Annotated in this window: 51 protein-coding genes, 1 pseudogene and 1 riboswitch (1 of these 53 running past the window's edge); of the genes and pseudogenes, 31 read left to right on the plus strand and 21 right to left on the minus strand. The window is 67.3% G+C overall.

Features of this window, described 5'->3' with window-relative positions; translation table 11 throughout:
• From GBO37_RS04005 to GBO37_RS04035, 7 genes and pseudogenes are all read left to right on the plus strand, one after another.
• Nucleotides 1–218 (plus strand): IS3 family transposase (locus tag GBO37_RS04005; protein WP_252927352.1); only part of this gene is annotated, 218 nt, incomplete at its 5' end.
• A 309-nt stretch (nt 219–527) separates the two neighbouring features.
• A complete protein-coding gene (locus GBO37_RS04010) occupies nt 528–866 on the plus strand; it encodes an SDR family NAD(P)-dependent oxidoreductase (protein WP_252927355.1) in 339 nt (112 codons plus the stop codon).
• Nucleotides 867–1143: 277 nt separating this feature from the next.
• Nucleotides 1144–1695 (plus strand): annotated as a pseudogene (locus GBO37_RS04015) (ATP-binding protein); the annotation flags it as partial.
• Nucleotides 1696–2076: 381 nt separating this feature from the next.
• Nucleotides 2077–3897, plus strand: coding sequence for an ATP-binding protein (locus GBO37_RS21570; protein WP_252927358.1), 1821 nt, complete (start codon nt 2077–2079; stop codon nt 3895–3897).
• Nucleotides 3894–5249: a sigma-54 dependent transcriptional regulator gene (locus tag GBO37_RS04025; RefSeq protein ID WP_252927360.1), complete on the plus strand. Its 1356-nt coding sequence runs from the start codon at nt 3894–3896 to the stop codon at nt 5247–5249. Before GBO37_RS21570 ends, GBO37_RS04025 begins: the two co-directional genes overlap by 4 nt.
• A gap of 193 nt (nt 5250–5442) precedes the next feature.
• Entirely contained in the window at nt 5443–6417 is a 975-nt protein-coding gene (locus GBO37_RS04030) for a TAXI family TRAP transporter solute-binding subunit (RefSeq protein ID WP_252927362.1), read from the plus strand.
• Between the two features lie 106 nt (nt 6418–6523).
• Nucleotides 6524–8704 (plus strand): TRAP transporter permease, encoded by a 2181-nt coding sequence (locus GBO37_RS04035; RefSeq protein ID WP_252927365.1) that lies wholly within the window; start codon nt 6524–6526, stop codon nt 8702–8704.
• Between the two features lie 75 nt (nt 8705–8779).
• Here GBO37_RS04035 and ampC read toward each other — a convergent pair whose 3' ends face one another.
• Nucleotides 8780–9940 (minus strand): class C beta-lactamase, encoded by a 1161-nt coding sequence (ampC, locus tag GBO37_RS04040; RefSeq protein ID WP_252927367.1) that lies wholly within the window; start codon nt 9938–9940, stop codon nt 8780–8782.
• 130 nt (nt 9941–10070) lie between these two features.
• Here ampC and GBO37_RS04045 point away from each other — a divergent pair, with 130 nt between their 5' ends.
• Complete coding sequence (locus GBO37_RS04045; protein WP_252927369.1) at nt 10071–10958, plus strand: LysR family transcriptional regulator; 888 nt, start codon at nt 10071–10073, stop codon at nt 10956–10958.
• A gap of 47 nt (nt 10959–11005) precedes the next feature.
• Here GBO37_RS04045 and GBO37_RS04050 read toward each other — a convergent pair whose 3' ends face one another.
• Nucleotides 11006–11647: a GNAT family N-acetyltransferase gene (locus GBO37_RS04050; RefSeq protein WP_252927370.1), complete on the minus strand. Its 642-nt coding sequence runs from the start codon at nt 11645–11647 to the stop codon at nt 11006–11008.
• 164 nt (nt 11648–11811) lie between these two features.
• Here GBO37_RS04050 and GBO37_RS04055 point away from each other — a divergent pair, with 164 nt between their 5' ends.
• Entirely contained in the window at nt 11812–12087 is a 276-nt protein-coding gene (locus GBO37_RS04055; RefSeq protein ID WP_371927477.1) for a VOC family protein, read from the plus strand.
• Nucleotides 12088–12251: 164 nt separating this feature from the next.
• On the opposite strand, the gene GBO37_RS21575 is transcribed toward GBO37_RS04055, so the two are convergent.
• The gene (locus GBO37_RS21575) at nt 12252–12458 is read right to left on the minus strand and encodes a hypothetical protein (RefSeq protein WP_371927478.1); all 207 of its coding nucleotides are present in this window, start codon (nt 12456–12458) and stop codon (nt 12252–12254) included.
• A gap of 398 nt (nt 12459–12856) precedes the next feature.
• On the opposite strand from GBO37_RS21575, the gene GBO37_RS04065 reads away from it, so the two are divergent.
• The 3 genes from GBO37_RS04065 to GBO37_RS04075 are packed head-to-tail and all read left to right on the plus strand — an operon-like array spanning nt 12857 to nt 15434.
• Nucleotides 12857–14296 carry a cytochrome ubiquinol oxidase subunit I gene (locus tag GBO37_RS04065; RefSeq protein WP_045982780.1) on the plus strand — a complete coding sequence of 480 codons (1440 nt, stop codon included), beginning with the start codon at nt 12857–12859 and terminating at the stop codon, nt 14294–14296.
• A 2-nt stretch (nt 14297–14298) separates the two neighbouring features.
• A complete protein-coding gene (gene cydB / locus GBO37_RS04070; RefSeq protein ID WP_127897492.1) occupies nt 14299–15330 on the plus strand; it encodes a cytochrome d ubiquinol oxidase subunit II in 1032 nt (343 codons plus the stop codon).
• The gene (locus GBO37_RS04075) at nt 15330–15434 is read left to right on the plus strand and encodes a DUF2474 family protein (protein ID WP_139598676.1); all 105 of its coding nucleotides are present in this window, start codon (nt 15330–15332) and stop codon (nt 15432–15434) included. The genes cydB and GBO37_RS04075 overlap by 1 nt, the downstream gene beginning before the upstream one ends.
• Here GBO37_RS04075 and GBO37_RS04080 read toward each other — a convergent pair.
• The 3 genes from GBO37_RS04080 to GBO37_RS04090 are packed head-to-tail and all read right to left on the minus strand — an operon-like array spanning nt 15431 to nt 18592.
• The gene (locus GBO37_RS04080) at nt 15431–16117 is read right to left on the minus strand and encodes an ATP-binding cassette domain-containing protein (RefSeq protein WP_252927373.1); all 687 of its coding nucleotides are present in this window, start codon (nt 16115–16117) and stop codon (nt 15431–15433) included. The genes GBO37_RS04075 and GBO37_RS04080 overlap by 4 nt on opposite strands.
• A complete protein-coding gene (locus tag GBO37_RS04085) occupies nt 16107–17642 on the minus strand; it encodes a thiamine/thiamine pyrophosphate ABC transporter permease ThiP (RefSeq protein ID WP_252927375.1) in 1536 nt (511 codons plus the stop codon). Before GBO37_RS04085 ends, GBO37_RS04080 begins: the two co-directional genes overlap by 11 nt.
• A complete protein-coding gene (locus tag GBO37_RS04090) occupies nt 17621–18592 on the minus strand; it encodes a thiamine ABC transporter substrate binding subunit (RefSeq protein WP_252927377.1) in 972 nt (323 codons plus the stop codon). The genes GBO37_RS04085 and GBO37_RS04090 overlap by 22 nt, the downstream gene beginning before the upstream one ends.
• A gap of 29 nt (nt 18593–18621) precedes the next feature.
• Nucleotides 18622–18722: riboswitch (TPP riboswitch) on the minus strand.
• Nucleotides 18723–18780: 58 nt separating this feature from the next.
• Between GBO37_RS04090 and mutS the strand changes: the two genes are divergently transcribed.
• Nucleotides 18781–21402, plus strand: coding sequence for a DNA mismatch repair protein MutS (gene mutS / locus GBO37_RS04095; protein WP_252927480.1), 2622 nt, complete (start codon nt 18781–18783; stop codon nt 21400–21402).
• A complete protein-coding gene (gene aroC / locus GBO37_RS04100) occupies nt 21399–22499 on the plus strand; it encodes a chorismate synthase (protein WP_252927379.1) in 1101 nt (366 codons plus the stop codon). The genes mutS and aroC overlap by 4 nt, the downstream gene beginning before the upstream one ends.
• Here the strand turns inward: aroC and GBO37_RS04105 are convergent.
• The 8 genes from GBO37_RS04105 to GBO37_RS04140 all read right to left on the minus strand — a co-directional run bounded on the left by GBO37_RS04105 (nt 22487) and on the right by GBO37_RS04140 (nt 31358).
• Nucleotides 22487–23365: a ribokinase gene (locus GBO37_RS04105; protein ID WP_252927381.1), complete on the minus strand. Its 879-nt coding sequence runs from the start codon at nt 23363–23365 to the stop codon at nt 22487–22489. The genes aroC and GBO37_RS04105 overlap by 13 nt on opposite strands.
• 113 nt (nt 23366–23478) lie before the next feature.
• Nucleotides 23479–24270 (minus strand): cytochrome c1, encoded by a 792-nt coding sequence (locus GBO37_RS04110; RefSeq protein WP_252927383.1) that lies wholly within the window; start codon nt 24268–24270, stop codon nt 23479–23481.
• A gap of 14 nt (nt 24271–24284) precedes the next feature.
• Nucleotides 24285–25625 carry a cytochrome b gene (gene petB, locus GBO37_RS04115; protein ID WP_045982685.1) on the minus strand — a complete coding sequence of 447 codons (1341 nt, stop codon included), beginning with the start codon at nt 25623–25625 and terminating at the stop codon, nt 24285–24287.
• 11 nt (nt 25626–25636) lie between these two features.
• On the minus strand, nt 25637–26200 hold the full coding sequence (gene petA / locus GBO37_RS04120) for a ubiquinol-cytochrome c reductase iron-sulfur subunit (RefSeq protein ID WP_252927385.1): 564 nt from the start codon (nt 26198–26200) through the stop codon (nt 25637–25639).
• A gap of 178 nt (nt 26201–26378) precedes the next feature.
• A complete protein-coding gene (gene radC, locus GBO37_RS04125; RefSeq protein ID WP_045982683.1) occupies nt 26379–27137 on the minus strand; it encodes a DNA repair protein RadC in 759 nt (252 codons plus the stop codon).
• 42 nt (nt 27138–27179) lie between these two features.
• Complete coding sequence (gene dnaJ, locus GBO37_RS04130; protein WP_252927387.1) at nt 27180–28343, minus strand: molecular chaperone DnaJ; 1164 nt, start codon at nt 28341–28343, stop codon at nt 27180–27182.
• 83 nt (nt 28344–28426) lie between these two features.
• Nucleotides 28427–30343 (minus strand): molecular chaperone DnaK, encoded by a 1917-nt coding sequence (gene dnaK, locus GBO37_RS04135; protein ID WP_045982681.1) that lies wholly within the window; start codon nt 30341–30343, stop codon nt 28427–28429.
• 193 nt (nt 30344–30536) lie between these two features.
• A complete protein-coding gene (locus GBO37_RS04140; RefSeq protein ID WP_252927389.1) occupies nt 30537–31358 on the minus strand; it encodes an ABC transporter permease in 822 nt (273 codons plus the stop codon).
• Nucleotides 31359–31481: 123 nt separating this feature from the next.
• On the opposite strand from GBO37_RS04140, the gene cysQ reads away from it, so the two are divergent.
• From cysQ to GBO37_RS04180, 8 genes are all read left to right on the plus strand, one after another.
• Nucleotides 31482–32279 (plus strand): 3'(2'),5'-bisphosphate nucleotidase CysQ, encoded by a 798-nt coding sequence (gene cysQ, locus GBO37_RS04145; protein WP_045982679.1) that lies wholly within the window; start codon nt 31482–31484, stop codon nt 32277–32279.
• A 2-nt stretch (nt 32280–32281) separates the two neighbouring features.
• Entirely contained in the window at nt 32282–33082 is an 801-nt protein-coding gene (locus tag GBO37_RS04150) for a 3-deoxy-manno-octulosonate cytidylyltransferase (protein WP_252927391.1), read from the plus strand.
• A gap of 142 nt (nt 33083–33224) precedes the next feature.
• Nucleotides 33225–34121: a UTP--glucose-1-phosphate uridylyltransferase gene (locus GBO37_RS04155; protein ID WP_252927483.1), complete on the plus strand. Its 897-nt coding sequence runs from the start codon at nt 33225–33227 to the stop codon at nt 34119–34121.
• 3 nt (nt 34122–34124) lie between these two features.
• Nucleotides 34125–35111, plus strand: coding sequence for a UDP-glucose 4-epimerase GalE (gene galE, locus GBO37_RS04160; RefSeq protein WP_252927394.1), 987 nt, complete (start codon nt 34125–34127; stop codon nt 35109–35111).
• On the plus strand, nt 35108–36130 hold the full coding sequence (locus tag GBO37_RS04165; RefSeq protein WP_252927397.1) for a glycosyltransferase family 2 protein: 1023 nt from the start codon (nt 35108–35110) through the stop codon (nt 36128–36130). The genes galE and GBO37_RS04165 overlap by 4 nt, the downstream gene beginning before the upstream one ends.
• A 97-nt stretch (nt 36131–36227) precedes the next feature.
• The gene (locus tag GBO37_RS04170) at nt 36228–37253 is read left to right on the plus strand and encodes a glycosyltransferase family 2 protein (RefSeq protein WP_371927480.1); all 1026 of its coding nucleotides are present in this window, start codon (nt 36228–36230) and stop codon (nt 37251–37253) included.
• Nucleotides 37250–38953 (plus strand): beta-1,6-N-acetylglucosaminyltransferase, encoded by a 1704-nt coding sequence (locus GBO37_RS04175; protein WP_252927402.1) that lies wholly within the window; start codon nt 37250–37252, stop codon nt 38951–38953. Before GBO37_RS04170 ends, GBO37_RS04175 begins: the two co-directional genes overlap by 4 nt.
• Complete coding sequence (locus GBO37_RS04180) at nt 38950–40341, plus strand: hypothetical protein (RefSeq protein WP_252927404.1); 1392 nt, start codon at nt 38950–38952, stop codon at nt 40339–40341. The genes GBO37_RS04175 and GBO37_RS04180 overlap by 4 nt, the downstream gene beginning before the upstream one ends.
• A 28-nt stretch (nt 40342–40369) precedes the next feature.
• On the opposite strand, the gene GBO37_RS04185 is transcribed toward GBO37_RS04180, so the two are convergent.
• Nucleotides 40370–41758, minus strand: coding sequence for a phosphomannomutase/phosphoglucomutase (locus GBO37_RS04185; protein WP_045982672.1), 1389 nt, complete (start codon nt 41756–41758; stop codon nt 40370–40372).
• Nucleotides 41759–41907: 149 nt separating this feature from the next.
• Between GBO37_RS04185 and GBO37_RS04190 the strand changes: the two genes are divergently transcribed.
• From GBO37_RS04190 to GBO37_RS04215, 6 genes are all read left to right on the plus strand, one after another.
• Complete coding sequence (locus GBO37_RS04190) at nt 41908–42309, plus strand: ketosteroid isomerase-related protein (protein ID WP_045982671.1); 402 nt, start codon at nt 41908–41910, stop codon at nt 42307–42309.
• Complete coding sequence (locus tag GBO37_RS04195; protein ID WP_252927408.1) at nt 42306–42890, plus strand: GNAT family N-acetyltransferase; 585 nt, start codon at nt 42306–42308, stop codon at nt 42888–42890. The genes GBO37_RS04190 and GBO37_RS04195 overlap by 4 nt, the downstream gene beginning before the upstream one ends.
• Nucleotides 42887–43738 carry a carbon-nitrogen hydrolase family protein gene (locus GBO37_RS04200; protein WP_252927409.1) on the plus strand — a complete coding sequence of 284 codons (852 nt, stop codon included), beginning with the start codon at nt 42887–42889 and terminating at the stop codon, nt 43736–43738. Before GBO37_RS04195 ends, GBO37_RS04200 begins: the two co-directional genes overlap by 4 nt.
• 75 nt (nt 43739–43813) lie before the next feature.
• A complete protein-coding gene (gene arfB / locus GBO37_RS04205; protein WP_046000435.1) occupies nt 43814–44233 on the plus strand; it encodes an alternative ribosome rescue aminoacyl-tRNA hydrolase ArfB in 420 nt (139 codons plus the stop codon).
• Nucleotides 44230–44685, plus strand: coding sequence for an NUDIX hydrolase (locus tag GBO37_RS04210; protein ID WP_252927411.1), 456 nt, complete (start codon nt 44230–44232; stop codon nt 44683–44685). Before arfB ends, GBO37_RS04210 begins: the two co-directional genes overlap by 4 nt.
• 6 nt (nt 44686–44691) lie before the next feature.
• Entirely contained in the window at nt 44692–46122 is a 1431-nt protein-coding gene (locus tag GBO37_RS04215; RefSeq protein ID WP_252927412.1) for an inorganic phosphate transporter, read from the plus strand.
• Here the strand turns inward: GBO37_RS04215 and pncB are convergent.
• The gene (gene pncB / locus GBO37_RS04220) at nt 46119–47411 is read right to left on the minus strand and encodes a nicotinate phosphoribosyltransferase (protein WP_046000433.1); all 1293 of its coding nucleotides are present in this window, start codon (nt 47409–47411) and stop codon (nt 46119–46121) included. The two genes, GBO37_RS04215 and pncB, sit on opposite strands and share 4 nt — an antisense overlap.
• A gap of 59 nt (nt 47412–47470) precedes the next feature.
• Nucleotides 47471–48067, minus strand: a complete 597-nt coding sequence (gene pncA, locus GBO37_RS04225) for a bifunctional nicotinamidase/pyrazinamidase (protein WP_252927414.1) — start codon at nt 48065–48067, stop codon at nt 47471–47473.
• Nucleotides 48068–48195: 128 nt separating this feature from the next.
• Here pncA and GBO37_RS04230 point away from each other — a divergent pair, with 128 nt between their 5' ends.
• Both GBO37_RS04230 and GBO37_RS04235 read left to right on the plus strand, forming a co-directional pair.
• Nucleotides 48196–49791: an SLC13 family permease gene (locus GBO37_RS04230; RefSeq protein WP_252927417.1), complete on the plus strand. Its 1596-nt coding sequence runs from the start codon at nt 48196–48198 to the stop codon at nt 49789–49791.
• 53 nt (nt 49792–49844) lie between these two features.
• A complete protein-coding gene (locus tag GBO37_RS04235; protein WP_252927419.1) occupies nt 49845–50735 on the plus strand; it encodes a rhodanese-related sulfurtransferase in 891 nt (296 codons plus the stop codon).
• Between the two features lie 37 nt (nt 50736–50772).
• Here GBO37_RS04235 and GBO37_RS04240 read toward each other — a convergent pair whose 3' ends face one another.
• Complete coding sequence (locus GBO37_RS04240; protein ID WP_252927420.1) at nt 50773–53049, minus strand: NADP-dependent malic enzyme; 2277 nt, start codon at nt 53047–53049, stop codon at nt 50773–50775.
• Nucleotides 53050–53142: 93 nt separating this feature from the next.
• Nucleotides 53143–53868, minus strand: coding sequence for a proteasome-type protease (locus GBO37_RS04245; protein ID WP_252927422.1), 726 nt, complete (start codon nt 53866–53868; stop codon nt 53143–53145).
• 153 nt (nt 53869–54021) lie between these two features.
• Here GBO37_RS04245 and GBO37_RS04250 point away from each other — a divergent pair, with 153 nt between their 5' ends.
• A complete protein-coding gene (locus GBO37_RS04250; RefSeq protein ID WP_371927481.1) occupies nt 54022–55995 on the plus strand; it encodes a bifunctional 2',3'-cyclic-nucleotide 2'-phosphodiesterase/3'-nucleotidase in 1974 nt (657 codons plus the stop codon).
• Nucleotides 55996–56028: 33 nt separating this feature from the next.
• Here GBO37_RS04250 and GBO37_RS04255 read toward each other — a convergent pair whose 3' ends face one another.
• Together GBO37_RS04255 and GBO37_RS04260 are read right to left on the minus strand one after the other, a co-directional pair.
• A complete protein-coding gene (locus GBO37_RS04255; protein WP_252927425.1) occupies nt 56029–56835 on the minus strand; it encodes a transglutaminase family protein in 807 nt (268 codons plus the stop codon).
• Between the two features lie 3 nt (nt 56836–56838).
• Nucleotides 56839–57671 carry the 3' portion of an alpha-E domain-containing protein gene (locus tag GBO37_RS04260; protein WP_045982658.1) on the minus strand. The gene runs 124 nt beyond the window's last position, so only the last 833 of its 957 coding nucleotides appear in the window; its start codon lies off the right edge, out of view — the gene reads right to left on this strand; it ends in the stop codon at nt 56839–56841.

A 57671-nucleotide genomic window follows, 5' to 3' on the forward strand; every position in this document is an offset into this window, starting at 1 on the left:
TGAGCAGAGCGGGCAATGTCTGGGACAACTCGGCGATGGAAAGTTTCTTCTCAACGCTGAAAACTGAACGCACCGCCCGAAAAGTGTATCGGACCCGAAATGAAGCCCGCGCCGATATCTTCGACTACATCGAACGCTTCTACAACCCGCGGCGGCGCCATTCGAAACTGGGCTATCTCAGCCCCATGGAGTTCGAGGCCCGCGCTATGCTAGCTTAACCTGCTGCCCACAAAACCGGTAGCAGCTCACAAAGGAATATCCCGTGGCCGGACGGCTTGACGGAAAAGTTGCGATCATCACCGGCGCGGGCTGCGTAGGACCAGGTTGGGACAACGGACGCGCAGCCTGCGCAATCTTTGGTCGCGAGGAGGCACGCATCTTTGCCGTGGATATGCGAGAGAATATGATGGCGGAAACCGTTGCTCGAACCTAGGGAACGGGAGCCGAGATCGCGACCCACACCTGCGATGTCACCGACAACGATGCCCTGGCCCGGATGGTTGCCGCCTGCGTAGAGCGGTTTGGGCGTGTCTACAATCCTGGTGAACAACGTTGGTGGTTCGGCCAAGGGCGGTGCGGTAGCCCTGCCCGAAGAGAACTGGGATCGCCAGATGGAAGTCAATCTGAAAACTGTCTTCCTGACCTGCAAGCATGTCATCCTGCACATGGAAGGACAGGGCAGCGGTGCGATCGTGAATACCGCGTCGACATCGGGGCTGAGGTTCACGGGAGCGGCGCAGGTGGCCTATGCGGCAGCAAAGGCGGGCATCATTCACTTCTCCCGCGTTTCGGCTGTGGAATATGCGCCCAAAGGCATTCGCATCAATACCGTTGTGCCGGGCCAGATGCACACCCCGATGGTCTAAGCGCGGCTGGCCGGTCCAGCGCGCAGGCGGGGACGTCGAGGCGCTGTTGGAAGCGCGACAAAAGCGGATCCCCTTAGGCTTCATGGGCGACGGCCGCGATGCTGCTAATGCTGACCTTTCTTAGGCATCTGATGAAGCACGTTTCATCACTGGGACCGAGATCGTGGTGGACAGCAGTATGATCGCACGCTGCGACTGATACTTTGAACCTGCCCTGATTTATAGGTCATAACTTTAGGATAATGCGTTCGGGCAGGTACAGTGCTGGCAGGTTTGCATTGGTGAAGCGACTGTGCGCCAGCTGCACCGCGGCGAGTTTATGGAGGGTGCGCAGAATGTTGTGCTGATCGGTGGCCCAGGGACTGGAAAGACCCATGTGGCGACGGCATTGGGCTTCAGTCCATCGAACAGCACCGCCGGCGCGTCCGCTTCTTCTAGACTATCGAACTGGTCAATGCCCTCGAGCAGAAGAAGATAAGGGGCAAGGCCGGACAGATTGCCGAAAGTCTCAGCCGCCTCGATCTCGTGATCCTGGGCGAACTGGGCTATCTGCCCTTCAGTGCATCAGGCGGCGCTTTGTGCCGTCGGGAAAACAGTCCTCCGGACTGCTTTCTGATCCTTCTCCATCCATCTGCTGAGCAAACTCTGTGGGCGCACTAGCGTGGTCATTACCACGAATCTCAGCTTCAGCGAATGGGCAACGGTCTTCCGCGACCCCAAGATGACCACTGCGCTGCTCGATCGCCTGACCCACCGTTGTCACATCCTGAAGACCGGAAACGACAGCTTCAGGTTCAAGGCAAGCTCAGCCGCAGCGGCCACGAAAACGAAGGAGACAAACCATACCTTGACCCTTCTATTACCCTATATCAATAATCAGAGGTGGCTCACTTCTCGATGGGAAAACCCGATTCAGTTCTGGGTGGAAATTAACACCAAGTTGGAGCGAGGTAATTAGCCCTTCGAGGATTGGTCAAGCGTCCTGCATGACAATCTCGATTTTTCTGTGGAAAGCGTAAGTAGGCAAAAGTATGCAACGACCCCCTAGTTTCAAATTGTAGCGGTGAAGAGACCAGTACCAATGGATATTGCATTCTGAATATGCCGTGGCATAGCCATCGCGATTGAAGCGCGAGCGGATGTCATGGTGTGATGGCGGTCGGGGCAAGGGGGCGGGTATCCGATGCGACGGGAGGATGGGCCGCGCTCCGTGATCGGCAGGCCTGGCAATGCGCGGCGCATCTGGATCGCGCTGGTGGTCATGACGCTTTGTCTTGCCGTGGCTGTCGGCGGAAACGTCCTTCTGGCGCGATACTATATCGTCGCGACGGTGCCGCAGGGAGAGAACATCCTGCGGCTTGCCGTGTCGGGCCTTCGCGGAGAGCTGGCACGGTACGAGCGGTTGCCTGACCTCATGGACCGGAATCCCGTCCTGGTGCGTGCGCTGGCGCCGGATGCCGATCCGGTGCGGTTGGCCGCGGCGAACCTCTATCTGCGCCATCTGGCACGGTTGATGGGGCTGTCGGATGCCTATGTCATGGCGCCTGACGGCATGACCGTGGCCGCCAGCAACTTCGATCAGGCGTTCAGCTTCGTGGGCGAACGGTTCGACTATCGTCCCTATTTCACCGATGCGTTGGCTGGGGGGCAGGGGCGGTTCTCGGCGCTTGGGACGACCTCGGGCAAGCGGGGGTATTACTTTGGCCGGGCGCTCAGGGACCGGGGGCGGATCGTCGGCGTGCTGGTGCTGAAGGTCGACATGGATGCGATCGAGGACAGCTGGCGCGCCGCCGAATACGAGATGATCGTGACCGACGGCGAGGGGATCGTCTTTCTGGCCAGCCGCCGCGACTGGCAGTTCCGCTCGATCGCGCCGCTGACGCCCCGAACGCGGGCGCGCATCGCCGCCACCCGGCGCTATGATGACGAACCGCTGCTGATGCTGCCCCTGAGCGTGGCGGGCGAGGCCGCAGGTCATGACATCCGACGGCTGGAGCTGCCCGAGACGCGGCGCGAGTTCCTGACCGTCTCCGAGGCCATGCCCGAGGCCGACTGGACCGTGCATGTGCTGCTGGACACCGCACCTGCGCGACGGCAGGCGCTGATCGGCACGCTGGCGGCGCTGATGATCCTGGGCGTGGGGGTCGCGCTGCTGACCGCCTGGGCGCAGCGCCGGGCCCGCCTGCGCGAACGCCTGTCGATCCAAGCCGAGGCCCAGGCCCAGCTGGAAGGGCGCGTCGCCGCCCGCACTGCCGAGTTGGCGCAGCTGAACGCCCGCCTTGGCGCCGAGGTCACGGAACGTCGCGCCACCGAGGCCGAGTTGCGCCGCACGCAGCGCCATCTGGTGCAATCGGCCAAGCTGGCCGCCCTGGGGCAGATGTCGGCGGCCCTGTCGCATGAGCTGAACCAGCCCTTGGGCGCGGTGCGCAACTTTGCCGCCAATGCGGTGACCTATCTGGACCGCGACCGCGCCGCCGATGCGCGCCTGAACCTGACGCGCATCCTGTCGCTGACCGATCGCATGACCGAGATCGGCCGCACGCTGCGCAACTTTGCCCGCAAGCCCAATGCCCAGCTGTCCGACGTGGACCTGCATGACGTGCTGCGCGACGCGCTGGAGGTGATCGCCTGGCGCATCGACCGCCAGCCCGTCGCGCTGGTTGTCGATCTGCCGCCCGGTCCGCTGATGGTGCGGGCGGGGCCGGTGCGGTTCCAGCAGGTGGTGGTGAACCTGGTCGCCAATGCGCTGGACGCGCTGGACGGCCGCCCCGACGGCGCGATCCGCATCGAGGGGCGGCGGACGGACGGGCGCGTCCTGCTGACCGTCAGCGACAACGGCCCCGGCATCGCCCAGGGGTTGGAGGACCGCATCTTCGATCCGTTCTTCTCGACCAAGGGGGTGGGCAGCGGGCTGGGGCTGGGGCTGTCGATCTCTTTCAACATCATCAAGGATTTCGGAGGCGAATTGCGCATTCTTCCCAGCGACCGCGGCGCGGCCTTCCGCATCGACCTGCCCGAGATCGCGCCATGATCGCGGGCCGCATCCTGCTGGTCGATGACGAGCCCGACATGCGCCTGTCGACCGCCCAGGCCCTGGAGCTGGAGGGGTTCGAGGTCGAGGAGGCCTCCGATGCCCAATCCGCGCTGGACCGGGTGGGCTTCGGCTTTGCCGGCATCGTGGTGACCGACATCCGCATGCCGGGCATGGACGGCCTGACCCTGATGAGCCGCATCCGCGAGATCGACGTGGACATCCCGGTGATCCTGGTGACCGGGCATGGCGACATCCAGCTGGCCGTACGGGCGATGCGCGAGGGGGCCTATGATTTCGTCGAAAAGCCATTCGACGGCGCGCAGCTGGCCGAGATCGCGTCCCGCGCGATGGATTACCGCCGGGTCGTGCTGGAGAACCGCGTGCTGCGGGCGGCGGCAGGGCAGGCCGACGACCTGGAGACGCGGCTGGTCGGGCGGTCCAACGTGATGATCGACCTGCGCCGCCGCCTGCGCACCATCGGCCCGACCGAGGCCGACGTGCTGATCGTCGGAGAGACCGGCACCGGCAAGGAGGTCGTGGCCCGCGCGCTGCACGACCTGTCGCCGCGCGCGGGGCGGCCCTTCATCGCCATCGATTGCGCGGCGCTGCCCGCGTCGCTGATCGAATCGGAACTGTTCGGCCATGAGGCGGGCGCCTTTCCCGGCGCCCTGCGCCCCCGTTATGGCAAGTTCGAACATGCCCGCGGTGGCACCATCCTGCTGGACGAGATCGGCTCGATGCCCCTGGAAGTGCAGGGCAAGCTGCTGCGCGTGGTCCAGGACCGGGTGATGTTCCCCCTGGGCGCGGATGAGGGGCGGGCGCTGGACGTGCGCTTCATCGCGACCTCGCGCCAGCCGCTGGAGGAGGAGGTCGCGGCGGGGCGGTTCCGCGCCGATCTGCTGTACCGGCTGAACGTGGTGACGCTGACCATGCCGCCTTTGTCCGCGCGGCGCGAGGACACCCAGCTTCTGTTCATCAAGCTGGTGCAGGAGGCCGCCGCCCGCCACCGCCGCGCCGCCGTGGCCGTGCCCCCCGCCCTGCTGGCCGAGATCGCCGAACGCGCTTGGCCCGGCAATGTCCGCGAATTGCGCAACGCCGCCGACCGTCACGCCCTGGGCATCGCTCTGCAGCCGGCCGAGGATCGCAGCCCTGAACAGCAGCGCCTGGCCCACCGGGTCGCGGCGTTCGAACGCGACGTGATCGTGGCGACCCTGGCTGCGCATGGCGGGCGGCTAAAGCCGGTCTATGAATCGCTTGGCCTGTCGCGGAAGTCGCTTTACGAAAAGATGCAGAAATACATGATCGACAAGACGCATTACGTCGATGCGGGCGACGATCCGGACCCGTGATGGGGGGATTTCCACCCACGCGATGACGCCGATGTTACCGAATCCACCCATCGCCGCGACTAGGCGGCGCTTTTCCCGCGCGCCCGGCGCATGGCGGCATTGCGTGCAGGGCATGGCATGGCCTAGCTGAAGGGGCTTTGTCGGGCCGCCACGCGCAAGACGTGCGGCCCCGGAAAAATCTGGGAGGATTTTCATGCGTTTGATGACCGTCGCCGCGACCGTCGCGGCCACCTTCAGCCTGTCGCCCGCCTTTGCCCAGGACGACCGCGCCGACTGGCCCAGCAGCCTGACCATCGGTACCGCCAGCCAGGGCGGCACCTATTTCATCTATGGCACCGGTCTGGCCGGACTGATCAGCCAGAACCTGGACCTGAACGCCTCGGGCGAGGTCACCGGCGGCCCGGTGCAGAACGCTACCCTGGTCGAGACCGGCGACCACCAGATCGGCCTGGTCACCATGGGCCCCGCCTACGAGGCCTGGACCGGCAACAGCGAACTGGCGCCGGGGGTCGAGCACAAGGCCCTGCGCGCCCTGTTCCCCATGTATCAGACCCCGTTCGAGGCCGTGGCGCTGCAGTCGTCGGGCATCGCGGACGTCACCGACATGGCGGGCAAGCGCGTCTCGGTCGGACCGGCGGGCGGCACCGCCGCCACCTATTGGCCGCGCTTCTTCGAGGTGCTGGGCGTCGACGCGACCATCAGCTATGCTGGGGCCAACGACGCCACGAGCCAGGTCAAGGACGGCCTGATCGACGCCTTCGCCTTTGCGGCCGGCGTGCCGATCAGCGCCTTTGCCCAGATCGCGGCCGAGAACCCAGTCAACATCTTCGGCTTCACCGAGGAGCAGCGCGCGCAGATCCTCGAGGCGATGCCCGAAGTGGCCGCCTTCGAGGTGCCCGGCGGCATGTACCAGGGCTTCCCCGAGGGGCATGGCACGGTCGCCATGTGGAACTTTGCCGTCGCCCATCAGGACATGCCCGAAAGCCTGGCATATGAGATCACCAAGCTGGTGATGGAAGGCAACGAGGCGATGATGCAGATCCACGCCACCGCCGCCGAGACCCTGCCCGAGAACGTCGACAAGAACACCTTCCTGCCCTACCACCCGGGCGCCGTGCGTTACTTCGACGAGGTCGGGGTCGAGATCCCGGCTGAACTGCGCGGCTGAGCGCATTCTCCGGGGGCTGCGGCCCCCGGACCCTTTTCCCTTTCCCCCATGATCGGACCGACTGCCCGGACCCCGTCCGCGCGGTCCTTGCCGACGGAGACCCCTCATGTCAGTTGATGCTGCATCTGCGGCAGGGACCGGACCCGTCATCGCGCAGGGCGTCGATGACGAACCGATGGCCCCCAACCAGCGCGACCCCCGCGCCGGAACGGGTGTGCTGATCGCGGTCCTCTGCGCCGCCTATACGTTGTTCCACCTGTTCGTCATGGTCGTCTATCCGCTGGAGACCTGGACCTACCGCATGATGCATGTCTGCGGCGGCCTGATCATCGGCTTCCTGACCTATTCCGCGCTGACGCAGCGCAACGACGGCGCCACCACCCCCGCACGCCGCGGCATGGCCGAACTGGCCCTGCTGGGCGTGGCAGCCCTGGGCGTGGGCTATGGGCTGGCGGTCATCGCCTATGCCTGGGGCGCCTGGTGGCTGGCCGGGGTGGCGATGCCGCCGGCCTTCGGGTTCCGCACCTATGGCCTGCCGCTGGCCATCGGCACCGGGGCGGCCATCGTCGCGGGCTGGCTCTATTCGCCGCGGGACCGGTCGTGGATCTATCCGGGCGACCTGATCCTGTGCCTGGCCTCGATCGCGGTCCTGGGCTACATCCTGTTCGTCGTGGGCGCGCTGCGCATGCGGGCGGGCACGGCGATGGCGCAGCCGGGCGATCTGTGGGCCGCGGTCACCGGGGTCATGCTGATCCTGGAGCTGACGCGCCGCCTGACGGGCCTCGCGCTGGTGATCATCGTCGCGGTCTTCATCGGCTACAGCTTTCTGGGGCCCTGGCTGCCGGGCTTTCTGAACCATCGCGGCTATACGGCGACGCGGTTCTTTACCTACATCTTCACCGACCAGGGCATCCTGGGCGACCCGATCGCGGTCAGTTCGACCTACATCATCCTGTTCATCGTCTTTGCCGCCTTCCTGCAGGCGTCGAAGGTGGGCGATTACTTCGTGAACTTCGCCTTTGCCTGCGCCGGTCAGGCACGGGGCGGTCCGGCCAAGGTCGCGGTCTTTGCATCGGGCCTGATGGGCATGATCAACGGCACCTCGGCGGGCAACGTCGTGTCCACCGGCTCGCTGACCATCCCGCTGATGAAGAAGGTCGGCTATTCGCCGAAATCCTCGGCCGCGATCGAGGCCACAGCCTCCTCGGGCGGGCAGATCCTGCCGCCGATCATGGGCGCGGGCGCCTTCATCATGGCCGAGGTCACGGGCATCCCCTATACCGACATCGTCATCGCCGCGATCATCCCGGCGCTGCTGTATTTCGTGTCGGTCTACTTCATGGTCGACCTCCAGGCGCTCAAGCTGGACATGAAGGGCCTGCCCCGGTCCGAACTGCCGCAGTTCAAGGTGCTGATCCGCCAGGTGTATCTGTTCCTGCCGATCATCATCCTGATCTATACGCTGTTCGCAGGCTATTCCGTGATCCGGGCGGGTGCGATGGGCATGGCAGCGGCAGCGATGGTCAGTTGGCTGACGCCGCACCGCATGGGCCCGCGCCAGATCTTCAACGCGCTGGACATGGGCGCCAAGATGACCATCCAGATGGTCGCGGTCTGCGCCGCGGCGGGCATCATCGTGGGCGTCATCGCGCTGACCGGGGTGGGGGCGCGGTTCTCATCGCTGCTTCTGTCGATCGCGGATCAGAACCAGTATCTGGCGATGTTCTTCGCGATGTGCATCTCGATCATCCTGGGGATGGGCATGCCCACCACCGCCGCCTATGCGGTCGCCGCCGCCGTGGTGGCGCCGGGGCTGATCGCCCTTGGGGTGCCGGTGCTGGTCGCGCATTTCTTCGTCTTCTACTATGCGGTGATGTCGGCCATCACGCCGCCGGTGGCCTTGGCCGCCTATGCGGGCGCGGCCCTGTCGGGGTCAGATCCGATGAAGACCAGCGTCGAGGCCTTCCGCCTGGGCCTTGCGGCCTTCATCGTGCCCTTCATGTTCTTCGGCTCTCACGAGCTGCTGATGCAGGGCGAATGGATCGACATCATCCATGCGACCGCGACCGCGCTGCTGGGCATGTTCCTGCTGTCGGCGGGGGTGATCGGCTACTACTTCGGGCACGCGTCGATGGTGGTGCGTCTGGTGCTGATCGGGGCCGCGCTGTCGATGATCGCCGTGGGCTGGGTGACCGACCTCATCGGCCTGTCCGTGGCCGCCGCGCTGTTCCTCTGGCAGCGCCGGATGGTGACGCCCGCAACCCTGACGCATGGCCGCGCCGACTGAAACAAGGCTGCGGCCCCCGGATCGGGGCCGCAGCCGTCATGGCGGCCAGGTCACCTGTGCGTCCAGCACTGCCGTTCACTCTCTGGCACGCGCCAGCAGTTGCACGATCAGCTCCCGCGTCGCTTCCGCACGGACCGGGTTGGGATAGTTGCGGTTCGCCAGGACCACGACGCCGATCCGTTCGGATGGCACCATCGCGACGTAAGAGCCAAAGCCGTTGGTCGCCCCCGTCTTGTTCAGATAGACGTCCCCCTCCAACTGGCGCGCGTCGACCTTGGTCATGGGTTGCGGCGACATCGCCATGTCCGGCGAATTTCCGGCCGCCAGCGCGGCAGCATCCACGGGCCAGGGATACCCTTCCCAGATCATGGCCTGCGCGTAATGGGCGGTGTCGTAGTCCGACCGGCGCGTCCGGGCCAGCGCTGCCGTGATCTCGCCCTCCAGGGTAAGATTGTCCAGATGGGTGTCCAGGAAACGGGTCATGTCGGTCACCGACGACTTGATGCCATAGGCCTCGGCATCCAGCATGCCGGGGTTGACGCGGATCGGGCTGTCGTCGGTTCTGGAATAACCGAAGGCATAGCGCGCCATCTCGGCGTCGGGGACATCGACGAAGGTGCTGTCCAGCCCCAGTCCGGGAAGAAGGTCACGCGCCAGCGCATCCGTGTAGGTCGTCCCGAACTGCTCTCCCGCGATCAGCCCCAAAAGGCCGATGCTGACATTGGAATAGGCGCGCAGCGTGCCGGCCTCGCCCTGCGGCGTCCAGGCGTTCAGATAGGTCATCAGGCCGTCCATGTCCGTGACCGCGTCGGGCACCTGCAGGGGCAGGCCACCCGTGGCATGGGCGGCAAGGTCGGCCAGCGTCACCGCATCGAAGGCGCTGCCCGCCAGCGCAGGCATCCGGGATGACACCGGGTCCTGCAGGGACAAAAGGCCGCGCTGTTCCGCAAGGGCTGCCAGGGCCACGGTGAACAGCTTGCTGTTCGATCCCAACTCGAACAGCGTGTCGCAGTCGACAGCGCGCGATGCCGCGCGATCGGCCAATCCATCGGTGAAGAAGAACTGCTGTCCGTCCATCGTCACGCCGATGGCGATGCCGGGAATGTCGAACTCCTTGATGACGGGACGGAAGACGCCTTCGCTGATCTGCTGGAATGCCTGCTCGGTCAGCCCTTGGGCATGGGCGGGGGTGGTCAGCAGCACGGCTGCGACAGCTACGGTTCGGATGATGGTCATGGGATTCCCTCTGGCGTCGGCACGGCGTCGCGACATAATTTAATTTTGCCAGCCAGAGCTATTGTGATCGTGCATGGGCATCAAATCATGGTTTCTTGCCCTATCGTTGAGAAATTCTAATGGATGCGTGATGGATCGGCCCAACATCCCCCTGAATGCGCTGCGGGCCTTCGAAGCCGCGGCCCGGCACCTGACGCTGTCGAAGGCCGCGATCGAACTGTGCGTGACGCAGGCGGCGCTCAGCCACCAGATCCGCAACCTCGAGGAACGCCTTGGCGTGGCCCTGTTCCGGCGTGTGCCCCGAGGGCTGGTGCTGACCGAAGAGGGTGCGGCCCTGGCCCCGGTCCTGACCGGATCGCTGGACCTGATCGGCGCGACGCTGGACCGGTTCTCGGGCGGGCGCTATCACGAGGCGCTGCATGTGGGCGTGGTCGGAACCTTTGCGACGGGCTGGCTGATCCCGCGCTTGGCCGGGTTCGAGGCGGCGCATCCCGAGGTGGACCTGCGCATCTTCGCCAACAACAACCGCGTCAGCATTCCGGGCGAAGGACTTGACCTGGCCATCCGCTTTGGCGACGGGTCGTGGCATGGGCTGCAGGCCACCCGCATCATGGATGCGCCCCTGGCCCCCATGTGCGCCCCGGACCGCGCCAGGACCATGTCCGGCCCCCAGGCGATGCTGGAGCAGCCGCTGCTGCGTTCCTATCGGACAGGCGAATGGGAACGGTGGTTCGCGGGGCTGGGCCTGGCCTGCCTGCCCCTGCGGGGGCCGATGCTGGACAGCTCCATCGCCCTGGCGGACATGGCGGCGGAGGGGCACGGGATCGCGCTGCTGCCGCCTGCGCTTTTCGGCCACTGGACGGAACGCGGCCGTCTTGTGACCCTGTTCGACCATTCCATTGTCGCAGGCGCCTATTGGCTGACCCGCCTGCAGTCCAGGCCGGAAACCAGCGGAATGCGCAGCTTTCGAGAGTGGCTGTGCCGGGAGGTGGCGGATCAGCCGCCCGCGACGGGCTGACCGCCCCTGCGCGACCGATCACGTGCGGGGCAAAGCCGTCGTGTCAGTCAGTCCCATGCGACCTTCAGGGGTGGCAGGACGGCGATATCTTCGATGGCATAGGCGATGCCGTCCACCAGCAGGCCGTCGGGCATCTCGTACGCAAGCGGCTGGCATGCGATCTGCCTGAAGCCCAGCATCCGTGTCAGACCTGCGCTGGCCGTGTTGGGCGCGGCATGACCGGTCGTCACCAGACGTGCGTCCAAGGCCCCAAAGGCAGCCCGTATCATCGCGGGCGCCAACTCGGCCCCATATCCCTGGCGGCAGGCAGAGGACCGCACCCAGTAGGACAGTCGGAACTGGCCCCGCCGCCACTGCGGGATCAAATCGACGGCGCCGACACAGACGCCCGAGGCCCATGCAAGATAGGACAGCCGCTCGCGTCGTTGTGCAGCCTCCACCGCTTCCGCCAGCCGCTCTGATTGCCATCGGGCATCCCGTTCCTGTCCGGCGTTCCCCATCGTTCCGTGAAACCACGGCACCAATTCTGCATGACTTTCGCCCCTGGCCCGCGCCACCGCGGCGGCGTCATCAACGCTCGCGGGGCAAAGATCCAGCCGGGATGTCCGAACGATCCGCGGCAGGACATATGACGCGGGATCCTTCAGGCGCGCGTAGGGTGGGGGCATGCGCTTCTCGATGGTCTGCAAGCATGATCGTCGCCCGGATCGACAGACATTGGAATAAGACTGCCGTGCGCCGAATACGTGCCTGCATTCCCGACCAGATCGCGAACTGCTACAGGCGGGCTTGTCGTGGGCCGGACTGTGCCCCAGAAACGCATCGCGACCGTCCCGTTGGAAAGCACAATGTCATGCCCGCCCGCATCGCCCACCTGTCCCTGCTGGTCCCGGACTACGACGCGGCGCTCGACTTCTTCTGCCGGATCGGTTTCGAGTGCCGGGAGGATACTGAACTGGGCAACGGCAAGCGATGGGTGCGGATTGCGCCCCCGGGTGGCGATACCGAGATCCTGCTTGCCCGGGCCGTCGGAGACCGCCAGACCGCATCCATCGGAGAGCAGGGCGGCGGGCGGGTCTGGCTTTTCCTTGAGACGGACGATTTCGCGCGCGACTATCAGCGCCTCTAGGCCGCGGGCGTGACGTTCGAGACGCTTCCGCGCGACGAGCCTTACGGGCGTGTCGTCGTCTGGAAGGATCCCTGTGGAAATCGTTGGGACCTGATCGAAAATACCCGTTCCGACCGCGGCTGAAGTCCGCGTCGCGCCGGTATCCTCGATATGGATCGCGGGTCTCAGGACGGCGGCACCGGCGACGCGATCCTCGACACACCTGTTCGCCGCGGCCCTTCGCTACGGCCGATGATGTCGCACAAGCTGCCTTTCCCCCTCCGGCCATCACGAATCTTGCCCATCCGAGGCTGCGGCACGCCCGCGACCGCCGCCTGTTGGATCGTGCGCGTGATGCGCAAACGGAATGCCTTGGACAGCACCCGTGCCACGCGGTCCGTCCTCAAGTGACAGCGTCGAGGCCACTAGGGCGGGCATAGCAAAATTGCCGGTGCTTCCCGCCGCATGGCGCCAAATTCATTGCCCGGAAAGCACAACCGCGTCAGGGGGGCCGGCAGTGCAGCAATCAAACCCCACCGACCGTCAATGCAGGAACAGGCGGCGGTGCCTCACCCTCTGTGCACCCCTGACATCGGCCCAAGGTGCCACCCGTGACGCAGATGCGCCACAGGGGGGCGGGCGCGACATCGATGCCCTTGCGCGGCCGCGACCAGTAGGAGCACTATGATTCCAGACGACGATGGGTCCGGTCATGTGCCCGTGGTGCAGGCGGTGGCCGGTCCGAAACCGACATGCCCGCGGGGCGTGCCCCTGCCGTGAAAGGCCCCCGATGTTCGACAATGCAGATGCTATCCTGCTGGCCCGGATCCAGTTCGCCTTCACGGTCAGCTTCCACTTCCTGTTCCCCGCCTTCACGATCGGGCTGGCCAGCTTTCTGGCGGTCCTGAACGGGCTGTGGCTGTGGACAAAGGACCACAAGTACCTGGATCTGTTCCGATACTGGGTCAAGATCTTTGCCCTGGCTTTTGCCATGGGCGTCGTGTCGGGCATCGTGATGTCCTATCAGTTCGGCACGAACTGGTCCGCCTTTTCCGACAAGGCGGGGCCGGTCATCGGCGCGCCGATGGCCTACGAGGTCCTGTCGGCCTTCTTCCTGGAGGCCGGGTTCCTGGGGATCATGCTGTTCGGGCGCGACCGCGTTGGGCCCACGCTGCACATGATCGCCTGCGCCGCGGTGGCGTTGGGCACGGCGTTCTCGGCCTTCTGGATCCTGTCGGTCAACAGCTGGATGCACACCCCCGCAGGCTTCGAGATCGACCCCGAGACGGGGCAGTTCCTGCCCACCGACTTCTGGCAGGTGATCTTTAACCCGTCCTTTCCGTTCCGCCTGATGCACACGGTGACCGCGGCCTATCTGACCACGGCCTTCATCGTGGGGGGCGTGGCGGCCCTGCACCTGCTGCGCCATCGGCACCGCCGCGACAAGGTCAGCCCGGCCACGCGGACCATGTTCAGCATGGCGATGTGGATGGCCGCGATCTTTGCCCCGGTCCAGATCGTGCTGGGCGATTTCCACGGCATCAACACGCTGGAGCACCAGCCGGCCAAGGTCATGGCGATGGAGGGCCATTTCGAGAGCCATGACGAAGGCGCGCCGCTGTACCTGTTCGGCATCCCGAACCAGGACGAACAGCGCCTGGACTATGCCATCGGCATCCCCAAGCTGTCGTCCCTGATCCTGAAGCACGACCTGAACGCGCCGCTTGCGGGCCTGGACACCATCCCGCGCGAGGATCAGCCCCCCGTGGCCATCGTCTTCTGGTCGTTCCGCATCATGGTCGCGCTTGGCTTTGCCATGCTGGGGATCGGGGTCTGGTCGCTGTGGGCGCGCTGGCGGGGGATGCTGTTCGACAGCCCCATGCTGCACCGCGCCGCCCTTGTGATGTCGCCCGCGGGGCTGATCGCCGTGCTGGCCGGATGGGTCACGACCGAGGTCGGGCGGCAGCCCTTCACCGTCTATGGTCACCTGCGCACGGTGGACAGCGCCGCACCCCTGGACGCGGCCGCGGTGGGGGCATCGCTAGTGGCCTTCATCATCGTCTATTTCGCGGTCTTCGGGGCGGGGACATACTATATCCTGCGTCTGATGAGCCGCTCTCCGGCGAACAACGAACCGCGGCTGAAGGACGTGACCAACAGCCCGACGCGCACGGCGGGCACCACGCCCGCCCAGCAGCACCCGACCCGCAACGTCCAACCCGGAGAGTGACCATGCCCCTCGCAGAAGGCGTTTCGCTGGATCTGACCGTCATCTGGGCCTTCGTCATCGCCTTTGCGGTGCTGGTCTATGTCGTGCTGGACGGGTTCGACCTGGGCCTGGGCATGCTGTTCGCGGTCGAACCCGAGGGCGAGGACCGCGACATCATGATGAACTCGGTCGCGCCGGTCTGGGACGGGAACGAGACCTGGCTGGTCTTGGGCGGGGGCGGGCTGTTCGCGGCCTTTCCGCTGGCCTATGCGCTGATCCTGCCGGCGCTGTATGCGCCGATCATGGCGATGCTGCTGGCGCTGATCTTCCGCGGCGTCGCGTTCGAGTTCCGCTGGCGCACCAAGCGCTGGCGCAAGGTCTGGGACGTGGCCTTCATCGGTGGATCGGCGGTGGCCGCGCTGGCGCAGGGCATCACCCTGGGCGGGCTGCTGCAGGGTATCGACGTCGACAAGGCCGCGCGCGAATATTCCGGCGGCTGGTGGGACTGGCTGACGCCCTTCACGCTGATGGTCGGCGTCGCGGTCATGGTCGGATACGCCCTTCTGGGCGCGACATGGTTGGTGATGAAGACCGCCGGCCCCCTGCAAGAACGCATGCGCAAGCGGGCCTGGGTGCTGGGTGTCGGCACGGTGATCTTCATGGGCGTGGTCAGCCTGTGGACGCCATTCCTGCAGGACGGCTATTACAGCCGCTGGTTCGGCGGCTGGAACATCGTGCTGGCAGCGGGGGTGGGTGCTGCCGTGCTGGGCCTGGCCTTCGGCATGTTCACCTCGCTGATGGTGCGTCATCACGACTACTGGCCGTTCCTCTGCGCGCTGGGGATGTTCATCCTGGGCTTCGTTGGGCTGGGGATCTCGATGTTCCCCTACATCGTCCCGGTCGAGGTCACGATCTGGGAGGCCGCCGCCCCCCGCAACAGCCAGATCTTCATGCTGGTCGGCGCGGCCGTGCTGATCCCGGTGATCCTGACCTATACCGCCTATTCCTATTGGGTGTTCCGCGGCAAGATGGACCCCAAGGAGGGGTACCACTGATGCCGCAATCCCTGCGGCGGCTGGCGTGGTTCGTGGCCATCTGGCTGGCCAGCGTGGCGGTGATCGGCACCGTCGCCTGGATCATCCGCCTGTGGATCGCCTAGCCCAGATAGGCGCGCAGTCCCGGCGGCGGATCGTCCAGCAGCGGCCCGGTGGGACGGGGGGCGTGCACCGCGCCATCCTCGACCAGCAGGGTGTCGGGCGCAAAGGCCCGCGCATCGGCCGGATCATGGGTCACCATCAGCACCGTCGTGTCGGACGCCACCTGCGCCAGCAGGGTCAGCATCTCCGACTTCAGCGCCGGACCTAGCGCCGCGAAGGGTTCGTCCAAAAGAAGCAGGGGCCGCGCCCGCAGCAGCACACGGGCCAGCGCGACGCGGCTTTGCTGACCACCCGACAGGGCCGCGGGGCGGCGATCCTGCGTGCCGGCCAGGCCGACATGGTCCAGCACCTGCGTCACGCGGCGCTGCTGATCCCGGTCCAGACACAGGTCCGGGCGCAGTCCCATCCCTACATTTTGTTTCACGGTTAGATGAGGAAACAAATTGTGGTGTTGAAACAGGATCGACACTGGTCGTTGGCCGGGAGTCATGTCGGTGATATCCTGGCCGTCCCAGATCAGCCGGCCCTTTGTCGGGGCCAGAAACCCCGCCACCAAGGCCAGCAGGGTCGACTTGCCCGACCCCGACGCGCCGATCACCGCATGGCGACCCTGCGGCACGGTCAGGTCCGCGGTCAGCGTGAAGTCGTCCTGTCGCAGCAGGATGTCGCGGAATTCAAGCGTCACGTCGGCCTCCCATGTCGAACATCCAGAACAGCCCCAGGCTGAGCCCCATCAGCAGCAGGGCGCAAGCCGCGGCATCGGCCATGCGATAGCCGTTCATCAGCTGGTACAGCATCAGCGGCAGGGTCGGGCGATCCCCTGCGAACAGGGTGATGACGCCCAGATCGCCCATGGCCAGCGCCGCCGCCAGTCCGGCGCCAAAGCCCAAGGGGCGCGCCAGACGGGGCAGCACCAGAAGGCGCAGCCGTGCCCAGCCCCGCAGGTCCAGCGATGCGGCAAGCTGGCCGTAATCCTGTTCCAGCGCCCGCGCCGCCGGGATCAGCGCGCGCAGTGCGAAGGGCAGGGCCATCGCCGCGTTGATCAGCGCCGTGATCGGAAGGGCCATCTGCTGGGGCGTGACCGTGCCGCGCAGCAGGATGAACAGCCCGGTGCCCAGCACCAGCGGAGAGGCGATCAGCGGCAGCATGCCTGCCGCCTCGACCCAACGGGCTCCGCCGCGGGCGATGGTCAGTGCCAGTGCCAGCGCCGCCCCCGACGACAGCAGGGCCGACGTCACCGCCATTGCGATGGAACGCAGGGCAGCATCCCAGACCTCGGGCGGCAGGCCGGTCAGGCGCGGCAGGCCCGTGGCCGCGACCGAGATCAGCGGCGCCAGCAGGAACACCGCCGCCGCCGTGATCACCGCCGCATCCGTCAGCTGCCGCCAGCCGCCGGGCGCGGGCGGCCCGCCCACCGCGTCCAGCCCTGCGCCGAACCCGGCCGGAACGGCAACGCGGGCGGCCAGCGCCGCCGCCCCGATGCAGATGGCGATCTGCACCATCCCCATGGCCGCCGCGCGCCCCAGGTCGAAATCAAAGCGGAACGCCTGATAGATGGCCAGCTCCACCGTCGTGGCGCGCGGCCCCCCGCCCAGGGCCAAGGCCACCGTGAACGATGTCAGGCAAACCAGGAACACCGCCAGCCACACGCCGGGCAGCACGCCGCGCAGCATCGGACGTTCCAGATGGCGGGCGATGTCGCGGGGCGTGAAATCGAGGGACGCGGCCAGCCGGAAGCGTTCCGCGGGAATCGCCTGCCAGCCCTGCAGGATCAGCCGCACCGACAGCGGCAGGTTGAAGAACACATGCGCCAGGATCACCCCCTGCCAGCCATAGATGCCGATGGCGGGCAGGCCCAAGGAATCCAGCGCGCCGTTCAGCGCGCCGTTGCGCCCGAAGATCGCGATCAGGCCCAGGACCGCCACGATCACCGGCAGGATGAAGGGCGCGCCCAGCAGCGTGACCAGCAGCCCCCGCCCCCGGAACCGCCGCCGCGCCAGCGCGCGTGCGACCGGCACGGCCAGCGCCGCCGACAGGGTGGCGGACAGCGCGGCCTGCCACAGCGTGAACCAGACCGCGCGCAGGTCCCATTCGGTCAGGCCCGACAGCCCGCCCGCGACCCAGGCCACCGCCGCCAGCGTGCCCAGGATCAGGGCTGCCAGCGCGCCCGCGATGGCGTGGCCGATGCTCAGCGGAAGGCCCGCTGCCATTCGTCCAGGGCGGGGACGCGCAGGGCCTCGGCCTCGTCCTCGGACAGGAACAGGGTCTTTTCGGGGCGGGGCAGGTTGCGCATCACCTGCGGCCAGTCGGCCTCGGGCAGCTTGGCGGGCAGTGACCAGTTGGCCAGCGGGATCGTCGCCTGGAAATCGGGGGTCAGCACCCAGTCCATGAAGGCTTGCGCCAGTTCGGGCTGATCGGTGCCCGCGACCTGGGCCACCAGTTCGGCCATGAAGTAATGCCCCTCGGGGAAGATCGCGGCGCGCTTGGTGTCGTCCTCCTCGGCGGCGATGTGATAGGCGGGCGAGGTGGTGTAGGACAGGACCATGTCCGCCTCTCCGTCGGTGAACAGGCCATAGGATTCGGACCAGCCGCGGGTGACGGTCAGCACCTTGGGGGCCAGCTTCGCCCAGGCCTCGCCCGCCTGATCGCCATAGACCGACTTGACCCACAGCAGCATCGCCAGACCCGACACCGAACTGCGCGGGTCCTGGATGACGATGCTGAGATCCTCGGCCTCCAGCAGTTCGGCAAAGCTGGCGGGCGGGTTCTCCAGCCGGGTGCTGTCATAGACGAAGGCCGTCTCGCCCCAGTTGTAGGGCAGGAAGATGTCGTCCTCCCATGCGATGGGCAGCGACAGGTCGGACGTGTCCTGCCCGTGCGGCGCGAACAGATCCGATGCGCGGGCGCGCGCGGTCATGTCGGTGTTCAGGCCGAAGACGATGTCGGCCTGGGTGCCCGCCCCCTCCATCAGGATGCGGGGCAGCACGTCGCCGGTCACGAATTGCAGGTCGCAGTCGCAGATCGCCTCGAACCCCTCCTCGATGGCGGGGCCGGGGCCCCATTCGCTGGTGACGCTGTCGCCCGCATAGACGGTCAGGACGCGATCCTGGGCCAAGGCGGGGCTGGCCAGCAGCAGGGCGGGGATCAGGACGAATTTCATCGGCAGCCTCTCTTGTCGGGTGATCGAAAAGAAGGGGTGCGCACCTTCCCTCCGCCGGTGTGAGCCGGATCAGGTTCTACGGGTCCGCTGTCGCGTCTCAGCCCGCATTGGGGCACCCCGAGGTGCCCCTGAATGTAGAGGTTTCGCGCGCCCGCGCAAGCGGATAGAAACCGCGCATGACCAAGGACATGTCTGATCAGCCCACGCCGATGATGGCGCAGTATCTTGCGATCCGGGAGGCCAATCCCGGCGCGCTGCTGTTCTATCGCATGGGCGATTTCTACGAGATGTTCTTCGACGACGCGGTCGCCGCCGCCGCCGCGCTGGACATCGCGCTGACGAAACGCGGCACCCATGCGGGTGAACCCATCCCGATGTGCGGCGTGCCGGTCCATGCGGCCGAGGGCTATCTGCTGACGCTGATCCGCAAGGGTTTCCGCGTGGCCATTGCCGAACAGATGGAGGACCCCGCCGAGGCCAAGAAGCGCGGGTCGAAATCGGTCGTGGCCCGCGACGTGGTGCGGTTGGTGACCCCAGGCACCCTGACCGAGGAATCGCTGCTGGAGGCGCGGCGGCACAACTATCTGGCAGCCTTCGTGGTGGTCCGCGAGGAGGGCGCGCTGGCCTGGGTCGACATCTCGACCGGCGCGTTTTCGGTGATGGATTGCCCCCTGCCGCGTCTGGCCCCCGAGCTGGCGCGGCTGGCCCCGCGCGAGGTTCTGGCCTGCGACACCGGGCTGGAAGAGCTGATCGGTGACGCGGGCGCGGTGATGACCGACCTGCACGCCAGCGCGTTCGACAGCAATGCGGGCACGCGGCGGCTGTGTGCGCTGTACGGCGTCGAGACGCTGGACGGGTTYGGCAGCTTCACCCGCGCCGAACTGGCCGCGATGGGCGCCATCGTCGATTATCTGGACATGACGCAGAAGGGCCGCTTGCCGCTGATGCGCCCGCCGGTGCGCGAACGCGCAGGCGGTGCGATGCAGATCGACGCCGCGACCCGGCGCAATCTGGAGCTGACCCAGGCCCTGTCTGGCGGGCGCGACGGATCGCTGCTGGCGGCCATCGACCGCACCGTGACCGCGCCGGGCGCGCGCCTGCTGGAACGCCGGATCAGCGCGCCGTCGCGCGATCTGGGCCTGATCGCGGCGCGCCATGACGCGGTGGCGGCGCTGGCGGGGGATGCGCGGTTGCTGGCGGATCTGCGCGGCGCGCTGGCGCGGGTGCCGGACATGGACCGGGCGCTGTCGCGGCTGGCGCTGGACCGGGGGGGGCCGCGCGATCTGGCCGCGATCCGGGCGGGGCTGACGCAGGGCGCGGCCATCGCGGCGCGCTTGCCCGGTGATGCGCCGCCCGTGCTGCGCGATGCGGCGGGCGATCTGGTCGGGCATGAGACGCTGGTTGACCTGCTGGATGATGCGCTGGTGGCCGAGCCGCCTCTGCTGGTGCGGGATGGCGGCTTCGTGGCCGAGGGGCATGACGCCGATCTGGACCAGACCCGTCGCCTGCGCGACGAGGGGCGCGGCGTCATCGCCGGGATGCAGGCCGATTATGCGGCCTTGGCCGGGGTCGGCAGCCTGAAGATCAAGCACAACAACGTCCTAGGCTATTTCATCGAGACGACGACCACCCATGCCGAGCGCATGATGGCCGCGCCGCTGAACCAGACCTTCATCCACCGCCAGACCACCGCGAACCAGATCCGCTTCACCACGGTGGAGCTGTCCGAGCTGGAGACCCGCATCCTGAACGCCCGCGACCGCGCCTTGGAGATCGAGCGCGGCATCTTCGACCGCCTGCGGACGGCGATCCTGGATCAGGCGGCGCGGATCGGGCAGGCGGCCCGCGCGCTGGCCGAGATCGACCTGGCCTGCGCCTTCGCGGATCTCGCCTCGGGCGAGGGCTGGGTCCGGCCGCGCGTCGACGACAGCCGCGCCTTCGTCATCGAAGGGGGCCGCCATCCGGTCGTGGAACGCGCGCTGCGCCGGAAGGCGGAAAGCTTCGTCGCCAACGACTGCGACCTGACCACCGGGGCCACGCCCGCGATCTGGCTGCTGACCGGGCCGAACATGGCGGGCAAGTCGACCTTCCTGCGCCAGAACGCGCTGATTGCGGTGCTGGCGCAGGCGGGGGCCTTTGTTCCGGCGCGCGCGGCGCATATCGGGCTGGTCAGCCAGCTGTTCAGCCGCGTGGGCGCCGCCGATGATCTGGCGCGGGGGCGCTCGACCTTCATGGTCGAGATGGTGGAAACCGCCGCGATCCTCAATCAGGCCGATGACCGCGCGCTGGTGATCCTGGACGAGATCGGGCGCGGCACCTCGACCTGGGACGGGCTGTCGATTGCTTGGGCGGTGATGGAGCATCTGCATGCCGCCAACCGCTGCCGGGCGCTGTTCGCCACGCATTACCATGAGATGACGGCGCTGTCGGCCAAGCTGGAGGGCGTCGAGAACGCCACCGTCACCGTGCGCGAATGGCAGGGCGAGGTGATCTTTCTGCACGAGGTCAGGAAGGGCGCGGCCGACCGCAGCTATGGCGTGCAGGTGGCAAAGCTGGCGGGGCTGCCCGCCTCCGTCGTGGAACGCGCCCGCACCGTCCTGACCGCGCTGGAAAGCGGAGAGCGTCAGTCGGCGCGCCCCGTGGCGCTGATCGACGACCTGCCGCTGTTCCGCGCGGCCCCGCCGCCCGCGCCCAAGGCCCGCCCGCTGGATGATCGCCTGAAGGCGGTCCATCCCGACGCCCTGTCCCCGCGCGAGGCGCTGGACCTGATCTATGAATTGAAAGCCCTGTCCGAGGAGACGCGCCCATGAGCTACAACACCTTCGGCCGCGAGTTCCGCTTTACCACCTGGGGCGAAAGCCACGGCCCCGCCCTGGGCGCGACGGTGGACGGCGTGCCGCCCGGCGTGCCCCTGACGGAAGACTATATCCAGCGCTTCATGGACCGCCGCCGCCCCGGGACGTCGAAACACACCACGCAGCGGCGCGAACCCGACCAGGTGCGCATCCTGTCCGGCGTCTTCGAGGGCGTCACCACCGGCACCGCGATCCAGCTGATGATCGAGAACACCGACCAGCGGTCCAAGGATTACGGCGACATCGCGACCAGCTTTCGCCCGGGGCATGCCGACATCACCTATCATCTGAAATACGGGGTGCGCGATTATCGCGGCGGGGGCCGGTCTTCGGCGCGCGAGACGGCGGCGCGGGTTGCGGCCGGTGCGGTTGCGCAGGCGGTTCTGGGCGCGTTGGTGCCCGATCTGCGGATCACCGGCTACATGGTGCAGATGGGGGCGATGCATCTGGACCGCGCGCGGCTGGACCTGGGCGCGGTGAATGACAATCCGTTCTTCCTGCCCGATTCGGGCGCGGTGCAGGCCTGGTCCAATTACCTGGACGGCATCCGCAAGGATCAGAACAGCGTCGGCGCGGCCATCGAGGTCTGCGTTCAGGGCTGCCCGCCGGGCCTCGGCGCGCCAGTCTATGCGAAGCTGGACACCGATCTGGCCGCCGCGATGATGTCGATCAACGCCGTGAAGGCCGTCGAGATCGGCGAGGGCATGGCCTCGGCCGCGCTGACCGGGGTGGCGAACGCGGACGAGATCCGCATGGGGCCGGACGGGCCGGAGTTCCTGTCGAACCATGCAGGCGGGATTCTGGGCGGGATTTCCACGGGTCAGGACATCGTCGTGCGTTTCGCGATCAAGCCGACCAGCTCGATCACCACGCCCCGCCGATCGATCAACTCACGCGGAGAGGAGATCGACGTGATCACCAAGGGCCGCCACGACCCCTGCGTGGGCATCCGTGCCGTGCCGGTGGCCGAGGCGATGGCCGCCTGCGTGATCCTGGACCACCTGCTGATGGACCGGGCGCAGACCGGCGGGGTGCGTGGTCAGATCGGCTGATCGGACAGAAACGCGTCTACTTCGGTACGGGTGGGGATGGCATCGCCCGCCCCCGCCCGCGTGACCTTGACCGCCGCCGCGGCCGAGGCCAACCGTAGGGCGGCAGGAATATCCGCCCCGCCGTCCAGCGCCGCCGCGAAATATCCCGCGAAGGTGTCGCCCGCGCCGGTCGTGTCCACCGGCGTCACGCGGAACGAGGGCTGCTCATGCACCTGGCCCGTGGTCAGGTCGCGATATTCGGCCCCGTCCGCGCCGCGGGTGATCAGCAGGCCCTGCACGGGCAGGTCGCCGGGGACGCCCGCGAAGAGCTGCTCCGCCTCTCCGGCGTTCATCGCCAGGATTGACACATGGGGCAGGACCGCGCGCACCGCGTCCAGATCGAAGGGGGCGGCGGAATAGATCACGCGCGCGCCCTGCGCCTGCGCCGCGCGGGCGGCGGCGACCTGGCCGTTCGTCTCGTTCTGGATCAGCAGCGTATCAGCGGGGGTCAGGGCGGAGAGGGCCTGGGTCAGCGCGGCCTCGTCGATGGCGCGGTTCGCGCCGGGGTGGATGACGATGGCGTTTTCCGCATCGGCATCCAGCAGGATGATCGCGTGGCCCGTCGCCTGATCCGCAAGCCGGGCGACATGGCCCATGTCCACGCCCGCCTGCGCCAGCCGGTCGCGCACCCAGTCATCGCTCGTGCCCATCGCGCCCAGGTGATGCGTGACCGCGCCCGCGCGCGCCGCGGCGACCGACTGGTTCGCGCCCTTGCCGCCCAGACCCTGGGCATAGCCGCGCGAGGCCAGCGTCTCTCCGGGCTTTGGCAGGCTCTCCAGCCGATAGACATGGTCGATGTTGATCGAGCCCAGGTTCCAGATTGCCATGCGCGCCTCCGCCGTTTGGCGGCCATGTGACCGGGCGGGCCGGGTCTTGTCCAGATGTGAAAAGACGCGCCCGTTGCGGGGCGCGTCCTGTCATGTCGACCTGTCGTGCAGGATCAGGCGGGCAGCTTGCCCTTGTGGGGCGCCCACAGCCGCTTGTTCACGACATAGAGCAGCGCGCTGAGCAGCACCAGGAACAGCACCGCGACCAGGCCCACGGACTTGCGGTCCATCATCTTGGGCTCGGCGGTCCACATCAGGAAGGCCGCGATGTCCATCGCCATCTGATCGACGGTCGCCTCGGTGCCGTCCTCGTAGGTGACCTGACCGTCGGACAGCGGAGCCGCCATGCTGATCCAGCCGCCGGGGAAGGCGGTGTTGCCGTGCAGCAGCGTGCCGGCCTGTTCCTGGTCCTCGCCGGTATAGCTGGTCAGCAGGGCATGGATGTATTCCGGACCGCCCATGCCGTTGACCAGCTGGCTGAGACCGGTGCCGTAGGGGCCGTGAAAGCCCGCGCGGGCCTTTGCCATCAGCGACAGGTCCGGGCCCATGCCGTCACCCGAGGTTGCCGGGAAGTGATCGGTGATGGTGCGCGGACGCTCCTCTCCGATTGCGTCGTCGAAGACCGGCAGCAGTTCGGCCGCATAGGCGCGGACCTGATCCTCGGGCAGGCCGGGGCCGCCTTCATCCGCCAGGGTGCGGATGGCGACGTATTTCAGGCCGTGGCAGGCCGAGCAGACCTCGGTATAGACCTGCAACCCGCGCTGCAGCTGGAACTGGTCGTATGCGCCGAACGGACCCTCGTGCGGGAAGGCGACATCCTCGATGTGCCCGCCTTCGCCTGCGGCCATCGCCGGTCCGGACAGGCCAAGGGCCGTGACGGCGGCGATCGCTAGTGCTTTCAGCATGATCCTTGGTCCTCTCATTCGGCCGGCTGCGTCAGGCTGGTTCCACCAACCTTGGGCGCGTAGTGTTCGTTGAAGTCTTCCTCGATCGTGGCGGGCATGGGCTCCGGCTTCTCGATCACGCCCAGCAGCGGCAGGATCACCAGGAAGTAGCCGAACCAGTAGGCCGCGGCAGCCAGCGCGATGTAGGGATAGGGCCCCTCGGTGGGCATGGCACCGACCCAGGTCAGGACGACGAAGTCGACCGCCAGCAGCCAGAACCACCACTTGAACTGCGGACGATAGCGGCCCGAGCGCACGCGGCTGGTGTCCAGCCAGGGCGCCAGGCCCATCACCACGATGGCGCCGAACATCGCCAGCACGCCGAAGAACTTGGCGTCGACGATGCCGAAGGTCACGAACTGGACCAGCTGGACCAGCCACACCTCGGCGTCGAAGGCGCGCAGGATCGCGTAGAAGGGCAGGAAGTACCATTCGGGCACGATATGCGCGGGCGTGGCCAGCGCGTTGGCCTCGATGTAGTTGTCCGGGTGGCCCAGATAGTTGGGCATGAAGCCCACGATCGCGAAGAACACTGCCAGGATGACGGCCAGCGCGAACAGGTCCTTGATGACGAAGTAGGGCCAGAAGGGCAGGGTGTCCTTGGCGGCCTCCTCCTTGCTGGTGCGACGCACCTCGATGCCGGTCGGGTTGTTGTTGCCCGTGGTGTGGAAGGCCCACACGTGGACGATGACCAGGCCCGCGATGATGAAGGGCAGCAGGTAGTGCAGCGAGAAGAAGCGGTTCAGCGTCGCGTTGCCGACCGCGGGTCCGCCCAGCAGCCAAGTCTGCAGCGTCTCGCCCACGCCCGGAATGGCGCCGAACAGGCCGGTGATCACGGTCGCGCCCCAGAAGGACATCTGACCCCAGGGCAGCACGTAGCCCATGAAGGCGGTGGCCATCATCAACAGGTAGATCAGCATGCCGATGATCCAGGTGACCTCGCGCGGGGCCTTGTAGCTGCCGTAGTAGAGGCCGCGGAAGATGTGCAGGTACACGGCCACGAAGAACAGCGACGCGCCGTTCATGTGGATGTAGCGCAGCATGTAGCCGCCGTTGACGTTGCGCATGATGTGCTCGACGCTGGCGAAGGCCATGTCGACATGCGGGGTATAGTGCATCACCAGGACGATGCCCGTGACGATCTGCAGCACCAGGCAGAAGACCAGCACGATCCCCCAGATCCACATCCAGTTCAGGTTCTTGGGCGTGGGGATCATCAGCGTGTCGTAAAGCACGCCGGCGACGGGCAGGCGGCGGTGAAGCCAGCGTTCGAAGCCCGACTTGGGCTCGTAATGGTCGTGCGGAATTCCGGCCATGATAACCCTCCTTAACCCAGCTGAATGGTGGTGTCGTTCACGAACGACGCCAGCGGAATATGCATGTTCTGCGGCGCGGGCCCGCGACGGATGCGGCCTGCGGTGTCGTAATGGCTGCCGTGGCAGGGGCAGAACCAGCCGCCGAAATCGCCCGCGCCGTCACCGATGGGCACGCAGCCCAGATGGGTGCAGACGCCGATCTGGACCAGCCATTCGCCGGTCTCGTCCAACGCGCGGTTCGCGTCGGTGGCGGGCGATCCGTCGGCCAGGTTGGGGTTCTGAGCGTTCTGGTCGGGCAGGTCGCTCAGCTCGACCGCACGTCCGGCCTCGATCTCCTCGGGGGTCCGGCGGCGGATGAACACGGGCTTGCCCAGGAACAGCACGGTGATCTGCGACCCGGCGGCGACGCCGCTGACATCGACCTGGATCGAGGCCAGCGCCTGCACGTCGGCCGAGGGGTTCATCTGATTCACAAGGGTCCAGGCGGCGGCACCGGCGGCCACCGTGCCTGCGCCCGCCGTGGCATAATAGAGGAAATCCCTCCGGGTGCCTACGTGGTCATCTGCGTGGGACACGGGTCATACTCCAATTCGGGCCGTCAATGCAGGCCGATACGACATTCCGGGCCGCGTCCGAAACGCAGCCTTCGCGGAGCGGTTCTAGCCCTCAATTCCTCGTCAGTCCAGATGATAAGCCGTCGCGGCCCGTTGCAATTCGACGCATCGGGCACAAATGCTGCACCCCCCGCGGGGATCAGAGCAGGCCCTCGGACCGGAACGACAGCTCGCGCGACTTGCCGATGATCAGGTGGTCGTGGATGGTGATTCCCATGCTTTCTGCGGCCTGCCCGATGCGTGCCGTCATGGCGATATCGCTGTCCGAGGGGGTCGGATCGCCCGAGGGATGGTTGTGCACCAGGATCAGCGCCGAGGCGTTCAACTCCAGCGCCCGGCGGATGATCTCGCGCGGATAGACGGGGACGTGGTCCACCGTGCCACGCGACTGCTCCTCGTCCGCGATCAGGACGTTCTTGCGGTCCAGATACAGCACGCGGAACTGCTCGATCTCGCGATGCGCCATCGCGGTGTGGCAGTAATCCAGCAGCGATTGCCAGCTGGACAGGACCGGGCGGTGCATGATGCGGGCGCGGGCCATGCGCTGCGCCGCGGCCTCGACGATCTTCAGTTCGGTGACGACCGCGGGGCCAACACCATCGACCGCCTGCAGGCGGGCGGGCGGCGCGGTGACCACGCGGTTGAAATCGCCGAAGGTCTCGATCAGGCGGCGGGCCAGCGGTTTGACGTCCTGGCGCGGGATGGCGCGGAACAGCACCAGCTCCAAAAGCTCGTAATCGGGCATCGCGGTCGCGCCGCCCTGCAGGAACCGTTCGCGCAGCCTTGCCCGGTGATCGGCCAGATAGGAGGGTGCGGCCTTGGTGGCCGGCACCACGTCATCCGCGGCGGGGCTGAACAGGGGCAGGGGCATTTCGCCAAAGGAACGATTCGGGTCCATGTGCGGAACATGAACCCGAATCGGTAAAGGAACGGTTAACCCTTAACGGGTCATCCCTTCCCAGAACCCCTTCACCTTGTCGAAGAAGCTGTCCGATTGCGGGCTGTTGTCGGCCTTCTCGGCCTCGAACTCTCGCAGCAGCTCCCGCTGGCGGGGCGTCAGGTTGACCGGCGTCTCGACGGTCAGCTCGATCAGCATGTCGCCGAAATCGCCCTGCGCGCCGGGGCCGTGGCGCAGGGGCGGCATGCCCTTGCCGCGCAGGCGCATCTGCCGGCCCGTCTGGCTGCCGGCTGCGACCTTGACGCGGGCGCGCCCGCCGTCGATGGTCGGCACCTCGACCTCTCCGCCCAGGGCGGCAGTGGCCATGCTGACCGGCACCTGGCAGGCCAGCGTCTTGCCGTCGCGCAGGAAGATGGCGTGGTCCTGGACCTCGATGAAGATGTACAGATCCCCGGCCGGACCGCCACGCAATCCCGCCTCGCCCTCTCCGGCCAGCCGGATGCGGGTGCCGGTCTCGACACCGGCGGGAATGTTCACCGACAGCGCGCGGTCGCGTTCCATCCGGCCCGCACCGTGGCAGGCCTTGCACGGGTTCTTGACGATCTGCCCCGCGCCGCCGCAGGTCGGGCAGGTGCGCTCGACGGTGAAGAAGCCCTGCTGGGCGCGGACCTTGCCCATGCCTGCGCAGGTCGGACAGGCGGCGGGCTGGGACGCGCCCTCGGCCCCGGTCCCGTCGCATTCGCCGCAGGCGACCGAGCCGCGCACGGTGATGGGCTTTTGCACGCCGACATAGGCGTCCTCAAGGCTGACGCGCAGGTTGTAGCGCAGGTCCTGCCCGCGCTGCGCCCGGGCACGCCCGCCACCGCCGCCGCCGCGACGGCCCATCATGTCGCCGAACAGATCCTCGAACACGTCGGCGAACGCCGCGCCGAAATCGCCCGGATGCTGGCCGCGGCCACCGCCACCGCCGCCCATGCCACTTTCGAAGGCGGCATGGCCGAAGCGGTCATAGGCGGCCTTCTTGGTGTCGTCCTTCAGGCAGTCATAGGCCTCGTTCGCTTCCTTGAAGCGGGCCTCGGCTGTCGCATCGTCCTGGTTGCGGTCGGGATGCAGCTCTTTGGCCTTGGTGCGGTAGGCCTTCTTAATCTCGTCGGTCGAGGCCCCGCGCGTGACCCCGAGCACTTCGTAGTAACAACGCTTGCTCATGTGTCGTCCTGTTCAGCTGTCCCCATGAAACAGGCCGGCCCGCGGGAAAGGCGGGCCGGCCCGGTCAGGGGATGCGGCCCCGATCAGCCGCGCTTCTTGTCGTCGCCCAGATCTTCGAAATCGGCGTCCACGATGTCGTCGTCGACATCACGCGGGGCGTCGCGGTCCGACGGATCGGAGTCCTCGGCGCTCTGCTGGTTCTTGTAGATCGCCTCGCCCAGGCGCATGGACGCGTCCATGACGTTCTGGATGCCCGACCGGATCTTGCCTGGGTCCTCGGACTTCAGCGATTCCTCCAGCGCGCCGATGGCCAGCTCGATCGCCTCGACGGTCGAGGCGTCGACCTTGTCGCCATGCTCGGACAGCGACTTGTTAGTCGAGTGGATCAGGCTTTCGGCTTGGTTCTTGGCCTCGACCAGCTCGCGGCGGGTCTTGTCGGATTCGGCGTTCGCCTCGGCATCCTTGACCATCCGCTCGATGTCCTCGTCGGACAGACCGCCCGAAGCCGCGATGGTGATGGTCTGCTCTTTCCCGGTGCCCTTGTCCTTGGCGGCCACCGACACGATGCCGTTGGCGTCGATGTCGAAGGTCACCTCGATCTGCGGCATTCCGCGCGGCGCGGGCGGGATGTGCTCCAGGTTGAACTGGCCCAGCATCTTGTTGTCCGCGGCCATCTCGCGCTCGCCCTGGAACACGCGGATCGTCACGGCGCCCTGGTTGTCCTCGGCGGTCGAGAAGATCTGGCTCTTCTTGGTCGGGATGGTCGTGTTGCGGTCGATCAGGCGGGTGAACACGCCACCCAGCGTCTCGATGCCCAGCGACAGCGGCGTCACGTCCAGCAGCACGACGTCCTTGACGTCACCCTGCAGCACGCCGGCCTGGATGGCGGCGCCAAGGGCCACGACCTCGTCGGGGTTCACGCCCTTGTGGGGCTCCTTGCCGAAGAACTCGGTGACCTCGGCCACGACCTTGGGCATGCGGGTCATGCCGCCGACCAGGACGACCTCGTCGATGTCGCCCTTGGAGCAGCCGGCATCCTTCAGCGCGTCCTGGACGGGCTTCATGGTGCGCTTGATCAGGTCAGCGACCAGGCTTTCCAGCTTGGAGCGGGTCAGCTTGACGACCAGGTGCAGCGGGGTGCCGCTGTTCTTGTCCATCGAGATGAACGGCTGGTTGATCTCGGTCTGGCTGGAGGAGGACAGCTCGATCTTGGCCTTTTCCGCGGCTTCCTTCAGACGCTGCAGGGCCATCTTGTCCTTGGACAGATCGACGCCGTGTTCCTTTTTGAACTCGTCGGCCAGATAGTTCACGATCCGCATGTCGAAGTCTTCGCCACCCAGGAAGGTGTCGCCGTTCGTGGACTTCACCTCGAACAGGCCGTCGTCGATCTCCAGGATGGTGATGTCGAAGGTACCGCCGCCGAGGTCATAGACCGCGATCGTCTTGGTTTCCTTCTTGTCCAGACCATAGGCCAGCGCGGCAGCGGTCGGCTCGTTGATGATGCGCAGCACTTCCAGGCCGGCGATCTTGCCGGCGTCCTTGGTGGCCTGGCGCTGGGCGTCGTTGAAATAGGCCGGAACGGTGATCACGGCCTGGGTCACGGTCTCGCCCAGATAGGATTCGGCGGTCTCCTTCATCTTCTGAAGGATCATCGCGCTGACCTGCGCGGGGGAGTACTTCTCACCCTGCACCTCGACCCAGGCGTCGCCGTTGCCACCATCCGCGATGGTGTAGGGGACCATCTTGCGGTCCTTCTCGACAGCCTCGTCGCCCATGCGGCGCCCGATCAGGCGTTTCACGGCAAAGACGGTGTTGGTCGGGTTGGTCACGGCCTGGCGCTTGGCGGGCTGGCCGACCAGGCGTTCACCGTCCTTGAAACCCACGATCGAGGGCGTGGTGCGCGCGCCTTCGCTGTTCTCGATGACCTTCGGCTGGCTGCCGTCCATGATGGCGACGCAGCTGTTGGTGGTGCCGAGGTCGATGCCGATGACTTTTGACATATGTGTTTAACCTTCTCTTGCGGCGATATCTTGGACTGCGGGTCCGTTGCGGCCCCCGAGGCCCGATCCCTTGACGAACGGGCCGGAACCTCCGGACCGCTTCGGGGGTGTATATAGGGATGCAATTCAGCCCCGCAAGCACTGCTGCAGCGCAAAATCGGTGGTTTGGGCCCGCGAAACCGGGGCCATGGCGCTACTGCGCGGCGCTCCAGCTGATGGATTCGTACTTGCGGGTCGTGAAGTGGATCAGCAGCCCCACCATCAGCGCCGCGATCGCGAACCACAGGGGGTAGAACAGCATCGTGCGATGGGGCGAATAGTTGATGAACAGGAAGCCGCGTTCCTGGTCGATCAGGTGGAACAGCGGGTTCCACGCGAACCACGGCAGGATGAAGCTGGGGATCATGTTGGCGACGAAGAACTTGCCTGACGCAAACATGTTGACGCGCTGATAGACCATCGTCAGCACCTTGCAGGCCTGCGGGGACCAGGGGCGGATGCCCAGGAAGATCAGCCCGATCGCGCAGCCGGTGAACCAGGACACCACGAACAGCGACCCGGCGCCGACAGGGTCCTCGATCGTGATCGGCTGGAAGACCATGTGGTAGACCGACAGGATCACTAGACAGCTGATCGTCTGGCGGTACAGCACCGCCAGCGCCGCCCCCGAGATCAGCACCGCCGCGTTCAGGGGTTCGTGCTTGATGATGCCCGACGACACCGAATGGCTGCCCGCGACCGCGCCCACGGCCTGCACGTGCAGCATGAAGATGAAGATCCCCGACATGATGTAGAGCAGGAAATCCCCGCGGATCTGCGACCCGCCGATGCCGATCAGCGTGTACATGCCCAGAAACACCACGACGAAGACGACGCTTTGCATCATGGTCATGACCAGGCCCAGCACCGCGTTGCGGTGTTCGGTGCGCAGGTTGTACACCGTCTGGTGATAGATCAGCGCGAAGGTGGTGAAGGCGGCCTGGAACAGGTTCCGGTTCTGGCGCTGCTTGAACAAGGGCGGCGCTGCGTCACTGGCGGCCCGGCGCTTGCCGATGGACCCGCCGCACATCATAAGAGGCGCAGCACCCCCGCACAATCGGGCAGCGGCCGCAGGCCTCTGGCAGGGAAAGGAAAGTGAATGCAATTCGACCGACTGATCACCGAAATGCGGCGCCTGGCCCTGCAGGCCGGCGACCGGATCATGCAGATCTACGAGGCCGACGATTTCGATGTCCGCGCCAAGTCCGATGATTCGCCCGTCACCGCCGCGGACGAGGCCGCCGATGCGCTGATCTCGGCCGGGCTGCGCGAGGCGTTCCCGGACACGCCCCTGGTGACCGAGGAGCAGGCCGACACCCACGGCCAGAGCCTGCGCACCTTCCTGATCGTGGACCCGCTGGACGGGACCAAGGAGTTCGTGCAGCGCCGCGGCGATTTCACCGTCAACATCGCCTATGTCCAGGACGGCGTGCCGGTGCGCGGCATCGTCTACGCCCCCGCCAAGGGGCGGCTGTTCTACACCACCGCCGACGGGCGGTCCGTCGAGGAGACGGGCCCCTTCGGGGACGCGCCCGGAGAGACCCGCCCGATCGGCGTGAACCCGATGCCCGACAACCGCGGCCTGATGGTCGTCGCCTCCAAGTCGCATCGCGACGCGGCGACCGACGCCTATATCGACCGCTACGGCGTGCGCGACATGACCAGCGCGGGCAGCTCGCTGAAGTTCTGCCTGGTCGCCACGGGCGAGGCTGACCTGTATCCGCGCCTGGGCCGGACGATGGAATGGGACACCGCCGCGGGCGACGCCGTCCTGCGCGGCGCCGGCGGAGAGGTCGTGCGGTTCGACGACCACAGCCCCCTGGCCTATGGCAAGCCGGGGTTCGAGAACCCGTTCTTCATCGCCTATGCGCCGGGCGTCCTGCTGGTGAAGGAGTGACCATGTCGGTCGTCATCGTCATTCCCGCCCGTTTCGCCTCGACCCGCTATCCGGGCAAGCCGCTGGTCGAACTGCGCGGCGCGGGGGGGCAGGCGCGCAGCCTGATCCGACGCAGCTGGGACGCGGCCGTCGGCGTGCGCGGGATCGACCGCGTTATCGTGGCCACCGACGACGACCGCATCCGCGACCACGCCCTGGCCTTCGGCGCGGAGGTGGCGATGACCAGCCTCGACTGCCGCAACGGCACCGAGCGCTGCGCCGAGGCGGTGGCGACCCTGGGCCTGACCCCCGAGATCGTGGTGAACCTGCAGGGCGACGCGCCGCTGACGCCTGCCTGGTTCGTCGAGGATCTGGTCGCGGGCCTGCGCGCCGATCCCGACGCGCAGGTGGCGACGCCTGTCCTACGCTGCACCGGGGCGATGCGGGCCGACCTGATCGCCGACCGCCATGCGGGGCGCGTGGGCGGGACGACGGCGGTTTTCGGCCATGAGGGCCGTGCGCTGTACTTTTCCAAGGAGGTCATCCCCTTTGTTCCGGGCGACGTGGCGCCCGACGCGCCCAGCCCGGTCTTTCATCACGTGGGCGTCTATGCCTATCGCCCGGCGGCGCTGGCCGAATACGCCACCTGGCCCGAAGGCGCCCTGGAACGGCTGGAGGGACTGGAACAGCTGCGTTTTCTGGAACGCGGCCGCCATGTGCGCTGCGTCGAGGTCGAGGCACGCGGTCGGCAATTCTGGGAACTAAACAACCCTCAGGATGTTCCGCGTCTGGAGCAGATGATGCAGGACATGGCGATGATGTGATCGCCTGCCCCGCAGCGTTTGATCTTTGTGAATTTGCAGCGAATTCTCGACATTTGCTTGGCGACAAGCTGCCGAGAGCCTAACCTGCCCATTGAAGTCAATGTCGCTGCTGCACTAGGCATCGACGCCATTGCGGCGGGGRCTGGTCCCGAAGGTTACAAAAGCCATCTTTCCGGTCGCCGGACTGGGAACACGATTCCTGCCCACCACCAAGAGCATCCCCAAGGAAATGCTGTCGCTGGTCGACAAGCCGCTGATTCAATACGCCATCGACGAGGCGCGCGCGGCAGGCATCAAGGAATTCATCTTCGTGACCTCGCGCGGCAAGGGCTCGCTTGAGGACTATTTCGACCACGCGCACGAGCTGGAATCCAGCCTGAAGAAGGCCGGCAAGACCGAGCTGCTGGAGATTCTGCGCGCGACGAACATGGATTCGGGCGCCATCGCCTATATCCGGCAGCACAAGGCCCTGGGCCTGGGCCATGCGGTCTGGTGCGCCCGTCGCCTGCTGTCGGATGACGAGCCCTTTGCGGTCGTGCTGACCGATGACGTCATCCAAGGCGAGCCCCCCTGCCTGCAGCAGATGATCGAGGCTTATGGCGAGACCGGCGGCAGCATGGTCGCCACGATGGAGGTCGCGCCCGAAAAGGCCAAGGCCTATGGCGTTCTGGACGTGGCCGAGGACATGGGCGCGATCGTGCGCGCCAAGGGCATGGTCGAAAAGCCCGCCACCGGCACGCAGCCGTCGAACCTGGCGGTGATCGGCCGCTATATCCTGGCGCCGACGGTCATGAAGAACCTCAACAAGCTGAAGCAGGGCGCCGGTGGCGAGATCCAGCTGACCGACGCCATCGCCGAGGAGATCCAGGCGGGCCGCGACGTGTTCGGCCTGCGCTTCCGCGGTCAGCGTTTCGATTGTGGTTCCAAGGCAGGCTTCCTGCAGGCGACCGTGGCCTTTGGCCTGGAGCGCGACGAGCTGAAGGACGAGTTCGCCGAGTACCTGCACGAGGTGATGTCCATGCGCCGGGCGGCCGAATAATCCATGTCGGATACGGTTCTGGTGACGGGCGGCGCGGGCTATATCGGCTCGCACGCCTGCAAGGCACTGGCGGCGGCGGGGTTCACCCCCGTCACGCTGGACAATTTCTCCACCGGCTGGCGCGATGCGGTCAAGTTCGGTCCGGTGGTCGAGGCCGACCTGATGGACCGTGCCGCCCTTGACGCGGCCTTCGCCGAACACCGGCCCGTGGCAGTGCTGCATTTCGCGGCCCTGTCCCAAGTCGGAGAGGCGATGGCCGAACCGGGCCTCTACTGGCGCAACAACGTCGCGGGGTCGCTGAACCTGATCGAGGCCGCGGTTGCGGCGGGCTGTCTGGATTTCGTCTTCAGCTCGACCTGCGCGACCTATGGTGACCGCGACGGCGAGATCCTGGACGAGGACACCCCGCAGGCGCCGCTCAATGCTTATGGCGCCTCCAAGCGCGCGATCGAGGACATGCTGACGGATTTCGGCGCGGCCCACGGCCTGCGTTCTGTGATCTTCCGGTATTTCAACGTCGCGGGCGCCGATCCCGACGGGCAGGTCGGTGAATTCCACCGCCCCGAAACGCATCTGATCCCGCTGATCCTGGATGCGGTCGATGGCAAGCGCGAGGCGCTGACCATCCACGGCACGGACTATCCCACCGCCGACGGCACCTGCATCCGCGACTATGTCCATGTGATGGACCTGGTCGATGCGCATGTGAAGGGTCTGGAATGGCTGCGGGCGGGACGCGAAAGCCGGGTGTTCTGCCTGGGCACCGGCGACGGATTCTCGGTCCGCGAGGTGGTGGACGCGACGCGCTCAATCACCAACCGCGAGGTGCCGATGCTGGACGGCCCGCGCCGGGGCGGCGACGCGGTCAAGCTGGTCTGCGGCAGCACGCGTGCCAAGGCCGAACTGGGCTGGTCGCCCGACCGATCGACCATGCCCCAGATGATCGCGGATGCCTGGCGCTGGCATCAGACAGGCGATTACAGGCAGTGACACCGCGCGCGGCGTGGCAGGCCTATCGCCTGCGCTGGAAACGCCGCGAACTGATCTGGCGCGCCCTCAGGGCGCGCCATCTGCTGCAGCCGGTCGCCGACCGTACCGCCGCCATCCGCCCCGCCGACATCCTAGCCGTGACCACCCTGCGCAACGAGATCGCGCACCTGCCGGGGTTTCTGGACCATTATCGCCGCTTGGGCGTCGCGCATTTCCTGATCGTCGACAATGCCGGCACGGACGGGTCGGACCGGTTTCTGGCCGCCCAGCCCGACGTGTCGCTGTGGCGCTGCGACGCCAGCTATCGCGAGGCGCGGTTCGGGCTGGATTGGGCAGGCGCGCTGCTGTGGCGGTTCGGGCGGGGGCATTGGTGCGCGACTGTCGATGCCGATAAACTGCTGGTCTATCCCCATCACGATACCCGGCCGCTCCCCGATCTGACGGCCCATCTGGACCGGATCGGGCAGCCGGGGCTCGGTGCGGTGATGCTGGACCTGTATCCGTCGGGACCGCTGGGTACCGCCGATGCACCCCCGGAGGCGCCGCTGACACGGCGTCTGCCCTGGTTCGACGCGGGGCCGTGGCGGTCCAGCCGAGCGATGCCGCGGCAAAACCTGTGGTTGCAGGGCGGTGTCCGCGACCGGGTTTTCTTTGCCGATGCGCCGCGGCGCGCGCCGACGATGAACAAGCTGCCGCTGATGCGCTGGACCGGGCGGGCCGTCTATGTCAACTCGACCCATTCGATCCTGCCACCCCGGCTGAACCTGATCTATGACGGGCCGGGCGATGCACGGCTGTCGGGCGCGCTTCTGCACGGCAAGTTCCTGCCCGACATCGTCGCCAAGTCGCATGAGGAACTGGACCGGCGCCAGCATTTCGCGGACCCCGATGCCTATGCCGCCTATCACCGCGCGGTGGCGGCCGGGCCGAGGCTGCACGGGCCGGAATCGGTACGATTCATGGGGTGGCGGCAGCTGGTAGACCTTGGCCTGATGGGCACAGGCGACTGGCCGCGTTGACCAAAGCGGTGAATGGGCTTGCCAAAATGGGATGTCCTGCACATTGCTAGGGCATGACGTCGCGCCGCACATCTTCTGCCGATCGCCGGTCCGCGTGATGCGCATGGGCCGGTTCCCGATCCCCGATCGCCTGCGGCGCAGGGCCGAACGGCAGTACCTGATCGCGCGCGCGTTCAACCGGCGGCGGGCCCTGCGGCCCGTGGTCAACCGCACTGCCCAGATCCGCAAGAACGACATCCTGGTCCTGGTGACGATGCGCAACGAACGGGTGCGGTTGCCGTTCTTTCTGAACTATTACCGCAACCTGGGCGTGAATCACTTTCTGTTCGTGAACAACGACAGCGATGACGGCAGCGGCAATTACCTGGCCGAACAGCCCGACGTGTCACTGTGGTGGACCAATGCCGGCTACAAGCGGTCGCGGTTCGGGATGGACTGGATCAACCGGCTTCTGGCGAAGTACGGCCACGGGCATTGGTGCCTGACCGTCGATCCGGACGAGTTCCTGATCTATCCGCATTGCGATTCGCGCCCGCTGCCCGCCCTGACCGACTGGCTGGAGGCCTCGGGGCGGCGCAGCTTTCCGGCCATGCTGCTGGACATGTACCCCCGCGGCCATATCGAGGACGAACCTTATGCCGAGGGGACGGACCCGTTCACCATCGCCCGATGGTTCGATCCGGCGAACTATACGATCAGCAAGAACCCCTATTACGGCAATCTGTGGATCCAGGGCGGTCCGCGCACGCGCAAGTTCTTCACTGCCGAACCCCTGTCCGGCCCGGCGCTGAACAAGACCCCGCTGGTCAGGTGGGACTGGCGCTATGCCTATGTCAGTTCGACCCACATGCTGCTGCCCCGCCATCTGAACATGGTCTATGACGAGGCTGGCGGAGAGATGGCATCGGGCTGCCTGCTGCACGCCAAGTTCCTGTCCACCTTCGCCGACAAGTCCGCCGAGGAGCTGGACCGTCGCCAGCATTATGCCAACAGCAAGGAATACAAGGCGTATCACGCCGGGCTGCGCGGCGGCACCGACCTGTGGTGCAGCGAATCGCGCGAATACGACGACTGGCGCCAACTGGAGGATCTGGGGCTGATCTCCCGGGGGAACTGGGCATGACGGGCCCGGTGGAGGTGCGCCGTGTCAGGCTGGGGGTGGTGCTTCTGTGCCATGCGCGCCTGGACGTGGCGGCCCACATGGCGCGGATCTGGGTCCAGGGCGGCGCACGGGTGGCGATCCATGTCGATGCCAAGGCCTCGGCCCGGTCGGTGGCGCGGATGCAGGTCGAACTGTCCGACCTTCCCGGCATCGTCTGGTCGCGGCGCCATACCTGCGACTGGGGCCGCTTCAGCCTGGTGCGCGCCACCCAGGATGCGGCGCGGCTGCTGCTGGACAGCTTTTCCGACGTCACCCATGTCTATCTGGCATCCGGGGCCTGCCTGCCGCTGCGCCCGGTGCGCGACCTGACGGCGTTCCTGGCGCAGGACCCCGACCGCGACCATATCGAAAGCGTCAGCGCGCTAGACGTCGGCTGGACCGTCGGCGGTCTGAACGAGGAACGCTTTACCCTGTTCTATCCGCTGGACTGGCGCAGGCGGCGCTGGCTGTTCGACCGCCTGACCGACTGGCAGCGCCGCCTGGGCATCCGCCGCAGGCTGCCCAAGGGGCTGACCCCGCATCTGGGCGCGCAATGGTGGTGCCTGACGGTGACGACGCTGCGCGCGATCCTGGACGATCCGCGCCGGGCCGAGTTCGACCGCTATTTCCGCATGGTCTGGATCCCTGACGAAAGCTATTTCCAGACGCTGGCGCGGCGCCACGCGACCCGCATCGAAAGCCATTCGCTGACCCTGGCCAAGTTCGACCATGACGGCAGGCCCTATCAGCTGTACGACGACCACGCCCTGATGCTGGAGGAGTCGCGCTGCTTCGTGGCGCGCAAGGTCTGGCCCGAGGCCGCGCATCTTCTGGCGCATTTCCCGCGTCCGGCCGGTGCCCGCCCCGATCTGTCCGCGCCCCAGCCCCAACGGATCGAACGCTTGATCAACCGGACGGTGCGCCGCCGCCTGCTGGGGCGGCCCGGCCTCTACATGCAGTCGCGCTTTCCGCGCAAGGATGCCGAGAACGGCAAGACATCGGCCCCCTATGCGATGTTCCAGGGCTTTTCCGACATCTTTCCCGGCTTCGAGGGGTGGCTGTCCGCGCAGGTCGATGCCGATGTCCACGGCCACCTGCTGGGGCCCGAGACGGTGGAATTCGGCGGCCGCCCGCAGATCGGACCGGGGGCGATCTCGTCCAGCACGCTGATCCGCGACCGCGACCCGCACGGGTTCCTGACCGCGCTGATCCGCATCACCACGCGGATGCAGGTGTTCCAGTTCAGCCCGCGCGACAACCAGGCGCTGAACTGGTTCATCGCCACGGACCCGAACGCCCATATCCATGTGGTCACCGGGGCCTGGATGCTGCCGCTGCTGCGATCGGACATGCCCTTCGACGACATCCGCCGGGTCACGGCCCTGCTGCAGCGGGCCGAGATCGCGCAGATGGACGTGCTGAATTCGGTCTGGGTCAAGGCGCGCGTGCATGTCCATGAACTGTCCGACTTCCTGGCCCGCCCCCAGGAGATGCTGTTCCAGTCGCTGGCCCAGCTGCCGCGCTTGGCGGACGCGCCCACCGACATGCCGCAGATGCGTGACCTGCACGGGCTGCCCGAGCTGCTGCGGCGGCTGCGCAATTCCGGGCTGCGTCCACGCATGTTCGGCGACGGCCTGCCCATGCCGGACATCCCCCTTCCCGAAAGGACCGCCGCCGAATGACCGTTCCGTTCCGCCGCTTCGTCATCTTCGCCGAGATGCGCACGGGCTCGAACCTGCTGGAGGCGACGCTGAACGCGCTGCGGGGCGTCACCTGCTTTGGCGAGGCGTTCAACCCCTACATGATGGGCTGGCCCGACAAGGACGAATTGCAGGGCGTCACCCGCGCCCAGCGCGAGGCCGACCCGATGATCCTGCTGGACAGGCTGTTCGACCGGCCCGGCCATCTGCCGGGCTTCCGCTATTTCCACGATCACGATCCGCGGGTCTTCGACGCGATCATGCATGACCCCGAATGCGCCAAGATCGTGCTGACCCGCAACCCGCTGGACAGCTATGTCTCGACCCAGCTTGCGCGCGAGACGAACCAGTGGAAGCTGAACGAGACGGAGACTCCGATCCCCGCCGCGATCACCTATGACGGGCCAGAGTTCCGCGACACCATCGCGGCTGTCGAGCGGTTTCAGCTGCGCGTGATGCACCGGTTGCAGGTGACCGGGCAGACCGCCTTCTGGCTGGGATACGAGGACCTGCGCGACCCCGAGGTGATGACCGGCCTGGTCCACTGGCTGGGCCGCACCGACATTGCAAGGGTCGAACCCGCCAGCGACCAGGTGCCCCAGAACCCCCGCGAACTGGCCGACAAGGTCCGCAATTTCGACGAGATGCAGGCGGACCTGGCGCAGATTGACCCGTTCATGCTGCGCCGTATCCCGAATTTCGAACCGCGTCGCGGCCCCTCCGTGCCTAGCTTTTCCGCGGTCGAGGCGGGTCAGGGGCTGATCTTCATGCCGGTCCGCTGCGGGCCGGGGGATGCGGTGCGCGACTGGATGGCGACACTGGGCGCGGTGTCGGGCGATTTCACCCAGACCAGGCTGCGCCAGTGGAAACGCCAGCATCCCGGCCATCGCAGCTTTGCGGTGCTGCGCCACCCGCTGCACCGGGCCTGGACGGCGTTCCGGCAGCTGCTGACCGACAGCCGCCCCGAACTGCGTCAGCTGATGCGCGACGTCCATCGGGTGGCGCTGCTGCCGGACGCGGCATTGGCGGGGATGGATCGTCAGGCGCAGCTGGAGCTGTTCGCACAGTTCCTGGCCTTCCTGAAACGCAACCTGAACGGCCAGACCACGCTGCCCACCCATGCCGGATGGGCCAGCCAGTCCGAGGTGATCGCCGGGTTCAGCCGGGTGGCCAGCCCCGACATGCTGATCCGCGAGGACCGCATCGCCGACGAACTGCCCACGCTGGCCCGCGCGGCAGGGATCGACGACGCGCGCCTGGCGGGGCTGAAGGTTCAGCCGATGCCCGATTTCCTGCGCGACAAGGTCCTGCTGCAGGCCGCGCGTCAGGCATATCTGCGCGACTACATCGCCTTCGGGTTTTCGGACTAGGGGGCGGGCCTTTCGGCCCGCCTGCCCGTCACGCCTTAAGCAGCGCCGCCAGTTCGGCCTGCTTTTCACGCACCAGCGCCGCGTCGCCATCGGATTCGACGTTCAGGCGGACCACCGGTTCGGTGTTCGACTTGCGCAGGTTGAACCGCCACTTGCCAAAGTTCAGCGAAACCCCGTCCAGGTCGTCCCGGCTGTCGGCCTGCGGCTCGTAGGTTTCGATCAGGCGCGCGATGGCCGCATCCGGGTCCGAGATGGTATAGTTCGTCTCTCCGGACGACGGATAGAGGCGCATCCGCTCTTCCAGCATCTCGGCCAGGGTCATGCCCTTGCGCGACAGCAGTTCGATCATCAGCAGCCACGGGATCATGCCGCTGTCGCAATAGTAGAAGTCGCGGAAATAGTGATGCGCCGACATCTCTCCGCCATAGATCGCGCTGACATCGCGCATCTTGCGCTTGATGAAGGCATGGCCGGTCTTGGACACCACGGCCTCGCCGCCGGCCTCTTCGATCATGGCACGGGTGTTCATGATCACGCGGGGGTCATGGACGATCTTCTCGCCGGGCGACTTCTCCAGGAATGCCGCGCCCAGCAGGCCCACGATGTATTCACCGGGAATGAAGCGCCCGTTCTCGTCGAAGAAGAAGCAGCGGTCGAAATCGCCGTCCCAGGCCACGCCCAGGTCGGCCTTTTCTTCCTTCATCCGCGCGACGGTGGGGGGCTGGTTCTCGTCCAGCAGGGGGTTGGGGATGCCGTTGGGAAAGCTGCTGTCGACGTTGTGGTGCATCCGGACGAATGTCAGCGGCGCGCCTCGACGCTCCAGCTCCTCGGCGATCGCGTCGAAGGTCGGGCCTGCGGTGCCGTTGCCGGCATTCACCACGATCTTCATCGGGCGCAGCGCGGCCACATCGACGAAATCGGCCATGCGCGATGCGTATTCGGCGCGGGCATGGCTGAAATCGGTGACGCTGCCCTTGGTGGTGGGGGCGAATTCGCCGTTGGTGGCCAGATCGACGATGGGCGGCAGTTCGGTCGCCGGGTCCAGCGGCGCCGAGCCGCGACCCACGATCTTCATGCCGTTGTAGTTGATCGGGTTATGCGAGGCCGTGACCTCGATGCCGCCATCGGTGTCCTGGTTGCCGGTGTGGAAATACACCTCCTCGGTGCCGGCCAGGCCCAGGTCCAGCACGTCGGCGCCGCCGTCGGTCAAGCCCTCGATCAGCGCCGCGGCCAGTTCGGGCGAGGATTCGCGGCTGTCGCGACCCACGACGACGCGCTTGGCGCCGCGCGCTTGCGCAAAGGCGCGACCGATGCGATAGGCGACGTCCGCATCCAGGTTCTTGCCCAGCTCTCCGCGCACGTCATACGCCTTGAAGCAGGTGATCTCGCGCTTGCCCAGCTGATCGCGATTGTCCATGAAGTCCTCCGGTTCCTGTTTGCATCAGCGCTAACAGGTTCAAACCGTTTTTCAAGGCCGCCGGGACCGGATTGGTTCCCTCGGACCTTGGGATCAGGTGACGGCGCGCGTTCGGCACGCTAGCCTTGCGCAAAAGCAAGGAGACCCCGATGGATGCCAAGGCCCTGATTGCCGCCTATTACGACGCTTTCAACGCGGGGCGCACCGACGACATGCTGGCGCTGCTGCATGACGATGTCGAGCACCACGTGAACGAGGGCAAGATCCGCCGCGGCCGCGCGCTGTTCGCGGAATTCAACGCCCACATGACCGAAAGCTATCGGGAAAACCTGACCGACATGGTCATCATGGCCAACGAGGCGGGCGACCGCGCGGCGGCGGAATTCGTCGTGAACGGGACCTATCTGAAGACCGATCCCGGCCTGCCCGAGGCCCGCGGCCAGACCTATCGCCTGCCTGCGGGCGCGTTCTTCACCATCCGCGACGGCCGCATCGCGCGGGTGACCACCTATTACAACCTGGCCGACTGGATGGCCCAGGTCGGCGCATGAGCGTCGCGGTCCGCGTCCTGACCGGCGATGCGCTGGCCGACGCGCTGCCCGACGTGGCGCGCCTGCGCATCGACGTGTTCCGCGACTGGCCGTACCTGTATGACGGCGACGCCGATTACGAACGCGACTATCTGCGCGCCTACCAGTCGCCCGGCGCGGTCGTGGTCGCCGCGATGGACGGGGACCGGATCGTGGGGGCGGCCACGGGCGCGCCGATGTCGGATCACGCCGCCGATTTCGGCGCGGCATTCGCGGATCGTCCCGAACCGCTGTCCGACATCTTCTACTGCGCCGAATCGGTGCTGCTGCGGGCCTATCGTGGGCACGGGCTGGGCCATGCGTTCTTCGACGCGCGCGAGGATCACGCCCGCGCCCTGGGCGCACGCTGGTCAGCCTTCTGCAGCGTGATCCGTCCCGCGGATCACCCGATGCGTCCGGCCGAGTACTGGCCGCTGGATGCGTTCTGGCGCAAGCGCGGCTATGCGCCCCTGCCGGGCGTCGTCGCGCAGTTCGCCTGGAAGGACCTGGGCCGGGCCACCGAGACCGAAAAGACCCTGCAATTCTGGATGAAACCGCTGTGAAGATTGCCGCCGCCGCCTATCCGATCGACTGGTTCGACAGCTTCGACGCCTATGCCGCCAAGCTGGCACGGTGGGTCTCCGATGCTGATGCCGATCTGTTGGTCTTCCCCGAATACGGCGCGATGGAGCTGGCATCCCTGTCCGGGCGCGCGGTCGCCGGCGATCTGGAGGCCAGCCTGCATGCCGTGGCGGCGCTGGACCCGCAGGTCAGGGCGCTGCATGCGGACCTTGCGGCGCGGCACGGCTGTCACATCCTGGGCGCCTCGGGGCCGGCCTTCGACGGCGCGCGCCCGGTCAACCGTGCGGTGCTGTATGGCCCCGACGGGGTGATCGGCCACCAGGACAAGCAGATCATGACCCGGTTCGAACGCGAGGAATGGCATGTCACCGGCGCGCCCGGCCTGCGGATCTTCGACACGACCCTGGGGCGGATCGGCATCCTCATCTGCTATGACAGCGAATTTCCGTTGCTGGGACGGGTGCTGGCGCAGGCCGGGGCGCAGCTCCTGCTGGTGCCCAGCTGCACCGACACAGTTGCGGGGTTCAGCCGGGTGCGCATCGGCGCGATGGCCCGCGCGCTGGAAAGCCAGTGCGTCGTGGTCCAGGCGCCCACCGTCGGCCCCTGCGACTGGATGCCCGCGCTGGACGAGAACCGGGGCCGCGCCGCGATCTATGGCCCGCCCGACGGTTTCTGGCCCGAGACCGGGATCATCGCCGAAGGAGAGATGGACGCACCGGGATGGGTGCGCGCGACCGTCGATCTGTCCCGCGTCGATGTCAGCCGCAGGGATGGCGCGGTCCTGCCCTTCGCGCATTGGCCGGAACAGAAACCCTGTCGCCTGATCTGAGGACAGCCGGAATTTACACTGTATTAACCGGTTTGCGCTTTAACTGACCCCGGATCGCGCCATATCCTGAAGGTCATGCTGCATGTCACCGAAACCATCGCCATCCAGGAATGGGAACTGTCCGAACAGTTCACCCGGTCTCAGGGACCGGGCGGGCAGAACGTGAACAAGGTCGAGACCGCCGTCGAGCTGCGGTTCGAGGCCGCGACATCCCCCAGCCTGCCCGACCCGGTCAAGCGGCGGCTGCAGCGGCTGGCCGGGCGGCGCTGGACGCAGGACGGGGCCGTCCTGATCCTGTCCCAGGAAACCCGCAGCCAGGCCCGAAACCGCGAACTGGCCCGCGAACGGCTGGCCGACCTGATCCGCCAGGCCCTGGTCGCGCCCAAGCGCCGCATCGCCACCCGCCCCACCCTGGGCAGCCAGCGCCGCCGGCTGAAGGCCAAGTCGGTGCGCGGAGAGGTCAAGTCCCTGCGTGGCAAGGTGGAGGACGAATGAGCGTCTGGCGCCGGACCCTCGATCTGCTGCTGGGGCGGCGGCCGGTGCTGATGCAGGTCGGCGCGATCTGCCGCGACCCGGCCAGCGGCAATGTCCTGCTGATCACCAGCCGCGACACGGGCCGTTGGGTCATTCCCAAGGGCTGGCCGATGGAAGGGCGCACCCTTCCCGGCGCCGCAGCCCAGGAGGCCTGGGAGGAGGCCGGCGTGCGCGGGCGCATCCGCCCGGCCGAACTGGGCCGCTTCCGATACAGAAAGCAGCAGGATCAGGGCTATGCCGTCCCGGTCGAGATGCGGGTCTATCTGCTGTCCGTGGACAGCGTGTCAGACCGGTTTCCCGAGGCCCGGCAGCGCAAGCGTCGCTGGTTCGCCCCGGTCGAGGCCGCCCGCATGGTGGTCGAACCGGGGCTCAAGCAGATCCTGGCCGGTCTGGACCGCCCCGATGCCGCCTAAGCCGGCATGACGCACCGCCCTGGCTTTCGCGCGCTGGACAAGGATCTGGGCCGCATCGGCCATGCCGAGGTCGCACAGATGCATGCCTTCCGTCCCGTCTGGCGGCTGGGGCTGGCGGTGCTGGCGCTGGTGGGCGGGTTGCTGATGGTCATGGCGCTGTCGGGTGCCGCGCCCGGCATGCTGGCCATCGGGGCGGGGCTGGTGGTCGCGGCCTGGCTGGGCGTGGCGATCGGGGCGAACGACGTCGCGAATTCCTTGGGTCCGGCGGTCGGGGCGGGGGCCATCGGACTGCTGCCCGGGCTGGCGCTGGTCGCCGTCGCGGGCGTGGCGGGGGCGGTGCTGGCCGGGGGCGCGGTGTCGGCCCGTCTGGCGGGCGGCATCGTCCAGCTGGCACCCCTGGCCGAGGGCGGGCGCGCCCCGATGATGATGGTCGCCGCGCTGATCGGGGCGGCGGTCTGGATCACCCTGGCCACGGGCATCGGCCTGCCGGTCAGCACGTCGCATTCCATCGTGGGTGGCATTGCGGGGGCGGGGGCGGTGGCCCTGGGCTTGTCGGCGGTGGCCTGGGGGACGCTGGCGATCATCGCATCTGTCTGGATGGTGACGCCGGTGGTGGCGGGGGGCTTGGCCGGCGGTCTGCTGATCCTGCTGCGCCTGAAGGTGGTCGAGGCGCCGGACCGCGCCGGGGCGGCGCTATTGTGGCTGCCGCTGCTGGTCGGCCTGATGGTGGCGCTGTTTTCGGCCTATGTCGTGGTGCTGCTGGACCTGGGACCACTGGCCGCCTGTGCGGCGGCCGCGCCGACCGGGGCGGGCGCGCTGTGGCTGACGCGGCGCAGCGTGCTGCGCGAACTGGCGCGCCATCCGCGTAAACCAAGCACCAAGTCTCTGCTGCGCCCCGCGCTGGTGATGTCCGTGCTGATCCTGGGCTTTGCCCATGGCGCCAACGACGTGGGCAACATCGCGGGACCGCTGTCGGTGGTCCTGCGCGGACAGGGGATGTCGACCGCGATCGGCGTGGTCCCGGTGCTGGTGCTGGCGGGCGGAGGGCTTGCCATCGCCACCGGCACGCTGCTGTTCGGGCGCCGCCTGGTCCACATGGTGGGCAGCGGCATCACCAAGCTGAACGCGGGGCGCGCCTTTTGCGKGTCGCTGGCCACGGCCGTGACGGTGCTGGGCGCATCGGCCCTGGGCCTGCCGGTATCGACCACCCATGTGGCGGTCGGCGGCATCTTCGGCGTGGGCTTTGCGCGCGAATGGCTGGACCGCCGCCGCGGCGGCCGGTCCGAGGCCCTGCCCGCGGACGAGACGCGCCGCCGCATCCTGGTGCGGCGCAGCCATGTCGTGACCATCACCGCCGCCTGGCTGGTAACGCTGCCGATCACGGCATCGCTTGGGGCGCTGGCCTGTCTGCTGGTGCTGTGGGCGACCGGGGTCTAGACCGTGACCGACAGCGCCTGCTGGACGCCCACCCCGAAGACGCGCTTGTAGCGTTCGATCTCGGCCGCGGGGCCGGTGGCCTTGGCGGGGTTGTCCGACAGCTTGACCGTGGGCCGCCCGTCGGCCGCCACCGCCTTGCAGACCAGGCTGAAGGGCGCCAGCCCGTCCCCCGGCACCAGCCCGCGAAAGTCATTCGTCAGCAGCGTGCCCCAACCGAAGCTGACCTTGACCCGGCCGTGGAACTGCCGATGCAGGGCCAGGATCTTGTCCACGTCCAGCCCGTCGGAAAAGATGATCAGCTTGCCCCGCGGGTCCTCTCCGCGCGACTGCCACCAGCGGATCGCGGTCTCGGCGCCCGTGGCCGGGTCGCCGCTGTCGATGCGGATGCCGGTCCAGCCCGCCAGCCAGTCCGGCGCGCCCGCCAGGAACCCTTCGGTGCCGTAGGTGTCGGGCAGGATGATGCGCAGGTTGCCGTCATGCTCCTCGTGCCAATCGGCCAGCACGTCATACGGCGCCTGGCGCAGGGCCGCGTCGCCATCGGCCAGGGCCGCGCGCACCATGGGCAGTTCATGCGCGTTGGTGCCGATCGCCTCGATGTCGCGGCGCTGCGCGATCAGGCAGTTCGAGGTGCCGGTGAAGCGGTCGCCCAACCCCTCGATCATCGCCTGCACGGCCCAATCCTGCCACAGGAAGCTGTGCCGCCGGCGGGTGCCGAAATCGGCGATGCGCAGGTCGGGCAGGGCGCGCATGGCCTGGATCTTCTCCCACAGGCGGGTCATGGCGCGGGCATAGAGGACCTGCAGCTCGAACCGGCCCATGTCCTTCAGCACCGCGCGGGACCGCAGCTCCATCAGGATCGACAAAGCCGGGATCTCCCACAGCATCACCTGGGGCCAGGGGCCCTCGAAGGTCAGCTCGTACTGGCCGTCGCGCTTGTCCAGGTGATAGGCGGGCAGGCGCAGCCCTTCCAGGAACTCCATGAAATCAGGGCGGAACATCTGCCGCTTGCCATAGAAGGTGTTGCCGCGCAGCCAGGTGCTCTCTCCGCGGGTCAGGGACAGCGACCGCACATGGTCCAGCTGCTCGCGCAGCTCGCCCTCGTCGATCAGGTCGGCTAGGCGCACGTCCTTGCTGCGGTTGATCAGACTGAAGGTGACGGTGGTGTCCGGGCTGTTGCGGAACACCGACTGGCACATCAGCAGCTTGTAGAAGTCGGTGTCGATCAGCGACCGGACGATCGGGTCGATCTTCCATTTGTGATTGTAGACCCGCGTGGCGATATCGGCCATGACGCTGTTTCCTTGACCATTTCGCCCTTGGTGCCTTGATCCGCGCGGGGGCGCAACCCTCAGGCCAGCGTGACGCCCGCCTGGCGCATCGCCGCGCGCGCGGCGGCAAGGCTGCCATCCAGGTCGATCGCACGGCACGCATCCTCCGCCACGCGGGTGGCAAAGCCCAGGCGGGCGGCGTCCATCGCGCTCCACGCGACGCAGAAATCATGGGCCAGCCCGACAAGGGTCAGGTCGGTGATGCCGCAGTCGCGCAGATAGCCGGCAAGACCGGTGGCGGTCGTGCGGTCGTTCTCGAAGAACGCGGAATAGCTGTCGATGCCGGCGCGGAACCCCTTGCGCAGCACCAGATCGGCCCGGTCGACCTGCAGGTCGGGGTGGAACTCCGCCCCCGGCGTGCCGATCACGCAATGGGCGGGCCACAGCACCTGCGGACCATAGGGCATCTGCGTCATCGAAAAGGCGGCGGCGCCCGGGTGGTTGTCGGCAAAGCTGGCATGGTCGGCCGGATGCCAGTCCTGCGTCAAGATCACCGCGTCGAAATCGGCCATCATCGCGTTGATCGGCGCCACGATCTGGTCGCCCCCCGCCACGGCCAGCCGACCGCCGGGGCAGAAGTCGCGCTGCATGTCGATCACGATCAGGGCTTGGGTCATCCGGTCCGCCTTGGCTTCGGTGTGGCGCCACTAGACCGCCGGGCGGTGCCGGTCGTCAAGGGTGGTCGCGGACCCGGTTTTGCCATACCCTGACCGCAAGAAGATGTCGCACGAAAAGGGAGGACACGATGGGGATACAGGACGATCTGCACCACCCCGGTGAATATGACGAGAACGAGGTCCCGACCCGCTCTGCGCAGATGATCTGGGTGCTGCGGGCGCTTGGGGTGGTGATGGCCGGCATCGTCTGGCTGCTGCTGGGCGGACAGGAGGGGCTGTCCGAGGATGCACGCATCGTCGCCGCCGTCGGCACGCTGATGGCCATCTGGTGGATGACCGAGGCGATCCCGCTGTCGGCCACCGCGCTTCTGCCGATCGTGCTGATCCCGGCGCTGACGGAAACGACCGTCGGCCAGGCGACGCAGCCCTATGCGTCGTCGATCGTGTTCCTGTTCCTGGGCGGCTTCCTGATCGCCATCGCGATGGAGAAATGGCACCTGCACACGCGCATCGCGCTGCTGACGCTGCGCAAGGTGGGTGTGGCGCCCCGGCGGATCGTCCTGGGCATGATGCTGGCAACCGGCTTTCTGTCGATGTGGGTGTCCAACACCGCCACCACGCTGATGATGCTGCCCATCGGCCTGTCCGTCCTGTCCCTGGTGGTCGAACGCGGATCGCGCCAGGACGGCGCCGCCGCCGAGGATGCGATGAAGGCCGGCGGCACGATCACCGATGTCGTCAAGGACCCCAACATCAGCGCCTTCGGCGTCTGCCTGGTGCTGTCGATCGCCTGGGCCGCGTCGATGGGGGGCCTGGGCACGCTGCTGGGCAGCCCGCCCAACGCCATCGTCGCGGGCTATGCCTCGGACGAACTGGGCCGCAACATCGGCTTCTTGGAATGGATGGTGCTGGGCACCCCGCTGGCCTTCATCTTCATCTTCATCGCGTGGTTCCTGATGACCCGCGTTCTGTACCGTTTCGACCTGCCGGAGATCCCCGGCGGCAAGCAGATGATCGAGGATCAGGTCCGCGCCCTGGGCGCCCTGAGCCAGGGAGAGAAGATGGTCCTGGCGGTGTTCCTGGGCGCGGCGTTCCTGTGGATCGTGCCGGGCCTGCTGACCTCGATCCCCGCGATCGAGGCCGCGGCCCCGTGGCTGGGCAACCTGGACGACACGGCCATCGCCATCGGCGCGGGCTTGGCCATGTTCCTGCTGCCCGGCAAGGGGCGCGACAAGATGGTCCTGGACTGGAAGGACGCCGAAGCCGGCCTGCCCTGGGGCGTGCTGCTGCTGTTCGGTGGCGGCCTGTCGCTGGCATCGGCCGTGGCGTCGTCCGGTCTTGACGGCTGGTTCGGCCAGCAGGTCACGGGTCTGGGCTCGCTGCCGACGATCCTGCTGGTCGCGGCTGTGGTCACGATCATCCTGTTCCTGACCGAGATCACGTCGAACACCGCCACCGCCGCGACCTTCATCCCGATCCTGGGCGGTGTCGCCCTGGGCATCGGGGCCGATGCGATGACGCTGCTGATCCCCGCGGCGCTGGCCGCGACCTGCGCCTTCATGCTGCCGGTGGGCACGCCGCCCAACGCCATCGTGTTCGGCACCGGCACCGTGACCATCGCCCAGATGGCCAAGGGCGGGTTCGTCCTGAACGTCGTGGGCATCCTGCTGATCACCGGCCTGACCTACCTGCTGGGCGGTCTGGCCCTGGGCCTGACCTTCTAGGGTCTGCGTTCTGATCTTGCGCCAAGGGGCGTGGCCGCGATAAGGCCACGCCCATGCTGCCCAAAACCCCCCTCACCGTCGCCGCACTCTATCACTTTGCCCGCTTGGCCGATCCGGCGGCCCGGCAGGGACCGTTGCTGGACCTGTGCCGCGCGCAGGGCCTGTGCGGCACGCTGCTGCTGGCGCCCGAGGGCGTGAATGGCACCATCGCGGGCCCGCGCGCGGGCATCCTGGCGGTCCTGGACCACATCCGCGCCTGGCCCGGTTTCGCGGGCCTGGACTGGAAGGAGAGCGCCGCCGACGCACCCCCCTTTGCCCGCATGAAGGTCCGGCTCAAGGCCGAGATCGTGACCATGGGCCAGCCCGACATGGACCCGTCCACCACCACCGGCCATTACGTGGCACCGCGCGACTGGAACGCGCTGATCGCCGCGCCCGACGTGGCCGTGATCGACACCCGCAACGATTACGAGGTCCAGATCGGCACGTTTCAGGGCGCCGTCGACCCCGGCACGAAAAGCTTCCGCGATTTTCCGGCCTGGTGGACCGACAACGCGCATCGGTTTCAGGGCAAGCGCATCGCGATGTTCTGCACCGGCGGCATCCGCTGTGAGAAGTCGACCAACTATCTGATCTCGCAGGGCGTCGATCAGGTCTATCACCTGCAGGGCGGCATCCTGAAATACCTGGAGGACGTCCCCCAAAAGGACAGCACCTGGCAGGGCGAATGCTTCGTCTTCGATCAGCGGGTCAGCCTGACGCATGGGCTGGCGCAGGGGCGGCACGGTCTGTGCCATGCCTGCCGCCGCCCCTTGGCACCCGAGGACCGCACCCGCCCGGAATTTGAGGATGGCGTTAGCTGCCACCGCTGCGCCGACGAATATTCCGACGCCGACCGCGCCCGGTTCCGGGAGCGGCAGCGCCAGTTCGACCGCGACGCCTGAACGTCTCCTTTGCCCAAATACCCCCTTCGGCGCGCCCTCAGCCCTGCGTGCCGACCCCGCCCGCTGCGATGGCGGCCATGTTCAGGATGTCGCTGACGGTCGAGTTGGTCGAACAGATCTGGATCGGGCGCGCCACGCCCGTCAGGATCGGACCGATGACGGTCGCGCCCGCCATCTCCTGCATCAGCTTGACCGAGATCGAGGCCGAATGCCGCGCGGGCACCACCAGGACGTTCGCGGGTGCGGTTAGGCGGCTGAAGGGATAGCGCGCGGCCGCGTCCATATTCAGCGCCACGTCCACGGTCATCTCGCCCTCGTATTCGAAATCGGCACCGCGGCGGTCCAGGACGGTGGCGGCCTGGGCCATCTTGATGGCGCGTTCGCTGACCGGATAGCCGAAGTTCGAAAACGACAGGAAGGCCACGCGCGGCTCCAGCCCCAGGTTGCGGGCGACGGCGGCGCCGCGGGCGGCGATGTCGGCCAGATCCTCGGGTTCGGGCCATTCATGGACCAGCGTGTCGCCGATCAGCACGATCCGGCCCCGGTGCAGCACGGCGGTGATGCCCACCGCCCCGTCCTGCGGGCGCACGTCGAAGACATGGCCGATCTGCGCCAGCACCGGTGCGTTCTTGCGCGTGGCGCCGGTCACCAACCCGTCGCCATGCCCATGCGCCAGCATCAGCGCCGCAAAGATGTGGCGGTCGCGGTTGGCCAGCTTGAACGCGTCCTCGCGGTCGACGCCCTTCCGTTGCAGGCGCTGGTACAGGAACTCGTGATAGCTGTCCAAATGCCGGGTGTTGGCGGCGTTCACGACGCTGATCTCGCGGAAGGCGTCGCCCATGCCCAGGGCCTCCAGCTCGGCCTTGACCTCGGCCTCGCGGCCCACGACCAGCGACTGGCCCATGCCGGTGCGCTGCCATGCGACGGCGGCGCGCAGCACGCGCGGATCGTCGCCCTCGGCAAAGATCATCCGGGCCTGGGCCTGCCGCGCGCGGGCATGGATGCCCTGCAGGATCGCGGCCGTCGGGTCCATCCGGTTCTTCAGCGTCTGGACATAGCCCTCCATGTCGATGATCGGGCGCCGCGCGACGCCCGTGTCCATCCCGGCGCGGGCCACGGCAGGCGGGATCACGTGGATCAGCCGCGGATCGAAGGGCGTCGGGATGATGTAGTCGCGCCCGAACTGCAGCTTGCGGCCATAGGCGACGGCGACCTCGTCGGGCACATCCTCGCGCGCCAGGCGGGCCAGGGCCTCGGCGCAGGCGATCTTCATCTCGTCATTGATGGCGCGGGCGTGGATGTCCAGCGCGCCGCGGAACAGGTACGGGAACCCCAGGACGTTGTTCACCTGGTTCGGATAATCGCTGCGGCCCGTGGCCACGATCGCGTCGGGGCGCACGGCATGGGCGTCCTCGGGGGTGATCTCGGGGTCGGGATTCGCCATGGCGAAGATCACCGGGTTGTCGGCCATGCTGACGACCATGTCCTGGGTCACGGCGCCCTTGGCGCTGACGCCCAGGAAGACATCGGCGCCCCTCATCGCCTCCTCCAGCGTGCGGGCGGTCGTGACGACCGCATGGGCCGATTTCCACTGGTTCATGCCCTCGGTGCGGCCCTGATAGATGACGCCCTTGGTGTCGCACATGATGCAGTTCTCGTGCCGCGCGCCCATGGATTTCAGCAGTTCAAGGCAGGCGATGCCGGCGGCCCCCGCGCCGTTCAGGACGATCCGCACATCCTCGATCTTCTTGCCCGACAGCTCCAGCGCGTTCAGCAGGCCCGCGGCGCAGATCACCGCGGTGCCGTGCTGGTCGTCGTGGAAGACCGGGATGTCCATCAGCTCCTTCAGGCGCTGTTCGATGATGAAGCATTCCGGCGCCTTGATGTCCTCCAGGTTGATGCCCCCGAAGGTCGGGCCCATCAGCTTGACGGCATTGATGAATTCATCCGCGTCCTCGGTGTCCAGCTCCAGGTCGATGGCGTTCACGTCGGCGAAGCGCTTGAACAGCACCGCCTTGCCCTCCATCACCGGCTTGGAGGCCAGCGCGCCCAGGTTCCCCATCCCCAGGATCGCCGTCCCGTTCGAGATCACCGCGACCATGTTGCCCTTGGTGGTATAGTCATAGGCCGTCTCGGGGCGGTCGGCGATGGCCTGGACCGGCACCGCGACGCCCGGCGAATAGGCCAGCGACAGGTCGCGCTGCGTGGTCATGGGGGTGGACGGCGTGATGTCGTATTTGCCCGGCCTCGGTTCCAGATGATAGGCCAGCGCCTCTTCGGGGGTGATGCGGCTGCGGCTGGTCTTGTCGGTCATGATGTCCCCCGAAGATGGTGTCGGGGCCTGCTTAGCGGCTTGGCCGGACCGCATCAACGCGCATGCGGTCCGGCTTGCGCTAACAGGGGCGCGTCAGATGCTGACCTTGACGAAACTGTCGCGCAGCGCCGCCGACCAGGCCGCGCTCATCTGCATGAAGTCCGGATCGCCGTCCAGGATGCGGCGGCGGGTGGTGATGGCGCAGGCATCCGCCTCGATCACCGCCAGGTCCAGCGGCATCCCCACCGACAGGTTGGACCGCAGCGTCGAATCCATCGACAGGAGAACCGCCTTCTGCGCGTCGGCCAGGCTGGTCGCGGGGGTGACCACGCGGTCCAGGATCGGCTTGCCGTATTTATGCTCGCCGATCTGCAGGAAGGGCGTGTCCTCGGTCGCCTCGATGAAATTGCCCTCGGGATAGATCAGGAACAGGCGCATGTCGCCGCCCTTCCTCTGTCCCGCGACGATCATGCTGGCCGATGCCTGCTGCTTGAGGTCGCGGCACTGTTCGGCGATCTCGCGCCGGGTGCGGCACAGCGTGTCGCCGATGATCGTGGCCACGCGCAGCATGGTCGGCGCCTTGAGGATCGAGGTCGTGTCGTCTGCCAGCTCGTCCTCGATCGCCTCCTCCAGGCGGGCGATGGTGGTCTGGGTCACGGACAGCGACCCGGCGGTCATGATCGCGATGATGCGTTCGCCCGGCGCCTCGAAGAAGAACATCTTGCGATAGCACGAGATATTGTCCAGCCCGGCATTCGTGCGGGTATCCGACAGCAGCACAAGCCCGGCATCCAGTTTCAGTCCGACGCAATAGGTCACCGGCACATCTTTCCGTTGCATTCCGCAGGGCAGACTAGGACCGGGGGGCGTGGGCTGCAATCGCTCGTTTGCGGGTCGCGTCATGAAACTTTGGGTCGCCTTGGCGCGCCGAATCGCACATCGTGCAGGTTCCACCACCCAAGGACGAACATGATGACCCATCCTCTTGCCCTCAGCCGCCGCGGTTTTCTGACATCGGGGGTGGCCGGCCTGGCGCTGGTCGCGCTGCATCCCTATTCCGCACGGGCCGAGGCGGGGCAGGCGCATCTGCGCATCATGGAGACGACGGACCTGCACGCGCATGTCTGGCCCTACGACTATTACGCGGACACGGCGACCGACACCCTGGGCCTGGCGCGGACCGCGGCCCTGGTCGGTGCCGTGCGGGCCGAGGCCACGAACGCGCTGCTGTTCGACAACGGCGATTTCCTGCAGGGCAACCCGATGGGCGATTTCATCGCCTACGAGCGCGGGATGGAGGGGGACGCGACCCACCCGGTGATCCAGGGGATGAACGCCCTGGGCTATGACGGCGGGACCCTGGGCAACCACGAATTCAACTATGGGCTGGAGTTCCTGGGCGCCAGCCTGGCGGGCGCGGGCTATCCCGTCGTCTGCGCCAACGTGGTGACCGAGGCCGGCGCCACCCCGGACCAGGACCGGACCCTGGTGCCGCCCTATGCGGTGATCGACCGGGACCTGACCGACGGGGCGGGCGCCACTCATCCGATCCGCATCGGCATCATCGGCTTCGTGCCGCCGCAGATCATGCAATGGGACCGCGCGCATCTGGAGGGGCAGGTCACCGTCCGCGACATCGTCGAGGCGGCCCAGGCCTGGGTGCCCAAGCTGCGTGCCGAGGGGGTGGACCTGGTCGTGGCGCTGGCCCATTGCGGCATCGGCGGGCGGACCGCTGAACCGGGGATGGAGAACGCGGCCATTCCGCTGGCGGCCATCGACGGCATCGACGTCATCCTGACCGGGCATTCGCATTCGGTCTTTCCCGGCCCCGACTACGACGGCGTGGCCGGTGTGGATGCCGCGGCCGGCACGATCGGCGGCAAGCCCGCGGTGATGGCCGGGTTCTGGGGGTCGCATATGGGCCTGGTCGATCTGCTGCTGGAGCGGCAGGGCGACGGCTGGACCATCGTCAGTCACCAGGTCGAGGCGCGCCCGATCTATCAGCGCGACGACGAGGGCGTGGTGACCCCCCTGGTCGAGAGCGTACCCGCCATCGAGGAGGCGACCGCCACCGAACACCAGCAGACGCTGGATTATGTCCGCCGACCCGTCGGCCAGACCAGCGCCGCGCTCTACAGCTATTTCGCGATGGTGGCGGATGACCCGTCGGTCCAGATCGTGTCGAACGCGCAAATCTGGTACATCGCACAGATGCTGGCCGGGACCGAGCACGAGGGGTTGCCGATCCTGTCGGCGGCGGCGCCCTTCAAGGCCGGCGGGCGGGGCGGGCCGGATTACTTCMCCGACGTGCCGCCGGGCGACATCGCCATCCGCAACGTGGCCGACCTGTATCTGTATCCCAACACCATCCGCGCCGTGCGCGTGACCGGCGCGCAGGTCAAGGACTGGCTGGAGCGCAGCGCGGGGGCCTTCAACCGGATCGAACCGGGGCAGGCGGACCAGATGCTGCTGAACCCCGACTTCCGCAGCTACAACTTCGACGTGATCGACGGGGTGACCTATCGGATCGACCTGTCGCAGCCGTCGCGGTTCGACGCCGACGGGGCGCTGGCCAACGCGGACGCGAACCGCATCGTCGATCTGGCAATCGACGGACAGCCGGTCGACCCGGCGGCCGAGTTCATCATTGCCACCAACAACTATCGTGCCACCGGCGGTGGGTCGTTCCCCGGCGCGGATGGCTCGACCGTCGTGTTCGAGGGGCCGGACACCAACCGCGACGTGATCGTCCGCTATATCCTGGACCAGGGGACGATCAACCCGTCGGCGGACGGCAACTGGTCGTTCGCGGCGCTGGACGGGGCGACGGTGCTGTTCGACACGGGGCCGGGGGCCGCGGCCTATCTGCAGGACGTGACCGCCCTGACCATCGAACCGGCGGGCGACGCGCCCGAAGGCTTTGCCCGCTATCGCATCACCCTGTGACGACAAGTGGACCGGGGGTGCTGCCCCCGGTTCCTACTGGGCCATCTCCTCGACCCGGACGGTGACATCCATATCCTCGGACCCGGTGCCCAGGGCAACGCCCCGGATCGGGGCCGCGTCCGCCGCGTCCAGGCCCGACCCCAGACGGACATAGCGTTCGTCCGGACAGCAGCGGTTGGCGGCGTCGAACCCGACCCATCCCAACCCCTCGACATGGATCTCGGCCCAGGCATGGGCCGCGTCATGGGCCTGCCCGTCGATGGTCGAATGCAGATAGCCCGACACATAGCGCGCTGGCAGGCCGCGCAGGCGGGCGATGGCGGTCAGGGCGTGGGTGTGGTCCTGGCAGACGCCCTCTCCCAGGGCCAGGGCCTCGGATGCGGTCGTGCCGGTATGGGTCACGCCGGGGCGGAACGCGATCCGGTCGCTGACCGACATCGACAGCTGATGCGCCAGGTCCAGCCGGTCGGTGCCCTCGACCGACTGAGCCAGATCGCGCAGCGCATCGTCGGGACGCGTGGCGGGACTGTCGCGCAGATAGGTCAGCGGGTGGATCATCTCGCGGTGGCCGCGCAGGACGCCTGCCGTGTCGCGGGTGTCGATGCGTCCGCTGATGCGCACGGTCACATGATCGACCGGACCGCGCACGGTCCAGCCCTCGATCCAGTCGCCGGCACCGTCGCGGAACCCCGGCCCCTTGACGCCGCCCGACACGTCGACCTGCCATTCATGGGTCTTCTGCCCCTCGAACACCGACGGTGTCAGGCGCAGGCTCTGCACCAGGTTCCGGATCGGCTGGCCATAGCGATAGACCGTCTCGTGAGAGATCTTCAGGCGCATGGGTCACACCCCTCCAAGCAGGTAATCCTGGTGGACCAGGTTGGAAATCTCGGACAGTTCCAGGATGAACCAGCTGAGGAACTCGTGCAGCCCCTCGTCGAAGATCATCTCGATGTCGCGTGCCTGCAGGGCTGCCAGAACCTCTCGCGCCTTGTCGCGGGCGCTGGTCGGCACCCCGTCGCCATAGCGGCGCGCCAGCCCTTCAAGGTGCCACACGGTCTCATACAGCGACGTGATCAGCGCGCGGGGGCTTTCCCCGTTCAGGATCAGGAAGTCGGCCACCTGGCCCGCGGTGATGTCGCCGCCATAGGCCCAGTGATAGGCCCGGTGCGCCGAGAGCGCGCGTAGGATCACCTGCCACTGATAGGTGTCCAGACCCGATCCCACGAACTCGATCCGCGGCAGCAGGACGAAATACTTGACGTCCAGCAGGCGCGCGGTCGCGTCGGCGCGTTCCAGCCCGTATCCCAGGTTCATGAAATGCCAGCCGTCGTTCCTCAGCTGCGTCGCGTTGATCGCGCCGCGCACGGTCGAGGTGTGGCCGGTGGTGAAATCGGTCAGCCCTGCGGTGTCCAGCTTTGCGCGCGGCTGGCGTTCGATCCGGCGCAGCTCCTGGAAGGCCACGTTCAGCGCGTCCCAGACCTGGCTGGTCAGCGCGGTGCGCACGATCCGACCGGCCTCGCGCGCCTTTTCAAGGCAGCTGGCCACCGATGACGGGTTGGCGCGGTCGAAGAAGATGAACTCCTCGATGTTCTCCTGGGTGATCTCTCCGTATTTCTGCGCGAACAGGTCCGAACTGCCCGAGGCCTGCAGCAGCGAGTTCCATTCGTTCTGGT

The sequence above is a fragment of the Paracoccus sp. 08 genome, from assembly GCF_024105395.1.
In the GTDB taxonomy this organism is placed as follows: domain Bacteria; phylum Pseudomonadota; class Alphaproteobacteria; order Rhodobacterales; family Rhodobacteraceae; genus Paracoccus; species Paracoccus marcusii.

Bases quoted from the DNA above. Each gene is read 5' to 3' on its own strand.
- GBO37_RS04025 (WP_252927360.1), top strand. From the start codon at position 3,894: ATGATCGCGGGCCGCATCCTGCTGGTCGATGACGAGCCCGACATGCGC.
- GBO37_RS04030 (WP_252927362.1), top strand. From the start codon at position 5,443: ATGCGTTTGATGACCGTCGCCGCGACCGTCGCGGCCACCTTCAGCCTG.
- GBO37_RS04035 (WP_252927365.1), top strand. From the start codon at position 6,524: ATGTCAGTTGATGCTGCATCTGCGGCAGGGACCGGACCCGTCATCGCG.
- ampC (WP_252927367.1), bottom strand. From the start codon at position 9,940: ATGACCATCATCCGAACCGTAGCTGTCGCAGCCGTGCTGCTGACCACC.
- GBO37_RS04045 (WP_252927369.1), top strand. From the start codon at position 10,071: ATGGATCGGCCCAACATCCCCCTGAATGCGCTGCGGGCCTTCGAAGCC.
- GBO37_RS04055 (WP_371927477.1), top strand. From the start codon at position 11,812: ATGCCCGCCCGCATCGCCCACCTGTCCCTGCTGGTCCCGGACTACGAC.
- GBO37_RS04065 (WP_045982780.1), top strand. From the start codon at position 12,857: ATGTTCGACAATGCAGATGCTATCCTGCTGGCCCGGATCCAGTTCGCC.
- cydB (WP_127897492.1), top strand. From the start codon at position 14,299: ATGCCCCTCGCAGAAGGCGTTTCGCTGGATCTGACCGTCATCTGGGCC.
- GBO37_RS04075 (WP_139598676.1), top strand. From the start codon at position 15,330: ATGCCGCAATCCCTGCGGCGGCTGGCGTGGTTCGTGGCCATCTGGCTG.
- GBO37_RS04085 (WP_252927375.1), bottom strand. From the start codon at position 17,642: ATGGCAGCGGGCCTTCCGCTGAGCATCGGCCACGCCATCGCGGGCGCG.
- GBO37_RS04090 (WP_252927377.1), bottom strand. From the start codon at position 18,592: ATGAAATTCGTCCTGATCCCCGCCCTGCTGCTGGCCAGCCCCGCCTTG.
- aroC (WP_252927379.1), top strand. From the start codon at position 21,399: ATGAGCTACAACACCTTCGGCCGCGAGTTCCGCTTTACCACCTGGGGC.
- GBO37_RS04105 (WP_252927381.1), bottom strand. From the start codon at position 23,365: ATGGCAATCTGGAACCTGGGCTCGATCAACATCGACCATGTCTATCGG.
- GBO37_RS04110 (WP_252927383.1), bottom strand. From the start codon at position 24,270: ATGCTGAAAGCACTAGCGATCGCCGCCGTCACGGCCCTTGGCCTGTCC.
- petB (WP_045982685.1), bottom strand. From the start codon at position 25,625: ATGGCCGGAATTCCGCACGACCATTACGAGCCCAAGTCGGGCTTCGAA.
- radC (WP_045982683.1), bottom strand. From the start codon at position 27,137: ATGGACCCGAATCGTTCCTTTGGCGAAATGCCCCTGCCCCTGTTCAGC.
- dnaJ (WP_252927387.1), bottom strand. From the start codon at position 28,343: ATGAGCAAGCGTTGTTACTACGAAGTGCTCGGGGTCACGCGCGGGGCC.
- dnaK (WP_045982681.1), bottom strand. From the start codon at position 30,343: ATGTCAAAAGTCATCGGCATCGACCTCGGCACCACCAACAGCTGCGTC.
- cysQ (WP_045982679.1), top strand. From the start codon at position 31,482: ATGCAATTCGACCGACTGATCACCGAAATGCGGCGCCTGGCCCTGCAG.
- GBO37_RS04150 (WP_252927391.1), top strand. From the start codon at position 32,282: ATGTCGGTCGTCATCGTCATTCCCGCCCGTTTCGCCTCGACCCGCTAT.
- galE (WP_252927394.1), top strand. From the start codon at position 34,125: ATGTCGGATACGGTTCTGGTGACGGGCGGCGCGGGCTATATCGGCTCG.
- GBO37_RS04170 (WP_371927480.1), top strand. From the start codon at position 36,228: ATGCGCATGGGCCGGTTCCCGATCCCCGATCGCCTGCGGCGCAGGGCC.
- GBO37_RS04175 (WP_252927402.1), top strand. From the start codon at position 37,250: ATGACGGGCCCGGTGGAGGTGCGCCGTGTCAGGCTGGGGGTGGTGCTT.
- GBO37_RS04180 (WP_252927404.1), top strand. From the start codon at position 38,950: ATGACCGTTCCGTTCCGCCGCTTCGTCATCTTCGCCGAGATGCGCACG.
- GBO37_RS04185 (WP_045982672.1), bottom strand. From the start codon at position 41,758: ATGGACAATCGCGATCAGCTGGGCAAGCGCGAGATCACCTGCTTCAAG.
- GBO37_RS04190 (WP_045982671.1), top strand. From the start codon at position 41,908: ATGGATGCCAAGGCCCTGATTGCCGCCTATTACGACGCTTTCAACGCG.
- GBO37_RS04195 (WP_252927408.1), top strand. From the start codon at position 42,306: ATGAGCGTCGCGGTCCGCGTCCTGACCGGCGATGCGCTGGCCGACGCG.
- arfB (WP_046000435.1), top strand. From the start codon at position 43,814: ATGCTGCATGTCACCGAAACCATCGCCATCCAGGAATGGGAACTGTCC.
- GBO37_RS04210 (WP_252927411.1), top strand. From the start codon at position 44,230: ATGAGCGTCTGGCGCCGGACCCTCGATCTGCTGCTGGGGCGGCGGCCG.
- pncB (WP_046000433.1), bottom strand. From the start codon at position 47,411: ATGGCCGATATCGCCACGCGGGTCTACAATCACAAATGGAAGATCGAC.
- pncA (WP_252927414.1), bottom strand. From the start codon at position 48,067: ATGACCCAAGCCCTGATCGTGATCGACATGCAGCGCGACTTCTGCCCC.
- GBO37_RS04230 (WP_252927417.1), top strand. From the start codon at position 48,196: ATGGGGATACAGGACGATCTGCACCACCCCGGTGAATATGACGAGAAC.
- GBO37_RS04235 (WP_252927419.1), top strand. From the start codon at position 49,845: ATGCTGCCCAAAACCCCCCTCACCGTCGCCGCACTCTATCACTTTGCC.
- GBO37_RS04240 (WP_252927420.1), bottom strand. From the start codon at position 53,049: ATGACCGACAAGACCAGCCGCAGCCGCATCACCCCCGAAGAGGCGCTG.
- GBO37_RS04255 (WP_252927425.1), bottom strand. From the start codon at position 56,835: ATGCGCCTGAAGATCTCTCACGAGACGGTCTATCGCTATGGCCAGCCG.